This window comes from Streptomyces sp. NPDC050743, from assembly GCF_044456925.1.
Taxonomy (GTDB): domain Bacteria; phylum Actinomycetota; class Actinomycetes; order Streptomycetales; family Streptomycetaceae; genus Streptomyces.
Map to the genome: position 1 here is coordinate 452,424 of NZ_JBITGJ010000001.1, position 56,498 is coordinate 508,921.

General features: G+C 72.2%; 50 protein-coding genes and 1 pseudogene (2 of these 51 cut by a window edge). 13 read left to right on the forward strand and 38 right to left on the reverse strand.

Annotated features, from left to right (window positions below):
- The 5 genes in view from ACIBJF_RS02130 to ACIBJF_RS02150 are tightly spaced (at most 3 nt apart) and all read right to left on the reverse strand, a layout consistent with a single transcriptional unit that may run on beyond the window.
- Positions 1-587, reverse strand: the start of a protein-coding gene (locus tag ACIBJF_RS02130; RefSeq protein WP_399171732.1) for an NtaA/DmoA family FMN-dependent monooxygenase. It extends 703 nt beyond the left edge of the window; 587 of the gene's 1,290 nt are visible here — the first part of the coding sequence; the start codon lies at positions 585-587; its stop codon lies off the left edge, out of view.
- Positions 584-1,699: an LLM class flavin-dependent oxidoreductase gene (locus ACIBJF_RS02135; RefSeq protein WP_399171733.1), complete on the reverse strand. Its 1,116-nt coding sequence runs from the start codon at positions 1,697-1,699 to the stop codon at positions 584-586. The genes ACIBJF_RS02130 and ACIBJF_RS02135 overlap by 4 nt, the downstream gene beginning before the upstream one ends.
- Positions 1,700-1,702: 3 nt before the next feature.
- Complete coding sequence (locus tag ACIBJF_RS02140) at positions 1,703-2,464, reverse strand: amino acid ABC transporter ATP-binding protein (RefSeq protein WP_399171734.1); 762 nt, start codon at positions 2,462-2,464, stop codon at positions 1,703-1,705.
- Entirely contained in the window at positions 2,461-4,221 is a 1,761-nt protein-coding gene (locus tag ACIBJF_RS02145; RefSeq protein ID WP_399171735.1) for an FAD/NAD(P)-binding protein, read from the reverse strand. The genes ACIBJF_RS02140 and ACIBJF_RS02145 overlap by 4 nt, the downstream gene beginning before the upstream one ends.
- Positions 4,218-5,075 (reverse strand): amino acid ABC transporter permease, encoded by an 858-nt coding sequence (locus ACIBJF_RS02150; protein ID WP_399171736.1) that lies wholly within the window; start codon positions 5,073-5,075, stop codon positions 4,218-4,220. The genes ACIBJF_RS02145 and ACIBJF_RS02150 overlap by 4 nt, the downstream gene beginning before the upstream one ends.
- 415 nt (positions 5,076-5,490) lie before the next feature.
- Between ACIBJF_RS02150 and ACIBJF_RS02155 the strand changes: the two genes are divergently transcribed.
- A complete protein-coding gene (locus tag ACIBJF_RS02155; protein WP_399171737.1) occupies positions 5,491-6,420 on the forward strand; it encodes a transporter substrate-binding domain-containing protein in 930 nt (309 codons plus the stop codon).
- Between the two features lie 9 nt (positions 6,421-6,429).
- Here ACIBJF_RS02155 and ACIBJF_RS02160 read toward each other — a convergent pair whose 3' ends face one another.
- A complete protein-coding gene (locus tag ACIBJF_RS02160) occupies positions 6,430-7,605 on the reverse strand; it encodes a DUF5685 family protein (RefSeq protein WP_399171738.1) in 1,176 nt (391 codons plus the stop codon).
- A 268-nt stretch (positions 7,606-7,873) separates the two neighbouring features.
- Here ACIBJF_RS02160 and ACIBJF_RS02165 point away from each other — a divergent pair, with 268 nt between their 5' ends.
- A complete protein-coding gene (locus ACIBJF_RS02165; RefSeq protein WP_365334263.1) occupies positions 7,874-8,311 on the forward strand; it encodes a cell division protein SepF in 438 nt (145 codons plus the stop codon).
- Between the two features lie 36 nt (positions 8,312-8,347).
- Here the strand turns inward: ACIBJF_RS02165 and ACIBJF_RS02170 are convergent, their stop codons facing one another.
- Positions 8,348-9,538 carry an acyl-CoA dehydrogenase family protein gene (locus tag ACIBJF_RS02170; protein ID WP_356314204.1) on the reverse strand — a complete coding sequence of 397 codons (1,191 nt, stop codon included), beginning with the start codon at positions 9,536-9,538 and terminating at the stop codon, positions 8,348-8,350.
- Positions 9,539-9,637: 99 nt separating this feature from the next.
- Positions 9,638-11,260: an MFS transporter gene (locus tag ACIBJF_RS02175; RefSeq protein WP_399171739.1), complete on the reverse strand. Its 1,623-nt coding sequence runs from the start codon at positions 11,258-11,260 to the stop codon at positions 9,638-9,640.
- 259 nt (positions 11,261-11,519) lie between these two features.
- On the opposite strand from ACIBJF_RS02175, the gene ACIBJF_RS02180 reads away from it, so the two are divergent.
- Both ACIBJF_RS02180 and ACIBJF_RS02185 read left to right on the forward strand, forming a co-directional pair.
- Complete coding sequence (locus ACIBJF_RS02180) at positions 11,520-12,836, forward strand: mannosyltransferase family protein (RefSeq protein ID WP_399171740.1); 1,317 nt, start codon at positions 11,520-11,522, stop codon at positions 12,834-12,836.
- 237 nt (positions 12,837-13,073) lie between these two features.
- Positions 13,074-14,102 carry a phosphatase PAP2 family protein gene (locus ACIBJF_RS02185; RefSeq protein WP_399171741.1) on the forward strand — a complete coding sequence of 343 codons (1,029 nt, stop codon included), beginning with the start codon at positions 13,074-13,076 and terminating at the stop codon, positions 14,100-14,102.
- Between the two features lie 119 nt (positions 14,103-14,221).
- Here ACIBJF_RS02185 and ACIBJF_RS02190 read toward each other — a convergent pair whose 3' ends face one another.
- On the reverse strand, positions 14,222-14,437 hold the full coding sequence (locus ACIBJF_RS02190) for an I78 family peptidase inhibitor (RefSeq protein ID WP_399171742.1): 216 nt from the start codon (positions 14,435-14,437) through the stop codon (positions 14,222-14,224).
- Positions 14,438-14,848: 411 nt separating this feature from the next.
- Between ACIBJF_RS02190 and ctaD the strand changes: the two are divergent.
- Positions 14,849-16,534 (forward strand): annotated as a pseudogene (ctaD, locus tag ACIBJF_RS02195) (cytochrome c oxidase subunit I); the annotation flags it as partial.
- Here the strand turns inward: ctaD and ACIBJF_RS02200 are convergent.
- Positions 16,422-17,471, reverse strand: coding sequence for a helix-turn-helix transcriptional regulator (locus tag ACIBJF_RS02200; RefSeq protein ID WP_399171743.1), 1,050 nt, complete (start codon positions 17,469-17,471; stop codon positions 16,422-16,424). The pseudogene ctaD and the gene ACIBJF_RS02200 sit on opposite strands and share 113 nt — an antisense overlap.
- 76 nt (positions 17,472-17,547) lie before the next feature.
- On the reverse strand, positions 17,548-18,228 hold the full coding sequence (locus ACIBJF_RS02205) for a transglycosylase family protein (protein ID WP_399171744.1): 681 nt from the start codon (positions 18,226-18,228) through the stop codon (positions 17,548-17,550).
- Between the two features lie 539 nt (positions 18,229-18,767).
- Between ACIBJF_RS02205 and ACIBJF_RS02210 the strand changes: the two genes are divergently transcribed.
- A complete protein-coding gene (locus ACIBJF_RS02210; RefSeq protein ID WP_399171745.1) occupies positions 18,768-19,556 on the forward strand; it encodes a hypothetical protein in 789 nt (262 codons plus the stop codon).
- Between the two features lie 131 nt (positions 19,557-19,687).
- Positions 19,688-20,089 carry a hypothetical protein gene (locus ACIBJF_RS02215; RefSeq protein WP_399171746.1) on the forward strand — a complete coding sequence of 134 codons (402 nt, stop codon included), beginning with the start codon at positions 19,688-19,690 and terminating at the stop codon, positions 20,087-20,089.
- Between the two features lie 77 nt (positions 20,090-20,166).
- On the opposite strand, the gene der is transcribed toward ACIBJF_RS02215, so the two are convergent.
- From der to aroH, 5 genes are all read right to left on the reverse strand, one after another.
- Positions 20,167-21,651 (reverse strand): ribosome biogenesis GTPase Der, encoded by a 1,485-nt coding sequence (gene der, locus ACIBJF_RS02220; RefSeq protein ID WP_399171747.1) that lies wholly within the window; start codon positions 21,649-21,651, stop codon positions 20,167-20,169.
- Positions 21,652-21,743: 92 nt separating this feature from the next.
- Positions 21,744-22,412 (reverse strand): lysophospholipid acyltransferase family protein, encoded by a 669-nt coding sequence (locus ACIBJF_RS02225; RefSeq protein ID WP_399171748.1) that lies wholly within the window; start codon positions 22,410-22,412, stop codon positions 21,744-21,746.
- Positions 22,409-23,104, reverse strand: coding sequence for a (d)CMP kinase (gene cmk, locus ACIBJF_RS02230; protein WP_399171749.1), 696 nt, complete (start codon positions 23,102-23,104; stop codon positions 22,409-22,411). Before cmk ends, ACIBJF_RS02225 begins: the two co-directional genes overlap by 4 nt.
- A gap of 102 nt (positions 23,105-23,206) precedes the next feature.
- On the reverse strand, positions 23,207-24,292 hold the full coding sequence (locus ACIBJF_RS02235; protein ID WP_399171750.1) for a prephenate dehydrogenase: 1,086 nt from the start codon (positions 24,290-24,292) through the stop codon (positions 23,207-23,209).
- Positions 24,289-24,651 carry a chorismate mutase gene (gene aroH, locus ACIBJF_RS02240; RefSeq protein WP_356314171.1) on the reverse strand — a complete coding sequence of 121 codons (363 nt, stop codon included), beginning with the start codon at positions 24,649-24,651 and terminating at the stop codon, positions 24,289-24,291. Before aroH ends, ACIBJF_RS02235 begins: the two co-directional genes overlap by 4 nt.
- A 174-nt stretch (positions 24,652-24,825) precedes the next feature.
- On the opposite strand from aroH, the gene ACIBJF_RS02245 reads away from it, so the two are divergent.
- Both ACIBJF_RS02245 and ACIBJF_RS02250 read left to right on the forward strand, forming a co-directional pair.
- Positions 24,826-25,212, forward strand: a complete 387-nt coding sequence (locus tag ACIBJF_RS02245) for a Rieske (2Fe-2S) protein (protein WP_399171751.1) — start codon at positions 24,826-24,828, stop codon at positions 25,210-25,212.
- A 21-nt stretch (positions 25,213-25,233) separates the two neighbouring features.
- A complete protein-coding gene (locus ACIBJF_RS02250; RefSeq protein WP_399171752.1) occupies positions 25,234-25,917 on the forward strand; it encodes a DNA polymerase beta superfamily protein in 684 nt (227 codons plus the stop codon).
- Positions 25,918-25,947: 30 nt separating this feature from the next.
- Here the strand turns inward: ACIBJF_RS02250 and ACIBJF_RS02255 are convergent, their stop codons facing one another.
- From ACIBJF_RS02255 to ACIBJF_RS02305, 11 genes are all read right to left on the reverse strand, one after another.
- Positions 25,948-26,697: a DNA polymerase beta superfamily protein gene (locus ACIBJF_RS02255; RefSeq protein ID WP_399171753.1), complete on the reverse strand. Its 750-nt coding sequence runs from the start codon at positions 26,695-26,697 to the stop codon at positions 25,948-25,950.
- A gap of 4 nt (positions 26,698-26,701) precedes the next feature.
- Positions 26,702-27,709 (reverse strand): ADP-ribosylglycohydrolase family protein, encoded by a 1,008-nt coding sequence (locus ACIBJF_RS02260; RefSeq protein ID WP_399171754.1) that lies wholly within the window; start codon positions 27,707-27,709, stop codon positions 26,702-26,704.
- A gap of 78 nt (positions 27,710-27,787) precedes the next feature.
- Positions 27,788-28,861 (reverse strand): pseudouridine synthase, encoded by a 1,074-nt coding sequence (locus ACIBJF_RS02265; protein WP_399171755.1) that lies wholly within the window; start codon positions 28,859-28,861, stop codon positions 27,788-27,790.
- 13 nt (positions 28,862-28,874) lie between these two features.
- Positions 28,875-29,522, reverse strand: coding sequence for an SMC-Scp complex subunit ScpB (gene scpB, locus ACIBJF_RS02270; protein ID WP_351803880.1), 648 nt, complete (start codon positions 29,520-29,522; stop codon positions 28,875-28,877).
- Positions 29,519-30,613, reverse strand: a complete 1,095-nt coding sequence (locus tag ACIBJF_RS02275; protein WP_399171788.1) for a segregation and condensation protein A — start codon at positions 30,611-30,613, stop codon at positions 29,519-29,521. The genes scpB and ACIBJF_RS02275 overlap by 4 nt, the downstream gene beginning before the upstream one ends.
- Before the next feature lie 579 nt (positions 30,614-31,192).
- Entirely contained in the window at positions 31,193-31,753 is a 561-nt protein-coding gene (locus ACIBJF_RS02280) for a hypothetical protein (protein WP_399171756.1), read from the reverse strand.
- Positions 31,738-32,871, reverse strand: a complete 1,134-nt coding sequence (locus ACIBJF_RS02285) for a ParA family protein (RefSeq protein ID WP_399171757.1) — start codon at positions 32,869-32,871, stop codon at positions 31,738-31,740. The genes ACIBJF_RS02280 and ACIBJF_RS02285 overlap by 16 nt, the downstream gene beginning before the upstream one ends.
- Before the next feature lie 414 nt (positions 32,872-33,285).
- Positions 33,286-34,401 carry an alanine dehydrogenase gene (ald, locus tag ACIBJF_RS02290; protein ID WP_399171789.1) on the reverse strand — a complete coding sequence of 372 codons (1,116 nt, stop codon included), beginning with the start codon at positions 34,399-34,401 and terminating at the stop codon, positions 33,286-33,288.
- Positions 34,402-34,546: 145 nt separating this feature from the next.
- The gene (locus ACIBJF_RS02295; protein WP_399171758.1) at positions 34,547-36,613 is read right to left on the reverse strand and encodes a tetratricopeptide repeat protein; all 2,067 of its coding nucleotides are present in this window, start codon (positions 36,611-36,613) and stop codon (positions 34,547-34,549) included.
- Between the two features lie 183 nt (positions 36,614-36,796).
- A complete protein-coding gene (locus tag ACIBJF_RS02300; protein ID WP_399171760.1) occupies positions 36,797-37,423 on the reverse strand; it encodes an NUDIX domain-containing protein in 627 nt (208 codons plus the stop codon).
- An 83-nt stretch (positions 37,424-37,506) separates the two neighbouring features.
- Entirely contained in the window at positions 37,507-39,156 is a 1,650-nt protein-coding gene (locus ACIBJF_RS02305) for a CTP synthase (RefSeq protein ID WP_399171761.1), read from the reverse strand.
- Between the two features lie 530 nt (positions 39,157-39,686).
- Here ACIBJF_RS02305 and ACIBJF_RS02310 point away from each other — a divergent pair.
- The 3 genes from ACIBJF_RS02310 to ACIBJF_RS02320 are packed head-to-tail and all read left to right on the forward strand — an operon-like array spanning position 39,687 to position 44,576.
- Entirely contained in the window at positions 39,687-41,489 is a 1,803-nt protein-coding gene (locus ACIBJF_RS02310) for a glycoside hydrolase family 15 protein (RefSeq protein ID WP_399171790.1), read from the forward strand.
- A gap of 49 nt (positions 41,490-41,538) precedes the next feature.
- The gene (locus ACIBJF_RS02315; RefSeq protein ID WP_399171762.1) at positions 41,539-42,885 is read left to right on the forward strand and encodes an FAD-binding oxidoreductase; all 1,347 of its coding nucleotides are present in this window, start codon (positions 41,539-41,541) and stop codon (positions 42,883-42,885) included.
- Positions 42,886-42,929: 44 nt separating this feature from the next.
- Positions 42,930-44,576 (forward strand): PucR family transcriptional regulator, encoded by a 1,647-nt coding sequence (locus ACIBJF_RS02320; protein WP_399171763.1) that lies wholly within the window; start codon positions 42,930-42,932, stop codon positions 44,574-44,576.
- On the opposite strand, the gene ACIBJF_RS02325 is transcribed toward ACIBJF_RS02320, so the two are convergent.
- From ACIBJF_RS02325 to ACIBJF_RS02355, 7 genes are all read right to left on the reverse strand, one after another.
- Positions 44,573-45,709 (reverse strand): glycosyltransferase family 4 protein, encoded by a 1,137-nt coding sequence (locus ACIBJF_RS02325; RefSeq protein WP_399171764.1) that lies wholly within the window; start codon positions 45,707-45,709, stop codon positions 44,573-44,575. The genes ACIBJF_RS02320 and ACIBJF_RS02325 overlap by 4 nt on opposite strands.
- Before the next feature lie 269 nt (positions 45,710-45,978).
- Positions 45,979-46,725, reverse strand: coding sequence for a hypothetical protein (locus ACIBJF_RS02330; protein WP_399171765.1), 747 nt, complete (start codon positions 46,723-46,725; stop codon positions 45,979-45,981).
- A gap of 25 nt (positions 46,726-46,750) precedes the next feature.
- The gene (gene recN / locus ACIBJF_RS02335; protein WP_399171766.1) at positions 46,751-48,469 is read right to left on the reverse strand and encodes a DNA repair protein RecN; all 1,719 of its coding nucleotides are present in this window, start codon (positions 48,467-48,469) and stop codon (positions 46,751-46,753) included.
- A 159-nt stretch (positions 48,470-48,628) separates the two neighbouring features.
- On the reverse strand, positions 48,629-50,188 hold the full coding sequence (locus ACIBJF_RS02340; protein ID WP_399171767.1) for a protease pro-enzyme activation domain-containing protein: 1,560 nt from the start codon (positions 50,186-50,188) through the stop codon (positions 48,629-48,631).
- A 170-nt stretch (positions 50,189-50,358) separates the two neighbouring features.
- Positions 50,359-51,264 carry an NAD kinase gene (locus ACIBJF_RS02345; protein WP_399171768.1) on the reverse strand — a complete coding sequence of 302 codons (906 nt, stop codon included), beginning with the start codon at positions 51,262-51,264 and terminating at the stop codon, positions 50,359-50,361.
- A complete protein-coding gene (locus ACIBJF_RS02350; protein ID WP_399171769.1) occupies positions 51,261-52,076 on the reverse strand; it encodes a TlyA family RNA methyltransferase in 816 nt (271 codons plus the stop codon). The genes ACIBJF_RS02345 and ACIBJF_RS02350 overlap by 4 nt, the downstream gene beginning before the upstream one ends.
- A gap of 7 nt (positions 52,077-52,083) precedes the next feature.
- Entirely contained in the window at positions 52,084-52,404 is a 321-nt protein-coding gene (locus ACIBJF_RS02355) for a hypothetical protein (RefSeq protein ID WP_399171770.1), read from the reverse strand.
- A gap of 42 nt (positions 52,405-52,446) precedes the next feature.
- Here ACIBJF_RS02355 and ACIBJF_RS02360 point away from each other — a divergent pair, with 42 nt between their 5' ends.
- Positions 52,447-52,794, forward strand: a complete 348-nt coding sequence (locus ACIBJF_RS02360; protein ID WP_399171771.1) for a sterol-binding protein — start codon at positions 52,447-52,449, stop codon at positions 52,792-52,794.
- A gap of 9 nt (positions 52,795-52,803) precedes the next feature.
- On the opposite strand, the gene ACIBJF_RS02365 is transcribed toward ACIBJF_RS02360, so the two are convergent.
- The 4 genes in view from ACIBJF_RS02365 to ACIBJF_RS02380 are tightly spaced (at most 53 nt apart) and all read right to left on the reverse strand, a layout consistent with a single transcriptional unit that may run on beyond the window.
- Complete coding sequence (locus ACIBJF_RS02365) at positions 52,804-53,643, reverse strand: ABC transporter ATP-binding protein (RefSeq protein ID WP_399171772.1); 840 nt, start codon at positions 53,641-53,643, stop codon at positions 52,804-52,806.
- Entirely contained in the window at positions 53,640-54,686 is a 1,047-nt protein-coding gene (locus ACIBJF_RS02370; protein ID WP_399171774.1) for a FecCD family ABC transporter permease, read from the reverse strand. Before ACIBJF_RS02370 ends, ACIBJF_RS02365 begins: the two co-directional genes overlap by 4 nt.
- Positions 54,683-55,726: a FecCD family ABC transporter permease gene (locus tag ACIBJF_RS02375; protein WP_399171775.1), complete on the reverse strand. Its 1,044-nt coding sequence runs from the start codon at positions 55,724-55,726 to the stop codon at positions 54,683-54,685. The genes ACIBJF_RS02370 and ACIBJF_RS02375 overlap by 4 nt, the downstream gene beginning before the upstream one ends.
- 53 nt (positions 55,727-55,779) lie before the next feature.
- Positions 55,780-56,498, reverse strand: partial view of an HAD hydrolase-like protein gene (locus ACIBJF_RS02380; protein ID WP_399171776.1) — the 3' portion only. Its footprint extends 310 nt past the window's final position; the window shows 719 of its 1,029 coding nt (coding positions 311-1,029); the start codon falls outside the window, past its right edge — the gene reads right to left on this strand; its stop codon occupies positions 55,780-55,782.

The window sequence follows — 56,498 nt, forward strand, 5'->3', positions numbered from 1 at the left end:
CGCCCCTGCGGTGAACGCGGCAGCCCGAACGCGCCGGCGAGGTCGAAGTGCCGGCCCCGGTGTGTGAACGGGCGGGGCGTCCCGTCGGGTGTCCAGGAGTCCCACAGCAGCTTCGTCACGGTGACGAATTCGGCGATCCTCGTGGAGCGGGGGGCGCGCTCCGGGTGGGCGCCGGGGCGGAAGTTCCCGGCGGCGTCTGGCGTGGCCGCCACCCGCCAGGCCGCCCGGCCCCCGCTCAGATGGTCCAGCGTGCCGATTCTGCGGGCGAGTTCGTACGGCTCGCCGAAGGCGGTGTCCGCCGTGGCGGCGAGCCCGAGCCATGTGGTGCCTGCGGCGAGGGCGTTCAGTACGGTGACCGGCTCGGGCCATCCCACCGGGTCCAGGTCGTGCGGCCGCCCCCGGTGCTCGGGCAGCCGCAGCCCCTCGTCGAGCAGCAGGAAGTCGAACCGCCCGCGTTCGGCGGTGCGGGCGAGGTGTTCGCAGGAGGGGAACGCGATCCGCGAGCCGGTGCGGGGAGCGGACCAGACCGCGGTGTCCTCGGCCGCCGGGAACCGGACCGCCAGATGCATCCGCGGTCGTACGGTCATGACGTTCCCCCGGTCATGACGTTCCTCCCGGTCACGGTGTTCCCCCCGGTCACGGCGTACTGGTTGGCGGGCCGGGCCAGGCGCAGGTGCTCGCGCAGGGTGCTGCCCGGGTAGAAGGTGCGGAACAGGCCGCGGTGCTGGAGCAGCGCCACCGTGCCGTTGACCAGCCGCTCCAGGTCACGGCGTGGCTCGACGGGCACGAGGTGGAAGCCGTCGGTGACACCGTCGGCGTGCCAGCCGGCGACCAGTTCGGCCAGGTCGACCGGGCCGCCCCGGTACAGCGGGCCCCGCCCGGTCGCCCGCGGGCCCCCGCCCCCGTGTCCGGGCTCGGCCGCGTGCTCCCCGTCGCCGAGGTCGACCAGCAGGCTCACCAGGACCCGCAGGGTGTCCGGGTCGCGCCCCGACTCGGCCGCGCGAGCGCGCAGTTCGTCGCGTACGGCGGTGGCCTGCGCCGGGGTCGCGGCGCGGACCAGGGCCACGTCGGCGTACCGGGCGGCGACGGTACGGGCCTGGCGCTCGGTGGCGTCGACCAGGCGGACGGGGTGGCCCTGCGGTGGCCGGGGCACGGTCGAGGGGCCCCGGACCGAGAAGGCGGTGCCGGTGTAGTCGACGTGGTGCAGCTTGTCCCGGTCCAGGAAGCGGCCGGCCGGCCGGTCCCGGATCTCGGCGCCGTCCTCCCAGCTGTCCCACAACTTCGCCGCCACCTCGGCGACTTCGCCCGCTTCCTGCCACAGCTCCCGGACGGGCAGCGCGGTCCGGCGGCCGAAGAGCCGGGCCTCGTCCTCACCGGCGGACACGTCGATCCGCCAGCCGGCCCGCCCACGGCTGACCCAGTCCAGCGTCGCCACGGCCGCCTGCACCCGGAAGGGCTCGGTGTGGGTGGTGGTGACGGTCGGGACCAGGCCGATGCGCCGGGTCGCGGGCGCCGCCCGGGACAGCACGGCGAGCGCATCGGGCCCGGGCCGGGCGAAGGAGTCGTCCAGCGTCACGAAGTCCAGTCCTCCGCGCTCGGCCAGCCGGACCAGTTCGACGTACGGTTCGGCACGAAGACAGTCCGGCAGATCGACGGCGGCGGCGAGGTGCAGCGGCCCACGGCCGTACGAGGCGCCCATGTCTCACAGCACCTTCGCCAGGAACGCCCGGGTCCGTTCGTGCCGGGGCCGGTCCAGCACCTCGGCCGGCGGCCCCTGTTCGACGATCCTGCCGTCGGCCATGAAGACCACCGTGTCGGCGACCTCACGGGCGAAGGCGATCTCGTGCGTGACGACGATCATCGTGGTGCCCTGGGCCGCCAGGTCCCGGATGACGTCGAGGACCTCGCCGACCAGCTCGGGATCGAGCGCCGAGGTCGGCTCGTCGAACAGCAGCAGCCTGGGCTCCAGCGCGAGTGCCCGCGCGATGGCCACCCGTTGCTGCTGCCCGCCGGACAGCTGCCGGGGGTACGCGTCGGCCTTGTCGCCGAGCCCTACCCGCTCCAGCAGCCGGCGCGCACCCTCGACCGCCTCCTTCCGGGGGCGTTTCAGCGCGGACACCGGGGCCTCGACGACGTTGTCGAGGACCGTGAGGTGGGGGAAGAGGTGGAAGTTCTGGAAGACGAACCCGATCCGGGTGCGCTGTCTGAGCACCTCGCGCTCGGGCAGCTCGTGCAGCTTGTCCCCGGCGCGCCGGTACCCCATCAGCGAGCCGTCGACGCTGATCTGGCCCCGGTCCGCCTTCTCCAGATGGTTGATGGTGCGCAGCAGCGTGGACTTGCCGGAGCCGGAGGGGCCGAGCACGACCGTCACCTCGCCGGCGCGCACCTGGAGATCGACGCCCTTGAGGACGGCGAGCGGGCCGAAGCTCTTGTGCACCGACCTGATGTCGACCATGACGCTCATCGCGCGAGTTCCCTTTCGAGTGAGGTGCTCAGGAAGGCCAGCGCCGCCCGGGCGGTGGCGTCGTTCTGCCGGAACGCGGCCCCTCCGGTGCGCGGCCGGGTGAAGGCGCCGGGGGTACGGGCGTCGGTGTACGGGCCGAGCGCGAAGCGCCGGGGATGCGGACGCCCGGCGCGATCGAGGATCCGGCCGTCGCCGGGGTCGACCCGGAGCAGTCCGTCGGGGGTCTCGGCGGCGCCGTCGGTGTGCAGTGCGCGCAGCAGACGGTCGCGGGCCCGTCCGACGGTGGGCTCGGGCAGCCGGGCCTCGACCAGCGCCCGGGCCTCGACGCAGAAGCCTGGCACGGTGGGACTCGTGGCCCGGAACAGCCCGCCCTCGGCGGTGACGGTCATGTCGGCGCCGACGAACCTGAGGAGGCCGGCCCGGGACAGTGCGAGCATCTGCCGCAGCCGGGGTCCGGGCGGCCCGGACGCCAGGTAGCTGAAGAAGCCGTGCCACCAGGGGCCGATGTTCCCCAGCCGGACGAGCTGCCCGTAGACGGAGAGCAGCCCGAGGAAGACGCCCAGGTCCGCGCTGTAGGAGGGGTCGTGCCGGCGGTTCAGGTCCGCCTCGACATAGCCCCGCAGGCCCTCCTGGAAGTCCTCGTGCGAGGCGTAGCGCACCCCGTCCAGCGGATGGTCGAGTGCGGCGAGGTCGAGCCGGTCGGCCGGATCCGGCACGGCGGCGGCGACCAGTGCCCGCACCTCGGCGACGTCGCTCGCGGCCGCGTACTTCTCCTCGAAGTCGGCCCAGGGAGTCGCCGTACGCTCGGCGTGGGCGGTGAAGAGACGGTGGTAGTGGGCGAAGCCCAGCTCCTTCTCCACCAGCGGCCACACATCGCGCCGGAAGTCGAGGCCGCCGGGACGCGCCCGCAGGGCCTCGACCTCGGCCGGGCCGAGGAAGCGGGGCAGCGGGGGCCGGTCGCCGGTCCAGTCGTAGCCGATCTTCGCGTGGTACGGCACGCCGCGCCGCGAGCCGACGAAGAGCACCGGCTCCCGCCCCGAGGGGATGTAGGTGTCGCCCTCGTACCGCCCGCCGCGTCCCTCGGTGAGCAGCACCATCAGGTCGACGAAGGCCAGCCCGAAGCCGCGCACCAGGACGGGTTCGCCGGGCTTCAGCGGGGACAGGTCGCTGTCGGCGGTGAAGTCGGGCGGCAGGTGCACCAGGCCGTGCTCGTGTGCGTACGCGGCCAACTCGCCTTGTTCGGCGTCCAGTCGGGCGTCCAGGTGGCCGATCGCGAGGATCACCAGGTCGGCGGGGAAGGGACGCGGGTCGCCCTCCAGCCACACCTGCTGGCGGCCCTCGCGCGGACCGCTGATCCGCACGGCACGCCGGGAATGGTGCCGAACGGTGATGCCCTCGGGCAGCTCGGCCCGGGCGCGCTCGTACACCCAGCGCAGATAGCGGCCCTGGAGCTGCCGGCCGGCGAAGGTGCCGCCGTCGAGGCCGGCCCACTCGTGCAGGGTGGGACCCTCGCGCACCGGTCCTTCCATGGTCACCGTCTCGTCGGTGAACATGGTGACGTCCTCGGCGTGCGAGTTCATCCACAGCAGCGGTGACTGCGCCTGGCGCCAGATGCGGCCGCCGCCCGGCGGATGCGGGTCGACCAGATGGATGTCGAGGCCCCGGCCGGCGTACAGCTCGGGGGCGTTGGCGGCGATGCGCTCCAGCAGTCCGGTCCCCCGCGGCCCGGCTCCCACGATCACCAGCTGCGGCCTCATCGGGCGTGCTCCGTGCCGCGCGCGTAGTACTTCTCGATGTAGTGCTGGCCGAGGCCGAGGGCCGAGGTGACGACCGCGTACCAGAGGGTCGCGACCATCAGCAGCGGGATGACCTGGTAGGTGCGGTGGTAGATCAACTGGGCGGAGAACAGCAGGTCGTTGACGGCGAGGACGCTGACGATCGAGGTGCCCTTGAGGGTGCCGATGAGCATGTTGCCGGCGGGCGGCACGATGGAGCGCATGGCCTGCGGCAGCACGATCCGCCACCAGCGCCGCGACCGGCTCAGGCCCAGCGCCTGGGCGGCCTCGATCTGTCCGCGGTCGACGGAGAGGATGCCGGCCCGGACGACCTCGGCGGCGAAGGCGGCCTCGTGCAGGGTGAGTCCGACGATCGCGACGGCGACCGGGGTGAGCAGGTTGACGGTCTTCACGCCGAAGACCTGCGGGTACAGCGCCCCGATGTTGAACCACAGCAGCAGCTGCACCAGGATCGGGATCGACCGGAACAGCCACACATAGCCCCAGCCGACCGCGCGCAGCACGGGGTTGGCGGAGAGCCGGAACGCTGCGAGCAGGGTGCCGAGGGCGAAGCCGAGGACCATGACGACCGCGGTCAGCCACAGGGTGAGCCAGAGGCCGCGCAGGATGGAGCCGGAGGTGAAGTAGTCGGCGACGACGTCCCATTGGAACGCCTTGTTGCGCAGGACGGAGGTGATGGCGAACCCGAGCAGCACGAGGACGACGACGGCCGCCGTCCACTGGCCGTAGCGGCGCTGCGGGACGATCCGCGGGGCGTCCGCGGGTTCGGGAATCCCCGATGGAGTGGGGGTTTTGGCGAGGGTGTCGGATGACATGCGAAGGCTCCGTGACGCGAAGAGACGTCAGAACACGGGTGGTGCCTTCACACGGACGCGCCGTGCGGCGCGGGTACGGCCGAGCCCCTCAGCAGGGCCGTCCGTCGAGAGTACGTGGGCGTTCGCCTCCGCTGTCAAGGCTGTCCGAACTGTGAGCCGTACGTCTCAAGTCAGTTGACGCGGAACCGGATGCCTGTTCCACTTGGCCCATGCATCCACAGCAGTGGCTGGTCACCCGCTCCCACATCGACTTCGGTCGCGTGTGGTCTTCTTCCTGTTGAGCTGACCCCCTGCGTGCGCCTGCCCTCCGGGCGGGCGCCCTCGCGTTCTCCCACTTTCTCGCTTCCTCGCCTTCACACGCGCACCCCTCCCCTCGCGCTCTGCACCCTCGTCTGCTCCCAGGAGACCGCCACCGATGCGCACGCGGCTTTTTGCACCTTTTGTCAGCATTGCTTCCGTCACCTTGCTCCTCACCGCCTGCGGCTCCGGCTCGGGCGGCACGGACGCCTCCGCAGTGGCGGCGAAGTCCGGCGACGTGCCCACCACGGACGTCGTGTCCGCGGAGAGGAAGGACGCGGCGGCGGCCGGGTTGCTGCCCGCCGGCACCACCCGCCTCACCGTCGCGATCAGCGTCGGCGGCACCCCGCCCGGCACCACGTATCTCGCCGACGGCAGAACGCTGACCGGCCAGGACGTCGACTTCACCAAGGCGGTCGCCAAGGTGCTCGGCATCCGGCTGAAGGTGGAGCAGGCGAGCTTCGAGGCGATCCTGCCCGCGCTGGACAGCGGCAAGTACGACTTCGGCGCGTCCAACTTCGGCGTCACCGACGAACGCCGTAAGAGCGTCGACTTCGTCACCTACGTCAACGACGGCCAGGGCTTCGCCACCCGCAAGGACAGCAAGCTGACGAGGATCACCGACCTGAGGCAGCTGTGCGGGCTGAACGTGGCGACCGGCGCGGGCACGACCTTCGAGGCCACGCTGGAGGAGAACAAGCACGTGTGCACCGACGCGGGCAGGAAGCCGTACCAGGTGCAGACGTACTCCGAGCCCAGCGCGATCTGGTCCTCGGTGCAGCAGGGCCGCAGCGACGTGGTGATGTCCACCATCAACGGCCTGCGCTACGCCGTGGCCCACCAGCCGGGCCTGAGGTTCCTGGGCGAGTACCACCGCCTGGACGTGGGCTTCGCCTTCAAGAAGGGCACCAGGCTGGCGCCCGCCTTCCAGGCGGCGGTGAACCGGCTGCTGGCCGACGGCACGTACGAGAAGATCCTCAGGAAGTGGGGCACGACGGGCTCGGCCATCGCCAGGTCGCGGATCAGCCCGCCGGAACTGAAGAACTGAGCGGGACGGTCACAGCCCGCAGTCACAGCACGAGCAGCACTCACAGCACTCGCAGCACTGGCAGGCCTCGCAGCACGACCCGTCGCAGTCGCAGTTGGCGCAGCAGCCCTGGCGCTTCTTCCGCGACCAGGGGCCCTCGAACTCGTCGGCGCAGCACACCTTGCAGGTGCAGCACAGGCCGAGGGCGGCCGCGCAGCCGGCCCAGAAGCCCCGCTTGTCCGGGTGCTGTGGCAGCCCGCCGAAGGGGTTGCCGTACGGGTGGCCGGGCGCGTTCGGCGCGTGGTGACCGGGCGGCGGTCCGAACGAGGCCTCGGGGGCGTGTCCGCACGCGTGCGTGCCGAACGCGCGGTCCACGGAACGCTCCAGCTCGTGCACGAGCAGCAGATGCACCAGCCTGCCGTCGGCGAACTCGGCCTCCCGCAGGGCGAGCCGGATGCCGTGCAGGGCGTCGTCGGCGAGCCGGCGGGCCTCGGTCCGGGAGGTGCCCGTGGCGGTGAGCGGGTTCCAGGCGCCCGACGCGGCGTCGGCCTGCTGGTCCTCCACTGCGTCCAGCAGATGCGCGAGCCGGCCGAAGAGCCGGCCCGCCTCCGCGAGCGCGGTCGCGTTGCCCGGCCGTCCGGCCAGCGCCGCGGTGTGGGCGAAGGCGGCGGCGGTCGCGGTCTCGGTCGGCTCGGTGACCGTCAGGATCGGGGTGCCGTGGTCGGCGAGGGTCTCCAGGCCGAGCTGCCGGTCGACGGCCTCGACCAGGACCCCGGTGTCGAAGCCGACCGCGGCGCCACTGTGGGCACCGGCCCTGCCCCAGCCCGCGGCGACCCGGCGCGCGGCGGCGGCCATGGGCCGGCGGGCCAGCAGCCCGTCCCGGTCGGCGACATGGTCGCGCACCTTCGCCGCGGCGAGCACCAGCGAGACGGCGGCGGCGAGCCGGGCGCCCTCGCCCTGGGCGACGGAGGCGGTGCGCATCCCGCGCAGCGCGCACGGCCCGGCCGTACGCCGGCCGTCGGCGGTCCGGCCCGCCTGAGCCTCCGTCAGGACCGATATGAGAAGTCCGTCATAGTTCGTCACGATCCGCGCAAGTTGCCCGTGATCGCGGCGCAGGGCGAGGCAGAGTCCGCACAAGTGCGCCATCCACTCGGCCTTGAGATTTTCGCCGAGTCGATGAGAGCACGGTCTGACGATTCCGAACACGACGATCCCCCGTGGTGTGGTACGACGTTGACGTTCACCCGTACGCACCGATCATCACCCATCCGCCGCCGACAATCATATTTCACTCTCAGTCAGCAGACGTATGTGTCACGACCCTTGGGGCACAAGGACTCTCGACGGATCGGCTGTGCACCAGTACCGTCACAAACCCCCCGCGCGGCGTCTATCCACTTGGCGCGCCGTCCGCATCATGGATGACCATAGGGACGCGGAAAGCAGAAAAAGACCGCTGTGAGAGGAGGCGTCCATGGGATCGGTACGCAAGGCGAGTGCGTGGCTCGGCCTCGTCGACGACAACGATGACGAGCGTTACTACGACGACGAGTACTCCGAGGGCTCCGAATCCGGGGACGCCTGGGTCACCGACCCCCGGGTGAAGGTGGCCTCGGACACGGCCGAGGAGAAGGGCCGCCGGATCGGCACGGTCACCCCGGACAGCTTCCGGGACGCCCGTGTCATCGGCGAGCTGTTCCGGGACGGTGTCCCGGTCATCATGAACCTCACCAACATGGAGCCCGGCGACGCCAAGCGCGTCGTGGACTTCGCGGCGGGGCTCATCTTCGGGCTGCGCGGTTCGATCGACCGCGTGTCCAACCGGGTGTTCCTGCTCACGCCGGCCGACACCCAGATCATCAGCGGCGAGGCGTCCGCCCATCGCGAGGACGGCTTCTTCAACCAGAGCTGAGGCAGGGCCGCTCGCCGGCCCTGCCCGCCCCGGGCCTCACCGGAAGGCGTCGAGCCCGGTGAGCGCCTTGCCCAGCACGAGCTGGTGCATCTCGACGGTGCCCTCGTAGGTGAGCACCGATTCGAGGTTGGTCGCGTGCCGCATCACGGGGTATTCGAGGGAGATCCCGTTGGCACCGAGGATCGTCCGCGCCGTACGGCAGATCTCGATGGCCTCGCGGACGTTGTTGAGCTTGCCGAAGCTGACCTGCTCGGGACGCAGGCGGCCGGCGTCCATCCGCCGCCCCAGATGGTGGGCGAGCAGGATCCCCTTGTGCAGTTCCACCGCCATGTCGGCGAGCTTGGCCTGGGTGAGCTGGAAGCCGCCGATGGGCCGGCCGAACTGCTCCCGCGTCCGCGCGTAGTCGAGGGCCGCCTCGAAGCTGCTGCGCGCCGCGCCCATCGCACCCCACACGATGCCGTACCGGGCGTGCGACAGACAGCTGAGCGGTCCGCGCAGTCCGGTGACCTCAGGTAGTACGGCCGTAGCGGGCAGCCGTACGTCGTCCATCACCAATTCGCTGGTGACGGAGGCACGCAGGGACCACTTGTGCTTGATCTCCGGCGCCGAGAAACCCGGGGTGTCGGTGGGCACGACGAAGCCGCGGATGCCGTCCTCGGTCTGCGCCCAGACGACGGCCACCCCGGCGACCGACCCGTTGGTGATCCACATCTTGCGGCCGTTCAGCACCCAGTCGTCGCCGTCGCGCTTGGCGTGGGTGCGCATGGAGGCGGGGTCGGAGCCGTGGTCGGGCTCGGTCAGGCCGAAGCAGCCGATGACCTCGCCGGCCGCCATGCGGGGCAGCCACTGGAGCTTCTGCTCCTCGCTGCCGAACCGGTGGATCGCGTACATGGCAAGGGAGCCCTGCACGGAGACGAGGGACCGGATGCCGGAGTCGGCGGCCTCCAGCTCCAGACAGGCGAGCCCGTACTGCACGGCACTGGCCCCCGCGCACCCGTAGCCGCTCAGCGACATCCCGAGCGCCCCGATCCCGCCGAGCTCCTTCGCGAGCTCACGGATGCCGGGCAGCTCCCCCTTCTCGTACCACTCGGCGACGTACGGCAGCACCCGGTCCGCCGCCCAGGACCGCACGGTGTCCCGCACGGCCAGGTCCTCCGGTTCCAGCAGGTCGTCGATGCCGAGCGGGTCGGCGGGGTCGAACGGGGGCAACTTCGCGGACGCGGACATGGGACACCCTCCGGCACACAGAAAACTAGCACCGCTAATCACATATGTGCCGCCGACGTTACGGCGCGGGTGTCCCGCACGTCCAGTACGCCGGGCGCGTCAGGCCGAGACGCGGTGCTCCGCCACTTCCCGCTGTGCGGGCAGCTCCACCGCCTCCACCGCCGTCTCGGGCTCCGCGCACTGCATGACCCGCGGCAGCCGCAGCGCCATCACGGCGCCCAGCAGCAACAGCCCCGCGCTCACCAGCAGCGTCACGTGCAGCCCGTGCACGAAGGAGTCCCGGGCGACCCGGCGCAGCGCCGCCCCGGTGGCTCCGCCCAGCCGGCCGGCGACGTCGTAGGCCTCGCCGAGCGAGTGCCCGGCCGCGTCCGAGGCGTCCCGCGGGACGCCCCGCACCGCACGCAGATGCGGCGCGTAGGCCGCGTTCATCACGCTGCCGAGCAGCGCGATGCCGATGCCGGCGCCGAGCTGGTACGACGTCTCGCCGATCGCGGCCGCGCCGCCGGCCTGGTCGGCCGGGCACTCGTTGAGCATCGACTCGTACGCCCCGAAGAGCGTGGTCTCCAGACCAAAGCCGAGCAGGACGAAACCGGAGAGCAGCAGCGGTGCGTTGTCGGTGCCGCCCATCGCGGTGAGCGCCAGGACCGCGGCGGCGGTGAGGCAGAAGCCGAAGCAGACCATCCGGCGCGGCCCGAAGCGGCGCAGCATCCGCGCGCCCGCCAGGCCCGCCGCCATCGCCGCGACGGTCAGGGGCAGCAGCCTCAGGCCGGTCTGCAGCGGAGAGAGCCCGAGCACCAGTTGCAGATACTGGGCGGCGATCAGCTCCAGGCCGACGAGCGCGAGCATCGCCAGCACGATGCAGCCGACCGAGGTGCTGAACGCGGGCCGGCGGAACATCCGCAGGTCCACCAGCGGATGGGCGAGCCTGCGCTGCCGGCGTACGAAGAAGAAGAGCAGGGCCGCGCCGACCAGCAGCGGCAGCACGGTGAAGGGGCTCGCCGGTGCCTCGCCGCCGCCCAGCCGCTTCACGCCGAGGACGACGCCGAAGAGACCGCCGGCCGCCGTCAGGGCGCCGACGACATCCCAGGGACCGCTGCCGTCACCGCGCGATTCGGGCAGCAGGATCCGGCCGACCGGCAGGCTGACCAGCATCAGCGGGATGTTGACGAGGAAGACCGCACCCCACCAGAAGTGCTCCAGCAGGAAGCCGCCGAGCAGCGGCCCGACGGCCGCGCCGACGGCGGCCACCGCGCTCCAGATGCCGATCGCGAGCGCGCGCTCGCGCCGGTCGGGGAAGACCTGACGCAGGATCGACAGGGTCGCCGGCATGATCATGGCGCCGCCGACGCCGAGCAGCGCGCGGGCGAGGATCAGCGTCTCGGCGGTCTGCGCGAGGGCGGCCACGGCGGAGGCGACGCCGAACAGGCCGTAACCGAGCAGCAGGACGCGTCTGCGGCCGACCCGGTCGCCGAGGGTGCCGAAGAGGATCAGCAGCGAGGCGCAGACCAGCGGGTAGACGTCCACGATCCAGAGCAGTTCTATGGCACTGGGCTTGAGGTCCTCGGTGACGGCGGGGACCGCCACGTGCAGCACGGTGGCGTCGAGGGCGACGAGCAGCAGGCTGACGCAGAGGACGACGAGGACGACCCAGCGGTTGGCACCGGCGCCGGTCCCGGCCGTCCGACGGCGCGGCCGTAGGGCAGCCGTGGTCGTCCCGGACATGTACGTACCTCCCAGATGTGCCGCGCGCGGGGCGGACCGACGGGGTGGGGACTCCCTGTCGTACGGCCGGAGAGGAGCGGGGTCTCCGGCCCGCGCAAACCCACGCGGGTGACTCGTCAGCGTACGCGAGTTCGCCACGGGGGCACGTGGCGGACCTCTCACACACGGGACGGAACCCGTGTGGCGTACACCACGTCGTTCCCTCTTGACCACGCCCCGGGGGCCGTTCCGGTTCCGCGGCCCGTCGATAATCGAGTCCGTGACCGATCTTGAGACGCGTGTGGCCCCACCCCACACCCCACTTCTGCGCCGGGCGGCCCCCGCCCTCCTGGGCTATGCGGCGGTCCGCGCCCTGGGGCTGGTCGTGCTGGCGCTGTGGAGCGCCGCTCGCGGCAAGAGCGCGTACACCCTGCTGACCGCGCGCTGGGACTCGCTCTGGTACACCCGGGTCGCCGAGCTGGGGTACGGCTACGAGGTGCGGCTGCCGAACGGCGACGTGCACTCCAATCTGGCGTTCTTTCCGCTGCTGCCGTGGCTGGAGCGGCTGGGACACGCGGTCACACCGCTGTCGTACGCGGACTCCGGTTTCGCCGTCGGCCTGCTCGCCTCGCTCGCCGCGGCCTGCGGGATCTTCGCCGTCGCCGACCGGGTGTACGGCCCCCGGGTGGGGATCTGCGCCGTCCTGCTGTGGGCGGTGCTGCCGGTCGGGATCGTGCAGTCGATGGCGTACAGCGAGTCGCTGTTCACGGCGCTGGCGGCCTGGTCGCTGTACGCGCTGCTGACCGGCCGGTGGATCAGCGCGGGCACGCTGGCGGCGCTGGCCGGGCTGACCCGGCCGGTGGGGGCGGCGGTGGTCGCGGCGGTATGGGTGGCGGGCGTGCTCTCCTTCGTATGGGGGCGGAGCGCGGTGCGCACGCCCGGCGCATACGACAACGGGCACGCCCCGGCGCACACACCCGGCGCATCGGAGGACACGCACGCCCCAGCGCGCACGCCAGGCGCGCAGAACGCTTCGCACAACCCACCGAACACCGAGCCCTCGAAAGTCACCCAAGCCCCCGTCGCCCCACCCGCCCCCGCATGGCGCCGTGCGCTCGGCATGGCGATCGCTCCGCTCGGCGCCGCCGCCTATGTGCTCTGGGTCGGGCGGCGGACCGGGAAGGGATTGCTCGGATACCTGGACGTTCAGGCCGGATGGCGCAATGGGTTCGACGGCGGCTACGCGTTCGCACGCTTCGTGGCCGACAAGTTCACGTCAATTCCGTCCGCGTTCGCCGGCGCCGGTCTGATCATCGGAGTAGCCCTGCTGCTGTGGCTGTACGTGACCGGCGTCCGACAGCGCCAGCCGGTCGAACTGCTGGTGTACACGGGCGTCGTCCTCGCTCTCGCCCTGTGCGCGTCAAGTTACTTCGGCTCCAAGCCGCGGCTGCTGATGCCCGCCTTCCCCGTGCTGCTGCCGCTCGCCGGCGCCCTCGCCCGGCTGCGCACGTCCCGATCGGTGCTGGTCACGGCCGGGTTGGCGGTCGCCACGGCGGTCTACGGGGCGTTCTGGCTGAACGGCTCCGGTCCCCCGTGACCGACGCGACCGGCCGATGACGCCACGGAAAATTCCACGCCAGGACCGGGTTAACACATTCATAAGCGCCGTATAAACAACGCCCGGCATGATCAAAGGAATTGAAGGGAACCGCCTCACAGGATTGCGGAATGCCGTGAATTCGGGCCGACCTTGAGAGGTTTCCCACATCACATCGTCATCACAAAGCCGCTGTTTCGACCGGGAACACAGCTCACTCGCTGTAACGTCGATTGGGTGCGTACCGAACGAAACCTCACCCGGCGTCTGGACCGGGTGTTCGCCAGACTCGACCGTGAGCCGGAACGACCGGCCCACATCGATGTGCCAAGGATGAGCCGGCACCGGGTCGTTCTGTTCACCGCGACCCTGGCTTTCTACCTGGCGATCGTGTGGGCCGTGGTGATCACGTCCTGGCTGGTCCGGCTCGACTGGCAGGTCATGTTCTTCCGGCCGTACCAGCAGTGGCCGCAGATCCACGCCTTCCTCGACTACTACGTGGTGCTCGGCCAGCGCGGCCCCACCGCGGTGATGGTCGCGGCCTGGCTAGGCTGGCGCTCCTGGCGGCAGCACACCCTGCGCCCGCTGCTCACCCTGGCCACCTCGCTGCTGCTGCTGAACATCACGGTCGGCGCCGCCAAGCTCGGCATGGGGCGCCTCGGTCCGCACTACGCGACCGTGATCGGCTCCAACGAGATGGGCCTGGGCGGCGATATATTCCCCAGCGGCCACACCGCCAACGCGGTCGTGACGTGGGGCATTCTGGCCTATCTGGCCTCCACCCCGAGAGCGCGCCGCTGGCTGTCGGCGCTGTCCGCGATCACGGCGCTGGGCGTCGGCCTCACCACCGTCTACCTCGGTACGCACTGGCTGAGCGACGTGCTGCTGGGCTGGGCCGCGGGCCTGCTGATCCTGCTCGCCCTGCCGTGGTTCGAGCCGCTGATCGCCAGGACCGAGGTGGCGCTCTTCGACCTGCGCGACCGCTGGCGCGCCCGCCGCAGCCGGCCCGTGCCCGAACCGGCCGTCCCGGTCGCGCCGGTGGTGCTCAGGCCCGCCCGCGCACCAGCCGAGCAGCCCGCGCCGGCGCGCGAACCGGCCGCCTCGACCCGTGCCTCCAGAGGGCTGGCGCATCTGGCCCCGGGACCGCACACGACGCGTTCCGAACGCACCCCGGTCACCCCGGTGGGCAGCCGTCGCCCACCGCACACCGACCACCGCCTGCCGCGCGGCACCACCCAGCCGGCCCGGCCGCTGACCGGCGGCTGAGGCCCGGACCGACGTCGGGGCCCGGTACGCACAACCGCCCCGCACCACGACGAAGGCCCCGCTTCCCGGAGGAGGGAAACGGGGCCTTCGCCCTGCAGATGTCCGAAGGGGCGCGGCCCTCAGCCCTTCCACGCGCGGGTCACCACGTCGTCCCGCACCTCGAAGTTGAGCCGGCCCACCCGGTACTCCATGGTGATGATCGCGCCCGGCGGCAGCGACCGTACCGTCGCCCACCCCCGCTCCCGGGCGAGCCGCTCGGCGAGCGCCGCGTCGAGGCCGACGTACCCGTCCGGACTGTCCTGGGGCTCCGCTGGCGGAGTGGGAATCGGTGCCATGCCGCCACGCTACCGCGCAGCGCAAGGTAAGGGCCGTATCCGGGTCCCGTCACACTTCTGTCACAGCCGCCAGCCCGCGTTTCCCCCGAACCGAGTCACACGTACGGGCGTTTCCACAGGGAGTACCGGGGTAATCGAACGGAATTCACAGCGCTCCTGAGCAGCCCGTCGAATTACCCGGCGGAAACCTCCGCCGCCGGGATCCGCGCTTGGTCCAGAGGGGTGATTCCCCGCGCAATCCGGCCGGGGTCGGCAGGGCATCTGACACCGCATAGGAATTTTCACGGATTCAGCACATCGGCGGTGTACGCCCCCTGTCGGAGCGGGTCTCCCCGCGAGCATCATGGCGCCGGCACGCGGGTACGCGGGCCGGCGGACCCGGGCGCGACGATGCGAAGGGGCGAGCGAGCGATGGGGACCGAAACCGCGGGAGCGACGGCTGGGCCGGTGCGCGGCAGGAACCGGGCCGGCCGGCTGGTGGTCGACTGGCTCACCACCACCGACCACAAGAAGATCGGGCATCTGTACCTGATCACGGCGTTCGGCTTCTTCCTGGCCGGCGGGGTCATGGCGTTGCTGATGCGCGCGGAACTGGCCCGGCCGGGACTGCAGATCATGAGCAACGAGGAGTACGACCAGCTGTTCACCCTGCACGGCACGATCATGCTGCTGCTCTTCGCGACCCCGAGCTTCGCGGGCTTCGCCAACGAGCTGATGCCGTTGCAGATAGGCGCGCCCGATGTGGCGTTCCCGCGCCTGAACATGCTGTCGTACTGGCTGTTCGCCTTCGGCGGGCTGATCGTGCTCGGCTCGCTGTTCACCCCGGACGGCCCCGCGGCCTTCGGCTGGTTCGCCTACGCGCCCCTCGACAACTCGGTGCACTCCCCCGGCGTCGGCCCGGACCTGTGGATCATGGGGCTGGCGCTGTCCGGCTTCGGGACGATCCTCGGCGCGGTCAACTTCATCACCACGATCATCGGGATGCGCGCGCCGGGCATGACGATGTTCCGGATGCCGATCTTCACCTGGAACACGCTGTTCACCTCGATCCTGGTCCTGCTGGCGTTCCCGGTGCTGGCGGCGGCACTGCTGGTGCTGGAGGCGGACCGGCGGTTCGGCTCGCAGGTGTTCGAGGCGGCGAACGGCGGGGCGCTGCTGTGGCAGCACCTGTTCTGGTTCTTCGGGCATCCCGAGGTCTACATCATCGCGCTGCCGTTCTTCGGGATCATCACGGAGATCATCCCGGTGTTCAGCCGCAAGCCGATCTTCGGCTATCTGACGCTGGTCGCCGCGACCATGGCGATCACCGGGCTGTCGGTCGTGGTGTGGGCGCACCACATGTTCGCGACCGGCGCGGTGCTGCTGCCGTTCTTCTCCTTCATGTCGTTCCTGATCGCGGTGCCCACGGGCGTGAAGTTCTTCAACTGGACCGGCACGATGCTGGGCGGCTCGCTGTCCTTCGAGACGCCGATGCTGTGGGCCACGGGCTTCCTGGTGACGTTCCTGTTCGGCGGCCTGACCGGGGTGATCCTGGCGTCCCCGCCGCTGGACTTCCACGTCACGGACTCGTACTTCGTGGTCGCGCACTTCCACTACGTCGTGTTCGGCACGGTCGTCTTCGCGGTCTTCGGCGGCTTCTTCTTCTGGTGGCCGAAGTTCACCGGGAAGATGCTGGACGAGCGGCTAGGGAAGATCCAGTTCTGGACCTTGTTCACCGGCTTCCACACCACGTTCCTGGTGCAGCACTGGCTGGGCGCCGAGGGCATGCCGCGCCGGTACGCCGACTATCTGGCGGCCGACGGCTTCACCGCGCTCAACACGGTCTCCTCGATCGGTTCGTTCCTGCTGGGCCTGTCGACGCTGCCGTTCCTCTACAACGTCTGGAAGACCGCCAAGTACGGCGAGAAGGTCGAGACCGACGACCCCTGGGGCTACGGCCGCTCACTGGAGTGGGCGACCTCCTGTCCGCCGCCCCGGCACAACTTCAACGCGCTGCCCCGGATCCGCTCGGAGTCCCCGGCGTTCGACCTGCACCATCCGGAGTACGCGGCGAAGGAGCAGGCGCCGCGCTCCGCGCCAGAGCCGCATCGAGCCGGTCCCGGATCCTCCTGATCTCCTCGGTCAGCCCGGCGGGCTCGATCACCTCGAAGGGCAGGCCGGTCATCATGATGTGAACGACCATCACCTCCAGGTTCGGCGCTCCGCTGCGCAGGACGCAGGCGTCCTCCCCGTCCGCCTCCAGCGTCCCGGCCGACGGCGAGATGCGCTCGGCGGCCGCGTGCAGCGGCACCAGCAGCCGCACGGCGGAGTGCGTGGCGTAGGCGCGCGTGGAGACGCCCGTGGAGACGTAGGCGGCCAGATCCTCCGCCGGGGGCTCGCGCGGGGTGAAGCGGGGCCCGTGCGGCGGCCTGGGGGTGATGCGGTCGACCCGGAAGGTCCGCCAGTCCGCACGGTCGACGTCCCAGGCGACCAGGTACCAGCGCCGCTCGGTGCACACCAGCCGGTGCGGCTCGACGGTACGGCGGCTCTCCGCGCCGTCGTGCGTGCGGTACTCGAAGCGCAGCCGCTCGGCGTCCCGGCACAGGTTGGCCAGTTCGGTCAGGAGCGCCGGGTCGACGTCCGCGGCCGGCGGGCCGCCGCGCAGCATCGGCACGGTGAAGGCGCCCAGGGCGCTCACCCGGCGGCGCAGCCGGCCCGGCAGCACCTGTTCGAGCTTGGCGAGGGCGCGCACGGAGGTCTCGCCGATGCCCTCGATGCCCTGCCCGGCGGCGGTGCGCAGGCCGACCGCCACGGCCACGGCCTCGTCGTCGTCCAGCAGCAGCGGCGGCAGTTCGGCGCCCGCGCCCAGCTGGTAGCCGCCGCCGGTGCCGGGGCTGGCGTTGACCGGGTAGCCCAGCTCGCGCAGCCGGTCCACGTCCCGGCGGACCGTGCGCGTCGTGACACCGAGCCGGTCGGCGAGTTCGGCGCCGGACCACTCGCGGTGGGCCTGGAGCAGCGAGAGCAGACGCAGCAGACGTGCCGAGGTCTCCAGCATGGGCCGAGTCTGCCAGGAAATGCGGACAGCCGCTGTCCTCGACGGACGGCGGCTGTTGCGCAGGGGTGGCCGGTGCTCAGAGCGCGAGGCGCTGGCCGGGCACGATCAGGTTCGGGTCCTCGCCGATGACCTGCTTGTTGGCGGCGTAGATCCGCTGCCAGGTGGTGCCGTGCCGCTCGGCGATGGCGCTCAGGGTGTCGCCCTCGCGGACGGTGTAGTCACCGTGGGAGGCGCTGCTGCCGGTGTGAGCCGCCGAACGTTCCGGCGTCTTCGCCGGAGCGGACTTCACGGGCGCGGACTTCGTCGTCACGCTGCTCCTCGGGGCCGCCGAACCGGACGAACCGGTGTGCGCCGCCGCGGGAGCGGCGCCTGAGGCTCCGGCGCGGGCGGAGCAGACCGGCCAGGCGCCCCAGCCCTGGGCCTGCTGGACCTTGGTGGCGACGGCTATCTGGGCGCTCCTGGAGGCCTGGTCGGCCGTCGGGGCGTAGGCGGTGCCGCCGTACGCACGCCAGGTGCCGGCGGAGAACTGGAGCCCGCCGTAGTAGCCGTTGCCGGTGTTGATGTGCCAGTTGCCGCCGCTCTCGCACTGGGCGATGCGGTCCCACACTCCGTTGTCCGCCGCGGCGGCGTTGCCGGTGGCGGCCAGCAGTCCCAGCGGGGCCAGCAGCGCGGCTCCGGCCAGCGCGGCCGCCGTACGGCCCTTGCGGGCGCCCTCGGGACGGGTGGTGTTGCGGGTGGTATCGGCACACTCGGACATGTAATTCCCTCTCCACGAACCCGGGCTCCCCCAGGCGGAGCACGCCTCGCCGCGCAGGACCGCGGTTGAGCGTGCCCGCCCCGTCCGGGTGACCGGTGCCGGCGCTGGTGCTGTGCCGGTGCCGGGCGTCGGACGTACCCGAGCGGTGCTCGCTGCACACGGCGGAGGAATGTATGGAGGACGAGCGGTCGGAATCAACCAACTCTCTGTCATTCCAGGCCAGTTGCCCATTACCGCGGGTAGCGGCGATTTTCGGCCACCCACTACATTCCCTGATTTCCTGATTTGTCGACCAACGACTGAAGCGATCTGTGACCCACTTCACCGCTCCAAGTTGCTTGACTCGGCGACGAGTTGACCGTGAGTAGCGCATTCCGGACCATTGGTGACCGTCTGCGCCGGTTGGTTCGAACCGGTTGCCGCCGGGGCGTGACTCCCACCACAGGACGTCCGTTGTCTTCTTCATGAGCCCGGAACCCCGGGACTCAGCGGCCGGGAGCCACCCGGCCGACCCAGCACCGCATCCCGAGGGAGCCACCGTGCCGCGCATGCTCGACGTCAGTGACGCCGTACGCGCCGAGATCGGCGACGAAGAAGCCGACCGGCTGCTCGCCGGAGAGAACGCCCCGGGCAGTTACGACTGCACCTCCTGCCGCACCCCGGGCGACTCCGAGCAGGAGCGCACCAGCACCGTTCTGTTCGTCGGCGACGAGACCGCCGTCCTCGCCTTCGCCCACGCCAGCTGCCTGCCCTCGCAGGTCGTCCAGGTCACCGAGGAGCAGCTGCGGGGCGCCGTCCGGTCCATCGGCGACACCACGGGCTCCGCCGCCGAGGGTGAGCCGTACAGGGCCGTGCCCGAGCAGGCGGTGCTCGGCGTGACCAGCGGACTCGTCCTGGTCGAGGGCGAGTTGCACCCCGCGCTCGTCGTCGAGCCGACCTCGCCGATCGTGCGCCCGGGCTCCACCGGGGTCGGCGACGACTTCCTTCCGCTGCTCATCGAGCAGGGGTTCATGCCGCTGACCGAGCTGGCGTCCGTGCCGCCGGTGCTGCACGGCTGGTCGGTGCTGCTCGCCGTGGGCCAGCTGCACGCGGTGCTGCAGCCTTCGGCGAACGGCGGGCAGGTGGCCTGGTGGCAGGCGCATCAGCCGCTGCAGGTGACGGACAGCTGGCGGGCCGCCGCGAACAAGCACCAGCAGGTGCTGATGTTCGCGGCGCCGGTGGGTTCCATCGGCCGTCAGCCGCGGGAGGATCTGCTGCGGGAGTCTCTCGACAGGGCCGCGGCCAGTGGGAAGTTGGTCGCTGCGGCGCTTCCTCTCGCGGGTACGTGAGCGTCTTCGCCCAAGGGGTGGGGGCTGCGTGCCGTCGTCCGACTGCGGGTCGTTCGTGGTCGCTCGCGCGGTTCCCCGCGCCCCTGCTCCAGTGACCGCATCTCTTTGAGGCCCCGGTCGTTTGGACATACGTGCACGCATACGACGCTCCTCCTCCCCGCCGGTCCGCCTTCGTCTCCGTTCCCTCTGCGCGGTTGGCGCAGGACGGGGGCGGTGGGGTCTCGGCCACTCCCATCTACGACTCGCTCTACGCGGAGTGGGTCAAGACCTTCCGTACGCTGCCGGGTGACCGCAGCGGGGAGGAGGAGCTGACGTTCAGCCCCTTCGGGCAGCTCGCGGACCGCTCGGGGTCCTACGGGGGCCACCGGGCGGGGTCGTTCAGCAGCTCGTACAGCGCCTACAGCGCGGGGGCGTACAGCGCACGGCAGCAGTCGCAGTGGCAGCGGGTGGGCACGCTGGGGCGGCAGCAGCAGGACACCGGGATGCAGCACGTGCCGGCGGCGCTCCCTCCGGGGCCGCGCCGGGGCGTGTGACCGGCACACGGTGAAGGGCGGCACCCGGATCTCCGGGCGCCGCCCTTCACGTCGTACGGCCCTGCCTCTTCCCGCCGTTACTTCTTCTTCGCGCCGCGCTTCTCGCGCACCCGCACGGAGATGTGGATCGGGGTGCCCTCGAAGCCGAACTCCTCGCGCAGGCGGCGCTCGATGAAGCGCCGGTAGCCGGCCTCGATGAAGCCGGAGGCGAAGAGGACGAACCGCGGGGGCTTGGTGCCGGCCTGGGTGCCGAACAGGATGCGCGGCTGCTTGCCGCCCCGGATCGGGTGCGGGTGGGCCGAGACCAGCTCACCGAGGAAGGCGTTCAGGCGGCCGGTGGGGACGCGGGTCTCCCAGCCGGCCAGGGCGGTCTCGATGGCCGGGACCAGCTTCTCCATGTGGCGGCCGGTGCGCGCCGAGACGTTCACGCGCGGGGCCCAGGCGACCTGGCCCAGCTCGGTCTCGATCTCGCGCTCCAGGTAGTAGCGGCGCTCCTCGTCGAGGGTGTCCCACTTGTTGTAGGCGATGACCATCGCACGGCCCGCCTCGACGGCCATGGTGACGATCCGCTGGTCCTGCACGGAGATGTTCTCCGAGGCGTCGATCAGGACGACAGCGACCTCGGCCTTCTCCACGGCGGCGGCCGTGCGCAGGGAGGCGTAGTAGTCGGCGCCCTGCTGGAGGTGGACGCGCTTGCGGATGCCGGCGGTGTCCACGAACTTCCAGGTCTTGCCGCCGAGTTCGATCATCTCGTCGACCGGGTCGCGGGTCGTGCCCGCCAGCTCGTTGACGACGACGCGCTCCTCGCCGGCGACCTTGTTCAGCAGGGAGGACTTGCCGACGTTCGGGCGGCCGATGAGCGCGATGCGGCGCGGGCCGCCGATGCCGGCCCCGCCGAAGGTCTCGCGCGGCGCGTCCGGCAGCACCTCCAGGACCGCGTCCAGCATGTCGCCGGTGCCGCGGCCGTGCAGCGCCGAGACCGGGTGCGGCTCGCCGAGGCCGAGGCTCCACAGATAGGACGCGTCGGCCTCGCCGCTCGGGCCGTCGACCTTGTTGGCGCACAGCACGACCGGCTTGCCGGCCTTGCGCAGCAGCCGTACCACCGCCTCGTCGGTGTCGGTCGCGCCGACCTTGGCGTCCACGACGAAGACGACCGCGTCAGCCGCCTCGATCGCGTACTCGGCCTGGGCGGCCACGGAGGCGTCGATGCCGAGGACGTCCTGCTCCCAGCCGCCGGTGTCGACGACCTTGAAGCGGCGGCCGGCCCATTCGGCCTCGTAGGTGACGCGGTCGCGGGTGACGCCCGGCTTGTCCTCGACGACCGCCTCGCGGCGGCCGATGATCCGGTTCACCAGGGTCGACTTGCCGACATTGGGGCGGCCGACGACGGCGAGCACGGGCAGCGGACCGTGGCCCGCCGCCTCGATGGCGCCCTCGACGTCCTCGATGTCGAAGCCCTCTTCCGCGGCGAGCTCCATGAACTCCGCGTACTCGGCGTCGCCGAGAGCCCCGTGGTCGTACTCGTGCTCAGCCGAGTCGCCGGGCTGGATGTCGTCGTTCATGTAGTCCGTACCTCGTCGTTCTTCGTGGTGATCGGTGGAAGTGGCCCTGCCGGGGGAAACCCTCGCGGGCTGATCCACTACTCAAGTGTCGCCTAGCGCCCGGTCAGGCGCCTGGCGTTTTCCAGGTGGCTGGTGAGCTGCTTCTGGATGCGCTCGGTCGCCTCGTCCAGCGCCCTGCGCGTGCGCCGGCCGCTGCCGTCGCCCGCGTCGAAGGGGTCGCCGAAGACGATGTCGATGCGGGAGCGCAGGGGCGGAAGCCCCTTTATCAACCGGCCGCGCCGCTCGGAACTTCCCAGTACGGCGATGGGCACGATCGGCGCCCCGCTGCGTACGGCGAAGTAGGCGAGCCCGGCCCGCAGCGAGGCGAAGTCGCCCTCGCCCCGGGTGCCCTCCGGGAAGATGCCCAGCACTCCCCCGGCCTCCAGCACGCCCAGGGCCCGGGTGATCGCGGTGCGGTCGGCGGCGGCGCGGTCCACCTTCAGCTGGCCGATGCCGGTCAGGAAGGGGTCCAGCGGGCCGACGAAGGCCTCCTTCTTGATCAGGAAGTGCGTCGGCCGGGGTGCCACGCCCATGACCATCGGGCCGTCGATGTTGTGGGAGTGGTTCACGGCGAAGATCACCGGGCCGCTCGTGGGCACCTTCCAGGCGCCGAGCACGCGCGGCTTGAACAGCCCGTGCATCAGGCCGACGCCGATGCGCCGCCCGACCTCGGCGCCCCGCAGCGAGGGAAGCTGCTCCGAAGGAGCTGACGGACGGCTCACTTCCCGGCCCGCTTCTCCTCGACCAGGGTGACCACGCACTCGATGACCTGGGTGAGGGTGAGCTCGGTGGTGTCCACCTCGACCGCGTCGCCGGCCTTGGCGAGGGGCGAGGCCTTGCGGGAGGAGTCGGCCGCGTCCCGCTTGATCAGGGCCTCGCGGGTGGCGTGGATGTCGGCGCCCTTCAGCTCGCCGCTGCGGCGGGCCGCGCGGGCCTCCGGGGAGGCGGTGAGGAAGATCTTCAGGTCCGCGTCCGGGAGGACGGTCGTACCGATGTCACGGCCCTCGACCACGATGCCGTTCTCCGCGCCGGAGGCCAGGGAGCGCTGCAGCTCGGTGATCCGGGAGCGCACCTCGGGCACCGCGCTGACCGCGCTGACCTTGGAGGTGACCTCCTGGGTGCGGATCGGGCCGGACACGTCGACGCCGTCGACCGTGATCGCCGGGGCGGCCGGGTCGGTGCCGGAGACGATCTCCGGCTTGCCCGCGACGGCGGCGATGGCGGTCGGGTCCTCCAGGTCGATGCCGTTGCTCACCATCCACCAGGTGATCGCCCGGTACTGGGCGCCGGTGTCCAGGTAGCTCAGGCCGAGCTGCGCGGCGACGGCCTTCGACGTGCTCGACTTGCCCGTGCCGGAGGGGCCGTCGATCGCGACGATCACGGGCTTGGCGGTCGGGGCGGCGCCGTTTTCCACGGAGGGACACCTTCCTGGTGCGGTGTGGGCGGGTGCGGGGGCAGGAGCGCCCTGCACAAGGTTACTGGGTGCGGGTCACTCGTCCGGACGCACAGGCCCGCCCTACTGCCGCAGCGCCCAGCCCCGCTCCCGCAGCGCCTCCTTCAGCACCGGCGCCGCCTTCGGCTCCACGCTCAGCTGCACCAGACCGGCCTGCTGCCCGGTCGCGTGCTCGATGCGCACGTCCTCGATGTTGACCCCGGCGCGTCCGGCGTCCGCGAAGATGCGGGCCAGCTGACCGGGCTGGTCGTCGATGAGCACGACGACGGTCTCGTACACGCGCGGCGCGCTGCCGTGCTTGCCGGGTACCCGCACCTGACCGGCGTTCCCGCGGCGCAGCACGTCCTCGATGCCGGCGGTGCCCTCGCGCCGCTTGGCCTCGTCGGAGGACTGCAGGGCGCGCAGGGCCTCGACGGTCTCGCCCAGGTCGGCGGCGACGTCGGAGAGCAGGTCCGCGACCGGGCCCGGGTTGGCGGACAGGATGTCGATCCACATGCGCGGATCGGAGGCGGCGATCCGGGTCACGTCCCGGATGCCCTGCCCGCACAGCCGTACGGCGGCCTCCTCGGCGTGCTCCAGGCGCGCGGCGACCATGCTGGACACCAGGTGGGGCATGTGGGAGACGAGGGCGACGGCGCGGTCGTGGGCGTCGGCGTCCATGACGACCGGCACGGCCCGGCAGTGCGAGACCAGCTCCAGGGCGAGGTTCAGCACCTCTGTGTCGGTGTCCCGGGTCGGGGTGAGCACCCAGGGGCGGCCCTCGAAGAGGTCGCCGGTCGCGGCAAGCGGGCCGGACTTCTCCCGGCCGGACATCGGGTGGGTGCCGATGTACGACGACAGGTCCAGGCCGAGCGCCTGAAGCTCGCGGCGCGGGCCGCCCTTGACGCTGGCCACGTCGATGTAGCCGCGCGCGACGCCCCGGCGCATGGCGTCGGCGAGGACTCCCGCCACATGGGCGGGCGGAGCCGCCACGATCGCCAGGTCGACCGGGCCCTCGGGGGCCTCGTCGGTGCCGGCGCCCAGCGCCGCGGCCGTACGGGCCTGCGCGGGGTCGTGGTCGGCGAGGTGCACGGTGACACCGCGCTGGACGAGGGCCAGTGCGGCGGAGGTGCCGATGAGGCCGGTGCCGATGACGAGTGCGGTTCTCACTGGGCGATGTCCTTGCGCAGGGCGGCCGCGGCGCCGAGGTAGACGTGGTTGATGTCGGCGCGGGGCCGGTCCGACTCTATGTGCGCGAGCAGCCGTACGACCCTTGGCATGGCGCCCTCGATGTCCAGTTCCTGGGCGCAGATAAGGGGGACGTCGACGATGCCGAGCTTGCGGGCGGCGGCGGCCGGGAAGTCGCTGTGCAGGTCGGGGGTGGCCGTGAACCAGATGCTGATCAGGTCGTCGGCGGTCAGTCCGTTCCGCTCCAGGACGGCGGTGAGCAGGGCTCCGACCTGCTCGTCCATGTGCCCGGCCTCGTCCCGCTCGAGTTGGACGGCCCCCCGGACCGCTCGTACCGCCACGGCGCTGCTCCCTGCTGACATGCGGATCTTTTCTTGGTCCGTCCAGCGTAGTCAGCACGCGCGGCCCAAGCGCACGGCGCCCGACCGCTGAGACGATGCGGTGGATCCGGAGTCCGGTATTCACCTGTTTCAATCTGGTATTCACCTGTTTCGACGTGTTGTACGGAGGTCGGCATGGCTGAGGGCGCGACGCGGCGCACGGTTCTGGCGACGGGCGCGGCGGCGGTGGTCGCACCCGTCGCGGCATGCGGTGGCGGCGGCAGCACGAGCGGCGGCGGGGAGCTGGGCAAGACCAGTGACATCCCGGAGGGCGGGGGCAAGATCTTCAAGGACCAGAAGGTCGTCGTCACCCAGCCGAAGAAGGGCGACTTCAAGGCCTTCTCGGCCATCTGCACGCACTTGGGCTGCACGGTGAGCAGGGTCGCCGACGGCACGATCGACTGCCCGTGCCACGGCAGCAAGTTCCACGTCGCCGACGGCTCGGTGGCCCACGGCCCGGCGAAGAGGCCGCTCCCGGCGAAGTCGATCAAGGTGGAGGGAAATTCGATCAAACTGACGTGAGGGTCGGCGTACGCTCCCGGAATGCAGCCCGAGACCCTGGTACGCGACCACACCGTCTACGCCTGCGTCATGGGTTCCCGGGCCTTCGGTCTGGCGACGGACACGAGCGACACCGACCGGCGGGGCGTGTTCCTCGCCCCCACCCCCCTGTTCTGGCGGTTCGAGAAGCCGCCGAGGCATGTGGAGGGGCCGGGCGCGGAGCAGTTCTCCTGGGAGCTGGAGCGGTTCTGCGAGCTGGCGCTGCGCGGCAACCCGAACATCCTGGAGTGCCTGCACTCGCCGCTGGTGGAGCATGTGGACGACACCGGCCGGGAGCTGCTGTCCCTGCGCGGGGCCTTCCTCTCCCGCCGGGCCCACGACACCTTCACCCGCTACGCCCTCGGCCAGCGCAAGAAGCTGGACGCCGACGTCCGCACGCAGGGTGCCCCGCGCTGGAAGCACGCCATGCATCTGCTGCGTCTGCTGACGAGCGCCCGTGAGCTGCTGCGCACGGGCGAGCTGCGGATCGACGTCGGCGACCAGCGGGAGCCGCTGCTCGCGGTGAAGCGGGGCGAGGTTTCCTGGGCCGAGGTCGAGAGGTGGATGGCCCGGCTGGGGACGGAGACGGAACAGGCCCTGCGCCACAGCCCGCTGCCGCCGGAGCCGGACCACGCGCGCGTGGCCGACTTCTTGTTCCGCACCCGCCAGGCCTCGGCGCTGCGCTGAACTCTCCGGCACAGCGCCCCGGCGCCCCGGTCAGCTGCCCAGGCGGACCCGCACCACGAAGTCGTGCAGCGCGTCGTACGCACCGGGCGCGTCGGGCAGGGACGAGGCGGACTGGGCCTCGTCGAGCTCGGCGTGCAGCCGCTCCACATCGGCCTCCACGCGCGCGTGCCGGACGTCCGCGCCGCCGTGCTCGCGCTCGGCCTTGGCGGCTATCAGCTCGGGCAGATAGCCGGGGGCGTCGAGGTGCTCCAGCAGCGTGGGCAGGTGGGCCTGGACCTCGCCGCTGCGCATGAGGTGGATGCCGGTGAGCAGCACCCGGAACGTGTAGAGCAGCGGCTTGAGTTCGCCGGTCTTCTCGAACAGCCGCCACTGGGTCACCGCGAATCCCCGGTAGTGGTGGGCGTGGTGGCTGGTGAGGACGCCGGGGGCGAGGGCGGCCAGCTCCCGGTGCGCGTCCCCGGTGTGCACGACCAGCGGCGAGAGCAGCTGCTCCAGCACATAGCCGTTGCGGCGCAGCATCAGCCGTACGAACTTGCGCAGATCGTGGGTGACGAGGTCCAGTTCGACGCCGTAGCGCACCCAGGCCCGGGAGCGGGTCTCCTCCGGCTCGCGCAGCCCGACGAGGTCGGCCGCCGGGAGCAGATGGACGCCCCGCAGGTCCACGTCGGAGTCCTGCGAGGGGAAGCCGTACAGATGGGCTCCGGAGACGGTCGCGAACAGCACGGGGTCGGGCTGCTGCGCGACCACGGGCTTCAGGTCGATGTCGAGGTCGTCGATCATGGGCCTAAGCGTCCCAGAGCGTACCCAGCGCCGACAGATCGCCCCGGTACTCGATCCGCTCGCTCCAGTCGGCCGGCCAGACGTCCTCGCCCAGCCACGCGCCCGCGAACGCGCCGGTGAGGCAGGCGATGGAGTCGGAGTCGCCGGAGGAGCAGGCCGCCCGGCGCAGGGCGGTGACGGGCTCGTCGGGGAAGAGCAGGAAGCACAGCAGCCCGGTGGCGAGGGCCTCCTCGGCGATCCAGCCCGCGCCGGTGGCCAGGCACGGGTCGGTCTCCGGGGAGACGGTCCGCACGGCCTGCTGGAGCCGGTCGAGAACCGCCAGGCACTCGTCCCAGCCACGGGCGATGAAGTGCTCGGGGGTGGGGTCCTGGGAGCGGGTCCACAGGTTGCCGAGCCAGGCGTGGTCGTAGTGTGTGCGGTGGTCCAGGGCGTACGAGCGGAGCTGTCCGACGAGGCCGGTCGGATCGGTGCCCTGGGCGAGCAGATGGACGGCGTGGGCGGTCAGGTCGGAGGCGGCGAGCGCGGTGGGGTGGCCGTGGGTGAGCGCGGACTGCAACTGGGCGGCGCCGGCGCGCTGTTCGTCGCTCAGGCCGGGAGCGAGCCCGACGGGGGCGACGCGCATGTTGGCGCCGCAGCCCTTGGAACCGACCTGACTGGCGTCCTGCCAGGCGCGGCCTTCCTCCGTCAGCAGGCTGCACGCGGTCAGGCAGGTGCGGCCCGGGGCGCGGTTGTTCTCCGGCGAGTGGTACCAGCCCACGAACTCCTCGCGCAGCGGCCGCTCCAGCCGCTTCGGTGCGAGGAACCCGCGCTCCATGGCCGTCCTGAGCGCCCGCCCGACGGCGAGGGTCATCTGCGTGTCGTCGGAGACGAAGGCGCGCCGCGGCAGCTCCATCTCCCGCCAGGGCCCGCACTTGGCGAGGATCGACGGTACGTCGTTGAACTCGGTCGGGAAGCCGAGGGCGTCCCCGAGGGCGAGGCCCAGCAGTGCCCCGGTGGCCGCGTGTTTGGACATAGGATCACCATCCCCCTTTATCGTCACCCTGACAATAAGAGGGAATGGTGATCGCGGCAAGGCGTTTTCGAGGTCGGCCTAGAGGTCGACTTCCTTCATGAGCATCCCGACCTCGGTGTTGGACAGGCGCCGCAGCCAGCCCGACTTCTGGTCGCCGAGGGTGATCGGCCCGAAGGCGGTGCGGACGAGCTTCTCGACCGGGAAGCCGGCCTCCGCCAGCATGCGCCGCACGATGTGCTTGCGGCCCTCGTGCAGGGTCACCTCGACCAGGTAGTTCTTGCCGGTCTGCTCCACGACCCGGAAGTGGTCCGCGCGCGCGTAACCGTCCTCCAGTTGGATGCCGTCCTTCAGGCGCTTGCCCAGATCGCGCGGGATCGGGCCGACGATCGCCGCGAGGTAGGTCTTCTTCACGCCGTACTTGGGGTGGGTCAGGCGGTGCGCCAGCTCACCGTGGTTGGTGAGCAGGATGACGCCCTCGGTCTCGGTGTCCAGCCGGCCGACGTGGAACAGCCGCGTCTCGCGGTTGGTGACGTAGTCCCCGAGGCACTGGCGCCCCTCCGGGTCCTCCATCGTGGAGACGACACCGGCGGGCTTGTTCAGCGAGAAGAACTGGTACGACTGCGTCGCGACCGTCAGGCCGTCGACCTTGACCTCGTCCTTCTCCGGGTCGACCCGGCGGCCCTGCTCCAGGACGATCTCGCCGTTGACCTCCACCCGCGCCTGCTCGATCAGCTCCTCGCAGGCCCGCCGCGAGCCGTAGCCGGCGCGCGCGAGGACCTTCTGCAGCCGCTCGCCCTCCTGCTCGGCGCCCGGGAAGGTCTTGGGCAGCTTGACGTCCTTCTTGCCGGCGTAGCGCTCCCGGTTGCGCTCCTCGACACGCGTCTCGTACTCACGCGAGCGCGCGGGGGCCGTACGGCCGCGCCCGCCGCCCTGCTGGGCCTGCTTCGGGCCGCCCTTGGCGCCACCGCGGGCCGCGCCGCCGCGACCGGACTTGGGGCCGTCCTTCGTGGCCCCGGGGCCCACGTCGTAGCGGCGCTCCTCGGGGCGGGGCTTGCGGGGACGGCCCTGCCCCTGCCGCTCGTCCCGGTCGTTGCCGGCGCCGCGGTAGTTACCGCGCCCGCCGCTGTTCCTGCCGCTGCCGCTGCTTCGCATCAAGGTTTCCGTCTTAGTCGTCTGCGTCCTGAGCACCGGGCGCGTCGGGCGCGTCCGGGTCGAACGACGGCACCCCTTCCTGGGTCTCGGCCTCGATCGCCTCCGCCTCCGGGAGGAAGGGCGCGAGCTCCGGAAGCTCGTCCAGGCCGCGCAGGCCCATCCGCTCCAGGAAGTAGTTCGTCGTCCTGTACAGGATCGCACCTGTTTCGGGTTCCGTGCCCGCCTCCTCGACCAGACCCCGTTGCAGGAGGGTGCGCATCACACCGTCGCAGTTGACTCCGCGCACGGCGGAGACGCGGCTGCGGCTGACCGGCTGCCGGTAGGCGACGACCGCGAGGGTCTCCAGCGCGGCCTGGGTGAGCCGGGCGGTCTGGCCGTCGAGGACCAGCCGCTCGACGGCGGGGGCGTACTCGGCGCGGGTGTAGAAGCGCCAGCCGCCCGCGACGAACCGCAGCTCGAAGCCGCGGCCCTGCACGGTGTACTCGTCGGCCAGCTCCCGCAGCGCGTCCGCGACCTGCCGTCTGGGCCGCTCCAGCAGCTTGGCCAGGTGCTCCTCGGTCGCGGGCTCGTCCACGACCATGAGCATCGCCTCCAGGGCCGGCTTGAGGTCGAGGTCGGCGACGCCGCGCAGTCCCTGGGGGAGTTCTGTGGTCTCGCTCATGCCTTCTTCTCCTCCTTGGGCTGCTCGGGCGGCCGGTCGAACTCGTCGGTGACCATCGGTGCCGTGTCGGTGTCCGCGCCGGTCCAGCGCACCAGCAGCTCCCCGAGCGCGGCCTCCTGCTCCAGGGCGACGGCCTTCTCGCGGTACAGCTCCAGCAGGGCGAGGAACCGGGCCACGACGGTGAGGGTGTCGTCGGTGTCCTCGACCAGCGCCCGGAAGCTGGCCTCGCCCAGCTCCTTCAGCCGCGCGACCACGATTCCGGCCTGCTCCTGCACGCTCACCAGCGGGGCGTGGATGTGGTCGACGTAGACCTGCGGCTTGGGCTTGGGCTGCATCGCCTTGACCGCGAGCCTGGCGAAGCCCTCGGGTCCGATGCTGATGACGACCTCGGGCAGCAGCTCGGCGTGCTGCGGCTCCAGGCCGACGGTACGGGGCCAGCGCCGGGCTTCCTCATCGAGCCGCCGGTTGAAGATGTCCGCGATCTGTTTGTACGCGCGGTACTGCAGCAGCCGCGCGAACAGCAGGTCCCGCGCCTCCAGCAGCGCCAGGTCGGCCTCGTCCTCGACCTCGGCGGCGGGCAGCAGCCGGGCCGCCTTCAGATCGAGCAGCGTGGCGGCGACGACGAGGAACTCGGTCGTCTGGTCCAGGTCCCAGTCGGGTCCCATGGCCCGGATGTGCGCCATGAACTCGTCGGTGACCTTGGAGAGCGCGACCTCGGTGACGTCCAGCTTGTGCTTCGAGATCAGCTGGAGCAGCAGATCGAAGGGACCCTCGAAGTTGGCGAGCCGCACCTTGAAGACACCGTCGACGGAGCCTTGGGACTCCCCGGTCTCCCCTGGTCCACCGGCTCCGGGCACCGAGGCCCCGGCGAACACGGACGCCTCCGGCTCGGCGACTGCGGAAGCTTCGGGCTCGGCGACTGCGGAAGCTTCGGGCTCGACGGCCACCCGCTCTCCCGGCTCGGCGAGCGCGGGCCCTTCGGAGCCGGCAACCGCAGGCGCCTCCCACCTGCCAACTCCGCGAGCCCCGGGCTCGGCGGCTGTACGAGCTTCCGGCCCGGTGGCCACCAGCCCTTCCCGCCCGGCGGGCACAGACCCCTGGGAGCCGGCAACCGCGGGCGCCTCCGCCCCGCCGACTACGCGAGCTCCCGGCCCGGTGACCGCGAAGGCTTCCGGCTCAGCCGCCACCAGCCCTTCCCGCCCGGCAGGCACAGACCTCTCGGAGCCGGCAACCGCAGGCGCGCCCGACCTGCCGACCGCACGAGCTCCCGACCCGGCGACTGCGGGAGCGTCGGACTCGGCAGCTGTGCGAGCTTCCGGCTGGGCAGCGACCAGAGCTTCCCGCTCGGCGGGCGCGGACCCCTCGGAGCCGCCAGCGGCGGGCGCCTCCGGCCTACCGACTGCGCGAGCCTCCGGCTCGGTGGCCGGCGGTTCTTCGGGCGGTGTGGGCGCCGGTGCCTCGGGTGGGGTGGCTGCGGGTGTCTCTTCCGGCAGGCCCTCGTGCCCATCGGCCTGCGCCGGAGACTCGGACTCGGGCGCCGGCTCGCTCTCCGGCACGACCGGCGGAGCCATTCGCGGGACCCCTGGGCCCCGCCCCAGCGCACGCCGACGGCCGGCGCCGGCGCCGGGGAGGGGAACGTCGTTCGAGGTCATGGCCCTCGCAGGCTACCCCTACCGCCCCCGCAGCCGGCGTACGAGGATGCTCGCGTCCCCGCGGGACTCCAGGTCGGCCAGGACCACGGCCACCGCCTCGCGGACGATCCGCCCGCGGTCGACCGCGAGCCCGTGCTCACCGCGGAGCACCAGACGGGCGTGCTCGAGGTCCATCAGCTCCTCGGCCGACACATACACCGTGATCTTCTCGTCGTGCCGCTCGCGCCCGCTGGGCCGTCGCGTCGCCGCCCGCCCCCGATTCCGCGGCGCCTCGGCGGCGGGGGGTGCGACAGAGCCGTCCTGCGCCGCCTGCCGACGCGCCGGGCGGGTGCGGGACTCGCCGGCCCCGTCCTGCTCGGCCTCCGCCGCGGCGTGCTCCGGGCCCTCGCCGTCACCGCCCTGGACCAGCACCGACTGCGGTGCGTCCTCGCCGGCGGCCGCGTCGTCGCTCTCCCCCGCGGGAGCCGGCACCCGGGCCTCACCGCCCGCCGCGCGCCGAGGAGTCGACGGCTGAAGCGCCGTCCCCCCTGTCGTACGGAAGAGTTCGTCGGCCCCGGGCAGACTCACTCGGCGTGACACCGGGCGAGCACCTCCCTGGCGAGCTGGCGATAGGCGGCGGCACCGACGGAGTTGGAGGCGTACGTGGTGATCGGCTCACCGGCGACCGTGGTCTCCGGGAAGCGGACCGTGCGGCCGATGACCGTGTGGTAGACGTGGTCGTCGAAGGCCTCGACCACACGCGCCAGCACCTCACGGCTGTGGACCGTGCGCGAGTCGTACATCGTGGCGAGGATGCCGTCCAGTTCGAGCTCGGGGTTGAGCCGCTCCTGGACCTTCTCGATCGTCTCGGTCAGCAGGGCCACACCGCGCAGGGCGAAGAACTCGCACTCCAGCGGCACGATCACCTTGTGAGCGGCCGTCAGGGCGTTGACGGTGAGCAGGCCGAGCGAGGGCTGACAGTCGATCACGATGTAGTCGTAGTCGGGCAGCAGCGGCTTCAGGGCACGCTGCAGCGTCGACTCGCGGGCGACCTCGGAGACCAGCTGGACCTCGGCGGCCGACAGGTCGATGTTGGAGGGCAGCAGGTCCATGTTGGGGACCGCGGTCTTCAGCAGGACGTCGTCCGCGGACATGCCCCGCTCCATGAGCAGGTTGTAGACCGTCAGATCGAGTTCCATCGGGTTGACGCCGAGTCCCACCGACAGCGCGCCCTGCGGGTCGAAGTCCACGAGCAGCACGCGCCGGCCGTACTCCGCGAGCGCGGCACCCAGGTTGATGGTCGACGTGGTCTTGCCGACGCCGCCCTTCTGGTTGCACATCGCGATGATCTTCGCGGGGCCGTGGTCGGTCAGCGGGCCGGGGATCGGGAAGTACGGCAGCGGGCGTCCGGTCGGGCCGACGCGCTCACGGCGCTGACGGGCAGCGTCGGGCGCGAGCGTGGCCGCGTACTCCGGGTCCGGCTCGTATTCGGCGTCGGGGTCGTAGAAGTGCCCCTCGGGCAGTTCGTCGTAGTCGGCGAAGTGGTTGTGGGGCGCGCCACTTCCGTCGCCGGCCATGGCGTTCACGTGATGGCCATCCATGCTCGGGTGTGCTGTCCCGGCCGCCTGCGGACCGGAACTCTGGTGGGCTGCGAAGGTGCGCACAGCTACGGAGCCGACAGCCTCGAATCCCGCGGGGCCCTGGCCCCGTGCAGGCATTCCTGGTTGACCACCCCCGGGAGAAAATGTCGACTCATTCACAAGTCGTCTTACCTCCTTGGTGACCAGGAAACTTCTAGACAAGGTCAGCGTGGCACCATGCCGACGGTTGGCGACTCTATGGCGTGTCGGCGGTCCGCAGCAACACAATCCGCCGGACCCGGCAGGATGTGTCGGCAATGAAACATCTCTCTGTCAAGGGCGTACGGCCGTCGCACAGCAGGTTTCACCCGTGTACGAATCGGTCGAAGAGTTGCGTTCGAGGCGAGTTGACCAAGAGTCGCCAAGTGACCATACACACATCCGGCCGGACCTTGTCGGGCAAGGTCCGGCCGGGTGCGCGCTGTTGACGAGCCGTGTTGACGAATCGCCTTTTACGACCTGGTGACTTAGCGACTCAGCAGGTCACGGGGGTCAGCCGAGCAGGGTCTCCAGCTCGACGTGCTCCAGGCCGTGGGCCTCGGCGACCTCCTTGTAAACGACCTTGCCGTCATGGGTGTTCAGACCCTTGGCGAGCGCGGCGTCGCGGCGCAGCGCCTCGACCCAGCCGTTGTTGGCGAGGGAGACGATGTAGGGCAGCGTCGCGTTGGTGAGGGCGTTGGTGGAGGTGTTGGGCACCGCGCCGGGCATGTTGGCGACGCAGTAGAAGACCGAGTTGTGCACCTGAAAGGTCGGCTCGGCGTGCGTCGTCGGGTGGGAGTCCTCGAAGCAGCCGCCCTGGTCGATCGCGATGTCGACAAGGACACTTCCGGGCTTCATGCGGGCCACCAGCTCGTTGGTGACCAGCTTCGGGGCCTTGGCGCCCGGGATGAGGACCGCGCCGATGACAAGGTCGGCGTCGAGGACGGCCTTCTCCAGCTCGAAGGAGTTGGACATGATCGCCTTGACCTTCGTACCGAAGATCTTGTCGGCCTCGCGCAGCTTGTTGATGTCGCGGTCGAGCAGGGTCACGTCGAAGCCCATGCCGACGGCGACCTGGGTGGCGTTCCAGCCGGAGACACCGCCGCCGATGACCACGGCCTTGGCCGGGGTCACACCGGGGACGCCGCCCGGCAGCACGCCACGGCCGCCGGCCGCGCGCATCAGGTGGTAGGCGCCGACCTGCGGGGCCAGCCGGCCCGCGACCTCGGACATCGGGGCGAGCAGCGGCAGCGCGCGGTTCGGCAGCTCGACGGTCTCGTAGGCGATGGCCGTGGTGCCGGACTCGATGAGCGCGTCCGTGCACTCCTTGGAGGCGGCCAGGTGCAGGTAGGTGAAGAGGATCTGGTCCTTGCGGAGACGGTGGTACTCCTCCGCGATGGGCTCCTTGACCTTCAGCAGCAGGTCGGCGGTGGCCCACACCTCGTCGGCGGTGCCGAGGATCGCGGCACCGGCGGAGACGTACTCCTCGTCCGTGATCGAGGAGCCGAGGCCGGCGCCCCGCTCGACGACGACCTGGTGCCCGTTGCGCACCAGCTCGTGCACACCGGCGGGGGTGATGGCCACCCGGAACTCGTTGTTCTTGACCTCGCGGGGGATGCCGACCTTCACGTCGATCACGGTCCTTGGCTCAGAGGGTATGGGGGTGCTTCAAGACGTACCCAGACATGCAAGGGCATACCGGGAGACACCGCAGGAGAACGTGCGGCAGAGCCAGTTTAATGAAGGTGTTCCGAGTGTCTAGCCTTTCATTGCATCAATCTTCGCTGGATGCACTGCGGATTTCGCAGGCATCGGCGTCCTGTTTGGGGCTTGCCCCGTCCTCCGAGCCCTCCTCCTCCAGCATGCGCCCGGCCGCCGCGCGGTGCAGACGGGCGGCGGCCGGGTCGCCGAGGTGGTCCAGCGTGTCGGCGAGCCGGAGCTGCAGCGCGGCCTGCAACCGGACGTCCTCGGCGCGCCGCGCCCACTCCACCGCCTCGAGGCAGGTGCGCAGCGACTCCTCGAACCGTCCCGCGTACTCCTGCACCCGGGCCAGCTCGCTCAACGCCCGCGCGTGGGCGGCGACATCACCGCCCCTGCGGTAGCCGGCGACGGCGGCCCGCCAGTTCCGCAGGGCCTCGCCGTAGCGGCCCGCGTAGGTGTGGGCGGTGGCGATCCGGCCGTACAGCCGGGCGGCCTGCTCGCGCTCGCCGCGCGCCAGCCGCTCGGCGAGGGCCCGGCCGAACCAGTCCGTGGCCCGCTCGTAGTCCCCGAGCTCCTGGTAGGCACCACCTACGGATTCCATTGCGCGGCCGGTCGCGTACGGGTCATTCGCTCTGCGTCCGGCGGACAGAGCCAACCGATATCGTGCCAGCGCGTCCTGGGTACGGCCGGTCTGCGCGTCCACGTCGCCCAGGTTCAGCAGGGCCGCGGCCTCCTCCCGGGCCAGCCCACGCCGCTCGGCGACATCGAGGACCAGGCTGTGCACCTCGTACAGGTCGGCAGCGGCGGCCTGCGTGCCTTCGTGCGCCACCATGGCCCTGACCAGCTGGGACATCAGCCGCCGGGCGAGGGTGTCCAGCTCGCCGTCGGCCACCGCCAGGCGTGCGCACGCCAGCAGCGCGGGGCGCCGGATGCGCAGCCAGTCGGCGGCCGCCCTGGGGTTGGGGAAGCGCACCTCGGGGGGCATCGCGCTCAGCTTCTCCCGGGCCTGCGGGCTGTCCGTCTCGGTGATCGCCCGGCACGACTGCAGCAGCCGCACCGTCCGCTCCAGCATCCGGGCGCGGGCCAGCTGCAGCTCCGCCGGCCGCTCCTGGCTCTCGGCGCAGGCGCGCAGCAGCGGGTGCAGACAGCCGGGGACGTCGTACTGGGGCAGCGGGGAGTCCACCGCGCGCAGCAGGCCGAGGGCGACGAGCTCGTCCAGGCCGGCGCGGGCGGCGCTCACCGAGCAGCCGGCGAGGGCCGAGGCGGTGTGCGGGTCGATCAGGCCGGCCGGGGCGAGGGAGAGCAGGCGCAGCATCCGGGCGGCCGGGCCGGGCAGGTCGCCGAGGACGTGCCGGAAGACCCGGGCCAGCGGGGTGCCCTCCGGGCCGTCGTCGGCGGCCGTGTGCAGCCGTTTGGCGAGGTCGGAGACGGCGGCCTTGGGGCGGGCGGCGAGCCAGCCGCCCGCCAGCACCAGCGCGGTCGGATGGCCCTGGCAGGCCTCCACCAGGCTCTCGGCGGAGCGCGGGTCGACGGTGATGCGGACGGTGCCGGTGTAGCGGGTGAGGAGTTCCACCGCCGACTTCGTGTCCAGGCCTCCCAGGGTGCAGGGGCGGACGTTCGCGATGCCGGTGAGCGGGCCCGCGGAGACGGCCAGCACCAGGCAGTCCGGGGCCTGAGGGAGCAGCGCGTCGACCTGCTCGGCGCCGGCCGCGTCGTCCAGGAGCAGCAGGGCGCGCCGGTCGGCGAGGGCGGTGCGCAGCGCCTCGGTGAGGTCGTCCTCGGCCGCGCCGGCCGGGGCCGGCAGCTCCAGCGCGGCGAGCAGGTCGCGGGCGGCGCGCCCGACGGGGACGGGGGTGCCGTCGGGCTCGCTGAGCCGGGTCCGCAGCACTCCGTCGGGGTAACGGTCCTCGATCTGCCGGACGAGTTCCTCGGCCAGGGCGGTCCGGCCGGAGCCGGGGCGGCCCGCGATCAGCAGCACGCGCGCGCGTGGCGCCTTGCGGCCGGAGAGGGTGTCCAGTCCCGCGCGCTCGATGTCGGCGCGCAGCTCCTTCAACTCCCTTGTGCGGCCCAGGAAATGGTCGTGTGCGCCCTCGTGCGCCGACAGTCGCACGCCGCCTGTGTCCACCGCCTGATCCGTCACGGGCCACACTCCCGTCCCACCGCACGCGCAAGCCCGCCGGATCTTCCGCTACGGGCGTGCAAGAGCCTAGTTCACGCCGTGCGAGGTGCCGTGAGGAGCGTGACCGGCCGGGTCCCCTGATCGGATCAGGGGATCGTCACACCAGTGCGCCGATCGAGTCCGGTTCCGGGCTCCGGGTGCGGGTCAGGACTGGAAGGGCCGGGCCGGCCAGGGCGCGTCGGCCGGGCGGAGTGCGTCGAGGCCGTCGCCGCCGCGCGCGGCCACCAGGGAGAGGACGCCGACGACCAGGCAGTTGTTGTGCACATCACCGGCCAGGATCCGGCGCACCAGCTCCTCGACGGGCACGCGCGCGTGCTCCATGTCGGTCTCCTCGTGCTCCGCCTCGAACCGCTCGCCCTCGGCCTCGGACAGGTCGCGGGCGAGGAAGATCCGTACGGCCTCGTCGCAGCCGCCGGGCGTGGTGTAGACGTCGGTCAGCACCCGCCAGTCCTCGGCCTTGACGTGCGCCTCCTCGTACAGCTCGCGCTGGGCGGCGTGCAGCGGGTTCTCGCCGGGCACGTCGAGCAGACCGGCCGGGATCTCCCACAGCTTGTGCCGCACCGGGTGGCGGTACTGGTTGATCAGCAGCACCCGGTCCTCCTCGTCCAGGGCGAGGACGGCGACCGAGCCGGGGTGGACCTGGTAGTCGCGGCGGGCCACCGATCCGTCGGGCATGACCACGTCGTCCGTACGGACGGAGGTCTTGTTGCCCGTGAAGGGGGTCTCCGTCGCCCGGATCTCCCACTCCTCGGGGGTGTCCTTGATCGTCATGCCCTGTCCTTCCCCAAAGCGCCAAGCGGCCGGGGCGCGATCGTTCTGAACCAGCGCGCCCCGGCCACCGTACAACCCTTGTGTTACTTCGAGATCTTCCGCTCGACCGCGGCCTTCACCAGGCCGGCGAACAGCGGGTGCGGACGCGTCGGCCGGGAGCGCAGCTCCGGGTGGGCCTGCGTGGCGACCAGGTAGGGGTGGACGTCACGCGGGTACTCCACGTACTCCACGAGCTTGCCGTCCGGCGAGGTGCCCGAGAAGAGGATGCCGGCCTTCTTCTCCAGCTCCGCGCGGTAGGCGTTGTTGACCTCGTAGCGGTGGCGGTGCCGCTCCTCGACGTACTCCTTGCCGTCGTACACCTCGCGCACGATCGAGCCCTCGGCCAGCTTCGCCGGGTACATGCCGAGGCGCATCGTCCCGCCCATGTCGCCCTCACCGGCGACGATGTCCAGCTGCTCGGCCATGGTGGAGATGACCGGGTGGCCGGTGGCCGGGTCGAACTCGGTGGAGTTGGCGTCCGGGATGTCGGCCAGGTTGCGCGCGGCCTCGATCACGATGCACTGCAGGCCCAGGCACAGGCCGAGCAGCGGGATCCTGTTCTCGCGGGCGTACTTGATCGCGCCGACCTTGCCCTGCACACCGCGGTCGCCGAAGCCGCCCGGGATGCAGATGCCGTCGACGTCGGACAGCTGGGCCTTGGCGCCGGCCGGGGTCTTGCAGTCGTCCGAGGTGACCCACTTGATCTTCACGCGGGCCCGGTTGGCGAAGCCGCCGGCGCGCAGCGCCTCGGTCACCGACAGGTAGGCGTCGGGCAGGTCGATGTACTTGCCGACCAGCGCGAGGGTGATCTCGTGCTCGGGGTTGTGGACGCGGTCCAGCAGGTCGTCCCAGGTGGTCCAGTCGACGTCGCGGAACGGCAGGTCCAGCTTGCGCACGACGTAGGCGTCCAGGCCCTCGGAGTGCACGACCTTCGGGATGTCGTAGATCGAGCGGGCGTCGGGGCAGGCGACCACGGCGGCCTCGTCGACGTCGCACATCAGCGAGATCTTCCGCTTGATCGCGGTCGGCACCTCGCGGTCGCAGCGCAGCACGATCGCGTCCGGCTGGATACCGATGTTGCGCAGCGCGGCGACGGAGTGCTGGGTCGGCTTGGTCTTCAGCTCTCCGGAGGGGCCGATGTACGGCAGCAGCGAGATGTGCACCACGAAGACGTTGTCCCGGCCGACCTCGTGGCGGACCTGGCGGACGGTCTCCAGGAACGGCAGCGACTCGATGTCGCCGACGGTCCCGCCGACCTCCGTGATGACGACGTCCACCTCGTCGGTGGCCATGCGCCGGATGCGGTGCTTGATCTCGTTGGTGATGTGCGGGATGACCTGCACGGTGTCGCCCAGGTACTCGCCGCGCCGCTCCTTGGCGATCACGGTGGAGTACACCTGACCGGTGGTGACGTTGGCGGTGCCGTCCAGGTCCCGGTCGAGGAAGCGCTCGTAGTGGCCGATGTCCAGGTCGGTCTCGGCGCCGTCGTTCGTGACGAACACCTCACCGTGCTGGAAGGGGTTCATCGTGCCCGGGTCGACGTTCAGGTACGGGTCGAGCTTCTGCATCACGACGCGCAGGCCGCGGGCCTTGAGCAGCATGCCCAGGCTGGAGGCGGTCAGGCCCTTGCCGAGCGAGGAGGCGACGCCCCCGGTGACGAAGATGTGCTTGGTCGTCGTGGATTTGGGCGGCATGGCCAAGAGGGGGCTCCCGTGGTCGCTGTCTGTGATGCGGTGCGGCTGCCGTCCCGGATGCCTCCGGAGGTGCCGTCGCTGCGGTTCGGGGGTTTCGGGCCCACCGGTCCACGGGCTACCAGGGTATCAGCGCCTGGCGCGGATGGCTTCCGGCCACGCTCTGCGCTCGCCCGGGCACCGGGGGATCCGCCACACTGTGCACAGGCAGACAAACGTCACATGGTCATCACCCGCTGCTCACCCGTTCGGCCCGCACAGGTTGCCCGGAGCGGCACGCAGATCATCTACGTGCGTCGTATCCTGCTCGGACACTCGCTGCCGAGCCCGGCCGGAACGACGGCACACCCCCGCCTGCACCACCCGGAACAACGTGAGCGCGGCAGTTCGTTGAGCAAAGACTGTCGTATTGCCTCAGGGCTCGGCGGGCTGCTTTGCTTCACCGCTCAACGACGTATAACAACGACCCCTTGACCGCACTAGCGACAGCCCCCCTGCGCGGGGGTGACGTGGCCGTTCGACTGGAGTTGCACGTGGCCGGGCGCATCGAAGACTACGCACTCATCGGAGACATGCAGACCGCAGCCCTGGTCTGCCGGGATGGCACGGTGGACTGGCTGTGCCTGCCCCGCTTCGACTCGCATGCCATCTTCGCCGGCCTGCTGGGCACCGAGGAGCACGGCTTCTGGCGGCTCGGACCGGCCCACGCCGCCGACTGTCCGCCGCCCACGGCCGCCCGGCGGAGCTACCGCGGCGACTCGCTGATCCTGGAGTCGGAGTGGGACACCCCGCGCGGCACGGTCCGCGTGACCGATTTCATGCCCCCGCGTGAGGGCGCGCCCCAGCTGATCCGGATCGTGGAGGGCGTCACCGGCCGGGTGCCGATGCGCTCCGCGCTGCGGATGCGGTTCTCCTACGGCCGGGTCATCCCCTGGGTGCACAAGCACGAGGGCCGTACGGTGGCGGTCGCCGGACCGGACTCGGTGTGGTTCGACACGGAGGCCGAGACCTACGGGAAGTCGCTGACGACGTACGCGGACTTCACGGTCGCCCCGGGTGACCGGATCGCCTTCACCATCTCGTGGCAGCCCTCGCACAAGGAGCCGCCGCCGCTGCCGGAGCCCGAGGCCTCGCTGGAGGCGACGGAGGAGTTCTGGCGCGAGTGGGTCGAGCACTGCACGTACCACGGGCCGTACCGGGAGGCGGTGATCCGCTCCCTGATCACCCTGAAGGCCCTGACGTACGCCCCCACGGGCGGCATCGTCGCGGCCCCGACGACCTCGCTCCCCGAGGACATCGGCGGGGTCCGCAACTGGGACTACCGCTACACCTGGCTGCGCGACGCCGCGATCACCCTGTCCTCCCTCCTGCGCACCGGCTACCGCGAGGAGGCCCGCGCCTGGCGCGAGTGGCTGCTGCGCGCGGTCGCGGGCGACCCGGACAACCTGCAGATCATGTACGGCATCGCCGGCGAGCGCGAGCTGGGCGAGGCCGAGCTGGACTGGCTGCCGGGCTACGAGCACTCGGCCCCGGTCCGGGTGGGCAACGGCGCCGCGCACCAGCTCCAGCTGGACGTGTACGGCGAGGTCACCGAGGCCCTGCACCTGGCGCACATGACGGGCCTGGCCCGCAACGACTACGCGGCCCTGCTCCAGCTGAAGCTGATCCGCTACCTGGAGGACCACTGGCAGGAGCCGGACGAGGGCATCTGGGAGGTGCGCGGTCCGCGTCGGCACTTCGTGCACTCCAAGGTGATGGCCTGGGTCGCGGTCGACCGCACCATCAAGCTGATCGAGTCCGGTGACGCGGACGGCCCGCTGGAGCGCTGGAAGGAACTGCGCGACGACATCCACCGGGACGTCTGCGAGAAGGGCTACGACAAGGAGCGCAACACCTTCACCCAGTCCTACGGCTCCCAGGAGCTGGACGCCTCGCTGCTGCTGATCCCGCAGATGGGCTTCCTGCCGCCGGACGACAAGCGGGTGATCGGCACGATCGAGGCGATCCAGCGCGAGCTGTCCACCCCGGACGGGTTCATCCTGCGCTATCCGACGGAAGGCGCCCACGCGGGCGTCGACGGCCTCCCGGGCGACGAGGGCGCCTTCCTGGCCTGCTCGTTCTGGATGGCGGACGACCTGGCGATGATCGGCCGCGTCGACGAGGCCCGCAAGCTGTTCGAGAGGCTCCTCGCGCTGCGCAACGACCTCGGCCTGCTCGCCGAGGAGTGGGACCCGCGCCTGCAGCGGCAGGTGGGCAACTTCCCGCAGGCGTTCAGCCATGTGCCTCTGATCGATACGGCCCTGCGGCTGACGGCCTCGGGAGCGTACGGGGGCTGAGCGGCCCGCCTAGGCTGGAAGGCGGCACCCTGCCGGAAAGGGGCCTGCCATGGCTACCCGTTCCAAGGCCCACGCCGCCCTCGCCGCGCTCCGCGAGGAGCTGGCCGGCGACGTGTTCGCGCCGGAGGACCCGGGCTACGACGAGGCCCGGGCCGTCTTCGACGCGATGACCGACCGGCGCCCGGCCGTGATCGCCCAGTGCGCGAACGCGGCCGACGTCGTCCGAGCCGTGCTCTTCGCGCGCGACCTGGACCTGCACGTCGCCGTCCGCGGCGGCGGGCACGGCCTGGTGGGGGCCCGGGTGGACGGCGCGCTCGTCGTGGATCTGCGCCGGATGCGCGAGGTGACCGTCGACCCGGCGGCCGAGGCGGTCCGGGTCGAGGGCGGGGCCACGACGGGCCACCTGGACCGGGCCACCCAGGCGTACGGCCTCGCGACCCCCGGCGCCCGGACCCCGGCCACCGGGGTCTGCGGATTCGTCCTCGGCGGCGGCACCGGCCGGCTGGACCGAGCCTTCGGCCTCGCCGTGGACAACCTCATCGGCGTGGAGCTGGTGACCGCCGACGCCGAGCGGGTGCACGCCAACGCCGACGAGAACCCGGAGCTGTTCTGGGCGCTGCACGGCGGGGGCGGCAACTTCGGCATCGCCACCGCGCTCACCCTGGAACTGCACGAGCTGCCGGAGTTCTCGGTCGCGCTGCTGCTGTTCCTGCCGGAGTTCGGCCCCGACGTGATCCGCACCGTCCGCGAGATCATCCGTACCGGTCCCGACGAGGTGAGCGGCGCGGTGATGTATCTGGCCCTGGACACGGTGCTGTGCGGCGCGCTGCTGACGTACGTCGGCGGCGAGACCGGGCTGCGCAAGCTCGCCGAGCCGCTGCTGGCGCTGCCGCACGAGACACAGGCCGTCGGCGCCCTGCCGTACGCGGATGGGCAGGGCCTGCTGGAGCCCTTGCCCGGCCTCCGCAACCACTGGTCGGCCGAGTGCCTGACGGACTTGCCCGAGGAGCTGGTGGACCTCTTCTGGGCCCGCGCGGACGGCATGCCCGTGGCGAACGGCAGCCGGCACGTGATCTTCCCGCTGGGCGGTGCGATCGCCGCCGGACCCGGTGTGTACCCGGTGCCGTACCGGGACGCGTCCTGGGTGGTGCACCCCTGCGCCTCCTGGGCGGACCCGGCCGACGACGGGCGGGCGACGGCTTGGGTGCGGGACGCGTGCGCCGACGTACGGCCCTGGAGCACCGGTGCCGTCTGCCTCGACCTCGTCGGCGACGAGGGCCCCGAGCGCGTCCGGGCGGGCCTGGGCGCCGGAAATCTGCTGCGGCTGGAGAAGGTGAAGCGGCGCTACGACCCCGACAACGTCTTCCGCTTCAACCACAACATCGAGCCCGTCTGACCGGGAGCTGTCCCGAGGGCGTTCACGCAGGTAGCGTCCGCTGCATGGACAGCCGCACGGACAACCGATTCGACACCCAGGGCGCCGGGATCACCGTTCGGCGGGCGCTGGAACTGCCGGGACTGCGCAGCGGGCTGCCGGAGATCCTGGCGGGTGCCGACCGGCTGGGTCGCACGGTGCGCTGGGTGCACGCGGGCGAGGTGCCCAACATCGCCTCGCTGCTCAAGGGCGGCGAGCTGCTGCTCACCACCGGCTACGGCCTCGGCACGCGTCCGGCCGAGCAGCGGGCGTTCGTGCGCACCCTCGCCGACCGCGGGATCGCCGCCCTGGTGGTGGAGCTGGGCCCGCGCTTCAGCCGGCTGCCCGCGGCCCTGGTGGACACCGCCCGCGCCGCCGGGCTGCCGCTGGTCCAGCTGCACCGCGAGGTGCCGTTCGTGACGGTGACCGAGGAGATCCACACCGAGATCGTCAACGGCCACTACGCCCTGCTCCAGCGCGCCGAGGAGGTGCACCGGCGCTGCACCGAGGCGCTGCTGGGCGGCGGCGGGGTGCCGCAGGTGCTGGGCATCCTGGCGGACTTCAGCGGCAACCCGGTGTTCCTGGAGACGGCCGACGGCCGGCTGCTGTACGCCGCCGGGGAGGGGCCCGAGGGCGCGGACCCGCTCCAGGTGTGGGAGGGGCTGCGCGGCCCGCACAAGGACGTGCCGCCGCCCGCCGGTTCGGTGCTGGTGGACGTGCCCGGCGGCGGCCCCGGTACGGCGGGCTCGGTGCGCGCCCGCCTGGTCCTGCTGCCGGTCCGCGCACCGCTGGCCCCCGTGCACCGGATCGCCGCCGAGCGGGCCGCTGGCATCCTGGCGGTGGTGCTGATGCAGGCCCGGCAGGAGGAGGAGCTGGCGGCGCGCGGGCGCGGTGACTTCCTCACCGATCTCGCCGAGGGCCGGATCACCGCGGAGGACGCCCCGACGCAGGCCCGGGTCCTCGGCTTCAAGCCCGGCGACAGCCCCCTGCTGCCCGTGGTCATGCGGATCGGGGACAGCCTCTCCCCCGGCGGTGGCTGGGCGGTGCTGGCGCGGGCGGTCTCCGAGGAGCTGGCCGCGGTGGGCGTGCCGGTGCTGCTGGGTGTACGGCCGGTGGAGGGCCGGGTGCTGGTGCTGCTGGGCTTGCGCTCGGAGTCGGAGCGCTCGGCCGTCGCGGACCGCGTGGCGGCCGCGCTGCGGGCGGGCGTGGAGCGGGCCGGGATGCGCCGGCCGGGCTCGCCGCCGCCGGTCGTGGTGGTCGGCGTGGCGGGCGGCTGGGCGGCCGCCTCCGCGGGACTGCGGCACGCGGCGGAGACGGCGACGGCCGCGCAGGGCCTGACCGACCGGCCCTGGTACGACGCCCGCCGCCTCGACATCGACCTGCTGCTGTGGCGGCTGCGCGACCACCCGGACCTCGCCGCGTTCGTGGACCGGGCGATCGGCCCGCTGCGCGACCACGACAACCGGTCCAAGCCGCCGCTGCTGCCGACCCTGCAGACCTATCTGGCGCACGCGGGCCGCAAGGCGGAGACGGCCCGCGAACTGCACCTGAACCGGCAGACGCTGTACAACCGGCTCGCCCGCATCGGGGAGTTGCTGGGCACCGACCTCGACGACCCGCAGACGGTCCTGGCGTTGAGCCTGGCCCTGCGGGCCCGCAGACACGTGCCCTAGGCCAGCGGCCGGGGCTGGGTCAACTCGTCGTAGACACTGAGCACTTGGGCGACTGTCTCGTCCTCGGTCGGCCAGCTCGCGGCCTGCCGCACCCCGCGCTCGCGCAGCTCCTCCCGGCGCCCGGGGTCCGCGAGCAGCCGGACGACAGTGGACGCGAGCGCCTCCGGGTCGCCGTACGGGACGAGTTCGGCCGCGTCGCCGACGAGGTCGGGGATGCCGCCGACCCGGGTCGCGACGAGCGGCACGCGCGCGTGCAGGGCCTCCTGGGCGAGCACGGACCGTGACTCCCAACTGCTCGTCAGCAGCGCCAGATCGGCGGCGGCGAGCAGCTCGGGCACGTCCTCACGGGTGCCGATGAGCCGTACCGGCAGCTCCTCGTCCTCGATCCGCCGCTGCAGCGCCGCCCGCAGCGGCCCCTCCCCGGCGATGACGACCAGGGGCACGGGGTCCAGGTCCCGCCAGGCGCGGGCCGCGTCGAGCAGGAGGTCGTAGCCGCGGTGCCGGTCGAGGGAGCCGACCGCGATGAGCAACGGGCGGCCGAGGGCGCCGAGTTCGGCCTGTACCTTGGGGCGCAGCCGGTCGGGGTCGTCGGGGACGACCGGCCGCCGCTGGCCCGGCAGGCCGACGGCGGCCAGCCGGGCGTCCCGCGCCCCCGTGTTCCGGGCCCGGTCCACGAGGTCGGAGCTGGTGCCGAGGACCACGGCCGCCGTCCGCACCACCCGCCGCTCCAGCAGCCGCAGCAGATGCGCCCGCGGACCCTCCGCCCGGGCCCGGTTGTGCCAGGTGACCACCAGCGGGGTGGACCGGCCGCTGAGCGCGAGGACGGCCCGGAAGGAGGCGTGCAGCCCGTGCGCGTGCACCAGGTCGGCGTTGGCGCAGGCGGTCCGCAGCGCGGCCACGGAGACGGGGTCGCTGCTGCGCGGCACGTGCACGTGATCGGCTCCGGCGCCGGTGAAGTCGTAGGCGCGGTCGGCCTCGACGGGGGCGCACACCGTGACCCGTACGCCCCTCGCCACGAGCCCCTCGGCCAGCGAGCGCACGTGCGCGCTGCTGCCGGCGTTGCCCCCGCCCAGCACCTGCACGGTGCGCAGCGGCGACTGGCCGTGCGGTGCGTTGCTGCTCAGGGGGCTCACGGGGCCGGGGCTCCTGGTTCGGCGTGGGCGGTCACGAGGAAACGTACAGAAGGTAGCGGGCTCAGGGGGGCGGAAGGACATACCCCGCGCGCCTCCCGCGCGGACCGGTGTGCCCTCAAGCATGCCAGGGTGAACGGCCGTTACGGGAAATCCGGAGGGCGCACTGTGCGGCGGGCCGCGGCAATGCGCCGGAGCACGTCACCCACACGAGTGAGGGAAACGGCGGCACGGCCGAACGCCGTGCGACCGCGTCCGGCGAGGTCAGACGCTCACAGCGCCCGCGCCCACGCGCTCACCCGGTCCCCGTACACGGCGGCGGCCACGACCGCGGCGGCGTGCACGAGCAGTCCCGCGCGCCGGTTGCCCGCCACAACGGCCGCCCCCAGCGCGGCGCCGAGCGCGTGCGCCCCGGTGTCCCCGATCATCACGCGCTCCCCGAGGTCGTCGGGCAGGACGGCCGCGGCGCCGCCCATCGCGACGGCCGACAGCTCGGCCGCGGGTCCCTTCCGCGACAGCCCCGGCGCGCCGAGCGCGAGCACGGCGCCGGCGGCCCGCCCGGGCCGTACGTCGAGGAGGTTCACGAGGTGCGCGGCACCGGCGATGACAACCCCGGCGAGCACCTTGTCCTGCACCCGCTCCTTCATCACCGCGCCCGCGACCAGCCCGGCGGCCGAGATCCCGAACAACTTCACGGCCCCGCTGGTGACCTCCCCGTCCCGCAACGCTCCGAGATGCGCCCGGAACCCGCGCCGATGGTCCCCCGCGACGTCGTCGTACGCCCCGCAGACCCCGGCGGCGAGCACGGCGAGCCCGGCCCCCGGATGCACCCGCGCGGCGGCGACAGCCGTGCCGAGCGCCGAGGCGGGCCCGGCGTACAGCCCGACGGTGCGCCCGGCGTAGTTCTTCCGCTCCCACAACTCCCGCGTGCCGGGCGCCGCCTTGCGCAGCACGGCCTGGCCGGCCCGGGTGAGCGCGGCGGACAGCAGGAAGGAGCGGGACTTGACGTGGGCGATCATCCCGCCACCCTAGAACCCGAACCGGCTACAGGTCCGCCCTGGCCGTCGCCAGGAGTTCCTCCGCGTGGGCGCGGGCCGTCTCGGAGTCCTCCTGGCCGGCCAGCATGCGGGAGAGTTCGCGGATGCGTTCCTCGCCCTCCAGGACCTTGACGCCGGAGCGGGTGACCGAGCCGTCGTTGGTCTTCTCGACCAGCAGCTGCCGGTCGGCGAAGGCGGCGACCTGGGGCAGGTGGGTGACGACCACGACCTGCGCGGTCTTGGCGAGCTTGGCCAGCCGGCGCCCGATCTCCACCGCGGCCTTGCCGCCGACACCGGCGTCGACCTCGTCGAAGAGGTAGGTCGGCACGGGGTCGGTGCCCGCGAAGACCACCTCCACGGCGAGCATGACGCGGGACAGCTCACCGCCGGACGCGCCCTTGGCGATGGGCCGCGGCGGGGCGCCCGGGTGCGGGGCGAGCAGCAGCTCGACCTCGTCCACGCCCGACGGCCCGTAGACGACCGGACGCCCGCCGACCTCGACGCCCTCCGGGTCCTCGGTCTGCCGGATGGCGAAGGACACGCGCGCGTGAGGCATCGCCAGCGAGGCCAGCTCGGCCGTCACGGCGGCGGCGAACCGCTCGGCGGCCTCCGTCCGCGCGTCCGTCAACGCCTGTGCCAGACCGCCCAGTTCGACACGGAGCGCGTCCCGCTCGGCGGCCAGCTCCTCGATCCGCTCGTCGTCGCCCTCCAGCTCGGTCAGCCGGGCGGCGCTCTGCTCGGCCCAGGCGAGGACGGCGTTCACGTCGTCGCCGTACTTGCGGGTCAGCGCGTTGAGGGCGGCCCGCCGCTCCTCGACCGCCGCCAGCCGCAGCGGATCGGCGTCCAGGTCGTCGGCGTATCCCGCCAGCTCGCCGGCGACATCGCCGAGCAGGATCCCGATCTCCCCGATCCGGTCGGCGAGGGAGGCCAGCGCCGGGTCGTGCGAGCGCACGGCCTCCAGCGCGCGGTGGGCGCCCGCGACGAGGGTCGAGGCGTCGATGCCCTCGGGGTCCTCGGGATTGCCCGCGAGAGCGGCGTGCGCGGCCGTCGCGGAGGACGACAGCGCCTCGGCGTGCCCCAGCCGCTCGGCCTCCTCGGCCAGCTCGACGTCCTCTCCGGCGCGCGGCTCGACGGCGGCGATCTCCTCCAGGCCGTACCGCAGCATGTCGGCTTCCTGCGCCCGCTCACGCGCGCGTGTGGTGATCTCCTCCAGTTCGGCGGCGACGGCCCGCAGCCGCCGGTAGGCCTCGGTGTACTTGGCGAGGGGTACGGTGACGGCGTCCCCCGCGTACCGGTCCAGCGCCTGCCGCTGCCGGGACAGCTTCAGCAGCCCCTGCTGGTCGGTCTGCCCGTGCACGGCCACCAGGTCGTCGGCCAGCTCGGCGAGCAGCCCCACGGGCACGCTGCGCCCGCCGAGGTGCGCCCGCGAGCGCCCCTCGGCGGAAACGGTACGGCTGATCAGCAGGGCACCGTCGTCCAGCTCGGCCCCGGCCTCCTCGGCACGTACGACGGCGGCGGCACCCGCGGGCACGGTGACCCGCCCCTCCACGACCGCCTTCTCGGCCCCGATCCGCACGAGCGCCGGGTCCGCCCGCCCACCGAGCAGCAGCCCCAGGCTGGTGACCACCATGGTCTTGCCCGCACCCGTCTCACCGGTGACGGCGGTGAACCCGGGCGACAGCTCGACGACGGCATCGTCGATGACCCCGAGCGACCGTATCCGCATCTCCTCCAACACGAAGAAGACCTTACGAGGTCGCAGGGCCTCAGTGCGACGGGCCCCGGTCCGGTTGTGTGAAGGTGCAGGTGACGGATGCGGATCGGTTTCGCATTGTCACCCGGGCGAGTGCCGCGTCCGCGGCGCGGCGCCCCGAGCGCCGCGTCCTCAGTGCAGTCCCTTGAGCAGGGCGACGCCGTCGGGCACGCCCCAGCCGGTGACGGCGTCGTACCCGGGCTTCACCGGGTAGCCCACCGCGGGCGGGTGCGAGGCGTTGTCGTGGGCGGCGGCGATGTCGCGGCAGGCGACCTCGCCGAGCGGCCGGCCGTTGGTGCCGGTGTCGTAGAGGAACGGCGTGAAGAAGCGCTGCTGCCTCTCCGCCGGCAGCAGGGCGTTGATGCGGGCGATCAGCGAGGCCCACAGCGGGGCGGAGGCACTGGTGCCTCCGGCGGGGAACGGAGCGCCCTGGAAGATCAGGTCGTATCCCGGGCTGCCGGCCAGCGCCGCGATGTCCGGCACGACCCTGCCCCGGATGCTGCCCGGGTTCAGGGAGTCCACGTTGATGTGCTTCTGGTAGTCCGGGCGGTCGAACTTGGTGGACACGCCTCCTCCGCTCGCGCCGCCGCCGGTCCGGGTCCGGTGACCGGGCGCCTCCCACCAGGACACTTCCCGGTCGGAGGGGTCGATCATCGTCCCGCCGACGCTCAGCACGAAGGGACTGCTGCTCGGGAAGTCGACATGGGCCCGGCCGTCCGGGATCTGGTCTCCCGAGCCGTCGTCGCCCGAGGCGACACAGACGGTGATGCCCAGGTCCGCCGCGCCCTGAAGGCGCTTGTTGATCTGGTTGAGCGCGGTCTGCGACCAGTTGGGGTCGTCCTCGGAGAGGCCCCAGCTGACCGACAGGGTCACCGGCTTGTCCGCGATGGCCTGGTCGAGGACCTCGATCCAGCCCCGCTGGTCGAACACGGCGAAGTAGACCGGGATCTCGGCCGCCGGACAGAGACCGGCGACGATCTCCACGTCCATCATCACTTCGCCTGTCGCCTCGACCGCGAACTTCTGCTCCGCAGGCGGCAACTGCTTGACGTCCTGCATCGACCGCGGCGGATCGAAGTCCAGCGGCACGATCCGGACCTGCGGCGCCGGAAGGTTGTGCGCCGCGCAGAAGGCCCGCAGGTCGTCGTCGAAGAGGCCACCGCCGAACTCGGCGATCGCGATCTTCTGCCCCGCTCCGTCGCCGGCCGGGAAGTTGTACTGCCGCTCGAGGTCGTCCGGCGTGAGCGCCCCCCGGAAGCCCGAGCCGCCGGCCTCCCGGCGCCGGGCCACCTGCCGCTGGTCAAGTCCGAAGACGCCGGTCACCTTCCCCTCGAGGCCCGCCGGGATGTGCAGCTCGCCCTCACGGCCGCGGAACTCGCCGTGCTGGGGGCTGTGGTAGATGCCGAGGTTCGTCTTGAAGGCGGCGTTCATCGCGGCCACGGGACCGGACGCCACGATGCTGCCCGGTTCCAGCCGGACCTCGTCGACCGTGAGGCCGTACCGTTCCAGTACGGCCTTCGTCTCCTCGGCGTCCTGGCGTCGCTCGTCCGGGATCTGGTCGGCCGGGGCCACCTGCCCGCGCAGGGTGACGGTCACCTTCACCGGGTCCTCGGGGTGGGCGTCCCTCAGCCGGGTCGCGCCGGCCATGGCCGGTCGGGTGCTCCCGGCCAGTGCGACGTGCTGTTCGTTCATCCTCGTCTCCTCGCTGCCGGCCGGCCTCTTGCCCGAAGCCTGCCGACTCGCACCGAAATGCACTGCCTAGGCAGACATATCCAGGGATGCCGGACACATATGCCAGATGCACCTCGGGCCACCCGGACAGGTCACCACCTGCCCGGCATGGAGCACGCGCGAGCGGGACGCTAGTGCGGCGCCCCGCGCCACCCCGTGGTCGGCAGCGCGAACTTCGCCACCAGCCGGTCGGTGAACGACGAGTGGTGCAGCCGAGCCAGCCGCACCGGCACGGCCCCCCGCCGTACCTCCACCCGCGCCCCCGGCGGCAGCTCGACCGTCCGTCGCCCGTCACACCACAGCACGCCCGGCGGAATGTGCGGCAGGACCTCCACCGCGAGCACCGAGTCCGGCGACGTGACCAACGGCTTCGCGAACAGGGCGTGCGCGCTGATCGGCACCATCAGCAGCGCCTCGACCTCGGGCCACACCACCGGACCGCCCGCGGAGAACGCGTACGCGGTGGATCCGGTGGGCGTCGACAGGACCACCCCGTCACACCCGAACCCCGTCACCGGGCGCCCGTCGATCTCCAGCACGACTTCCAGCAGCTTCTCGGCGCCGGCCTTCTGCACGGCCGCCTCGTTCAGCGCCCAGTCGGTGTGCACGATGTCCCCGTTGCGGTGCACGACGACGTCGACGGTCATCCGCTCCTCGACCTCGTACGACCGCGCCACCACCCGATCGACCACCCGGTCGAGGTCGTCGCGTTCGGCCTCCGCGAGGAAGCCGACGCGCCCCAGGTTGACGCCGAGCATCGGCACCCCGGACGCCCGGGCGAACTCGGCACCCCGCAGCAGCGTGCCGTCTCCGCCGAGCACGATCAGCAGCTCGCACCCGTCGAGGCACTGCGGAGTGGCCTCCTTGACCAGCCGCACCTCGTCCGGCAGCGGCAGGTCGAGCGCCTCCTCCTCCAGCACCCGCACCCCGATGCCATGCCGCAGCAGGCCCTTGACGACGAGTTCCGCACTGCGGATCGCCGCGGGCCGCCCGGTGTGGGCGAGCAGGAAAACAGTACGCGCCAGGTTCTGTGTCAACGCGGCCCCTCCGCCACTGCACGGTCGACGTCGGCCGGGTCCACCTGGGGTGCCCCCGCCCGCAGCCAGAGAAAGTACTCGACGTTCCCCGAGGGGCCGGGCAGCGGACTGGCGGTGACACCCTGCACCCCGAGCCCCAGCTCCCAGGCCTTCTCGGCCACTCCCCGCACGGCCTCCGCCCGCAGGAGCGGACTCCGTACGACACCCCCGCTGCCCAGCCGCTCCTTGCCAACCTCGAACTGCGGCTTGACCATCATCACCAGGTCGGCGTCCGGCTTCACGCACCGCTTCAGGGCCGGCAGCACCAGTCCGAGCGGGATGAAGGACAGATCGCCCACGACAAGATCCACAGGTTCTCCATCGATCGCCTCGAGCGTCAACTCGCGCACGTTCGTACGGTCCTTGACGGTGACGCGTTCATCGTTCTGGAGAGACCAGGCGAGCTGGCCGTATCCGACGTCCACCGCGACGACGTGCGCGGCGCCCGCGCGCAGCAGGACGTCGGTGAAGCCGCCGGTGGACGCGCCGGCGTCCAGCGCGCGCCGGCCCTCGACCACGAGCCCCCGCGGGACGAAGGCCTCCAGCGCGCCGGCGAGCTTGTGGCCGCCCCGGGAGACGTAGTCGGGGTCGCTGTCGTCGGACTGGACCACGATCGCGGCGGCCGTCTCCACCTGAGTGGCCGGCTTGGTCGCCACGGTCTTGCCGACGGTGACCCGCCCGGCGGCGATCAGCTGGCTGGCGTGCTCACGCGAGCGTGCGAGCTTCCGGCGGACCAGCTCCGCGTCCAGACGGCGACGTGCGACTCCTGCCACGTTCGGTTCAGCTCCTGTGTCGGTACGCCGGTGAGGGCGCCTGTTGGTGCGAAGGCGGGGGCCCCGGGAGTCCCGGGCGGGCGTCGAGCGCGGTGAGCGCGTCGCGCAGCCCCTGGTGTACATCCTCGTACACCTCGACGTGCCCGTCGGTGGCGAGGTGGTCGGCGTCGGCCAGCCGCTCCAGCTGGGCGTCGACCTCGGCGTTGCCGGTGGGGGTGCGCGGGACGTTCAGGGGGGCGGGCGCGGCGGGGTCGTACGCCTCCGGTGCCTCCACCGCCTCCTGCGCCGAATCCTGCGGGATCTCCGTCTCCGCAACCGAGTCGCTCATGCCCCGACGCTACCCCGAACCGCTGCGGTACCGTCGTGGGCGATGGCCACGATCGAGGAGTGCCGCGCCGCACTGGAAAAGCTTTCGGACAACATGCAGGGCGCCGAGGGCGACGTTCGGGCGGCCGCCGCCCTGGACCGCTCGGTGAGCTGTCACATCACCGACCTGGACGTCACCTTCACCGGCCGGATGACGGGCGGGCGGATCGAGGTGGACGAGACCCATCTCGGGCCGCCGCGTGAGAGGGCGCAGATAAGGCTCGCCATGGCCGGGGACGACCTGGTGTCCCTGGTGGGCGGCGAGCTGAACTTCGCGACCGCGTGGGGCAAGGGCCGGGTGCGGCTGGAGGCGAGCCTGCTGGATCTGTTCCGGCTCAGGAAGCTGCTGTAGACCTCCGGCTCAGGAAGCCGCTGCGCTCCGTGCCTTCCGGGCTGCCGGTACCACCAGGGGCGTCCCGGTCTCCGGGTCGTCGATGACCTGACAGCGCAGCCCGAACACCCGCTCCACCAGCTCGGCGGTGACGACGTCGTTCGGGGCGCCCTCGGCGATCACCTCGCCGCCGCGCAGGGCGATGAGGTGGGTGGCGTAGCGGGCCGCGTGGTTGAGGTCGTGCAGGACGGCGACCAGGGTGCGGCCCTGGGTCTCGTGCAGCTCGGCGCACAGGTCGAGGACGTCGATCTGGTGCTGGATGTCGAGGTAGGTGGTCGGTTCGTCCAGGAGCAGCAGCGGGGTCTGCTGGGCGAGCGCCATGGCGATCCACACCCGCTGCCGCTGCCCGCCGGACAGCTCGTCGACGTACCGGTCGGCCAGCTCGGCGACCCCCGTCCGGAGCATCGACTCGCTCACGACCCGCTCGTCCTCCGCCGACCACTGGCGCAGCAGGCCCTGGTGCGGGTAGCGGCCCCGGCCGACGAGGTCGGCGACGGTGATGCCGTCGGGCGCGATGGACGTCTGCGGCAGCAGGCCGAGGGTCCGGGCCACCTTCTTGGCGGGCATCGACTGGATGACCTGCCCGTCGAGCAGCACCCGGCCCTCGCTCGGCCTGAGCATCCGCGACAGCGCCCGCAGCAGCGTCGACTTGCCGCACGCGTTCGGGCCGACGATCACCGTGAAGGAGTTGTCCGGGATCTCCACGGACATCTGTTCGGCGATGACGCGCTGGTCGTAGGCGAGGGTGACGTTCTGCGCGGACAGGCGGTTCACAGTGCTCCCAGTCGTGTTCGTGTCGGCGGCGCTCATATCCGGCCCGCCCTGCGCTCGGCGACCAGCAGCCACAGCAGATAGCCGCCGCCGAGGACGCCGGTGACCACGCCGACGGGCAGCTGGTCGGCGCCGAAGGCGCGCTGCGAGGCCCAGTCGGCGGCGACCAGCAGGGCGGCGCCCATGCAGAGGGAGGGCACCAGGTTCGGGCCCGGTGAGCGGGTCAGGCGCCGGGCCAGCTGGGGCGCGGTGAGCGCGACGAAGCTGACGGGTCCGGCGGCGGCGGTGGCCGCGGCGGTGAGCAGCACGGCGCAGACCATCAGCACCAGCCGGACCCGCTGCACGCGCACGCCGAGGGCGTTCGCGACGTCGTCGCCCATCTCCAGCATCCTGAGGCCGCGCGCGTTGAGCAGGACCAGCGGGACGAGGACGGCGCACAGGGCGAGCAGCGGCCAGACCTGGTCCCAGTCCCGGCCGCCCAGGGAACCGGTCATCCACACCACCGCACGGGCCGCGTCGACCAGGTCGGCCTTGGTGAGCAGATAGCCGTTGACCGCGGTGGCGATCGCGGAGACGCCGATGCCGACCAGGACGAGCCGATATCCGTGCACGCCCTGCTTCCAGGCGAGCAGATAGATGGCGAGTCCGGTCACCAGGCCGCCGGTCAGGGCGCCGACGGTGACCTGCGTGGTGCTGCCGGACAGCAGCACGATGACGACCAGCGCGCCCGCCGTCGAGCCCTGGGAGAGGCCCAGCACGTCCGGGCTGCCGAGCGGGTTGCGCGAGACGGACTGGAACAGCGCGCCGCCCAGGCCCAGCGCGGCGCCGACCAGCAGGCCGACCAGGACGCGCGGCAGGCGCAGCTCGTTCACGATGAAGTCCTGGTAGGCGTTGCCGTTCCCGGCGAGGGTCCGCAGCACGTCGGACGCCGGGATCTTCGCGTCGCCGGTGCCGATCAGCGCGACACCCGCCGCGCAGGCGGCGGCCAGCAGCAGGACGACGACGAGCAGGGCCCGCAGGTCCAGGCGCAGGGAGAGCCCGCCGGGAGTGCGGACGGCCCGGTTCACGGATCGGGTCTTCACAGCTGGGCCGTCCTGCGTCGTCGTACGAGAAAGATGAAGACCGGGCCGCCGATGATCGCGGTGACGATGCCGACCTGGAGTTCCGAGGGGCGGGCCACGACCCGGCCGACGACGTCCGCGCCGAGCAGCAGCACGGGCGACAGGACGGTGGCGTACGGCAGGATCCAGCGCAGGTCCGGGCCGGTGAAGGAGCGCACCACGTGCGGCACCATCAGGCCGACGAACACGATCGGGCCGCAGGCGGCGGTGGCGGCGCCGCACAGGACGGTGGCGGCGAGCATGGCGAGGGCGCGGGTGCGACCCAGGCTGGCGCCGAGGGCGCGGGCGGTGTCGTCGCCCATCGCGACGGCGTTCAGCGGCCGGGCCAGGGCGAGCGCCAGGACCATGCCGGCCGCGAGGAACGGCAGCACCTGCAGGATGGTCGAGTTCGTGGCCGAGGCCAGCGAACCCACCGTCCAGAAGCGCATCCTGCCGAGCGCCGCGTCGTCCAGGATCATCGCGGCCTGCAGATAGCCGTACAGGGCGGCGCTGATCGCCGTGCCGGCGAGCGCGAGCCGCACCGGAGTGGCGCCCCGGCTGCCGCCGAGGAACCACACCAGCGCGCCGACCGCCGCCGCCCCGAGGAAGGCGAACCACACATAGCCGGTGACACTGGTGACGCCGAACCAGGTGATGGCCGTGACGACGGCGGCCGAGGCACCGGCGTTGATCCCGAGCAGCCCGGGGTCGGCCAGCGGATTGCGGGTGAGCGCCTGCAGCACCGCGCCCGCGAGGCCGAGCGCGGCACCGGCGAGCAGGCCGAGGACCGTGCGCGCGATCCGCTCGTCCACGACGACGTCGCCGTAGGTCCCCGTGTCGTGGAACAGGCCGTGCCAGACCTGGTCCGGCGACAGGGCTTTCGCCCCGATCGCGATGCTCGCCAGGGCGACGAGCACCAGGATCGCGGCGGAGAGCAGGAGCCCAAGGGACCTTGCCGCCCGGCGGGTTGGGGACGCGGGGGCGGTCTCCGCGCGCTGTTCCGGAGGACTGTCGACCAACACGAGGTTAGGTTAGCCTACCCTCGCCACCGATCTCGATCCCGGGTGCGGACGCCTCACAGTCCGAGCCGCGCCAGCGCCTTCGCCCCGTCCAGCTCGCAGCAGCCGTCGCCGGCCGCCGTCCAGGCCGCCGCGCACAGCGCCCGCAGCCCGTCCAGCGGCTCCCCGTCGCCCTCCAGCTCCAGCCGGTCCGCCCCGGCCGTGGCCGTCCAGCCACCGCACCGGAAGCCCTCCGTGAGCGGGCTGACGTCCGGCTGCCCGGTGAGCAGTCCGCGCAGATCGGCGTCCACATACGTGGGCCGGTGGTGCGGCGGCGCCGCGAGCAGCCGGACGCCGTCGGTGACACCGGTCAGCACCAGCAGCGAGTCCACCCCGCCGTTGAACGCGCCCTCGATGTCCGTGTCCAGCCGGTCCCCGACCACCAGCGGCCGCTTCGCGCCGGTCCGGATGATCGTCTCGCGGTGCATCGGCGGCAGCGGCTTGCCCGCCACCTGCGGCTCCTTGCCCGTCGCGATCCGTACGACCTCCACGGCCGCACCGTTGCCCGGCGCGATGCCCCGCCCGCTGGGAATCGTCAGGTCGGTGTTGGACGCGAACCACGGCACCCCGCGCGCCACCGCGTACGACGCCTCGGCGAACCGGCCCCAGGTGAGGTCCGGCCCGCCGTACCCCTGCACGACCGCCGCCGGTTCGTCGTCCGCCGAATCCACGGGCACCAGGCCCCGCTCGCGCAGCGCCACCCGCAGCCCCTCGCCGCCGATCACCAGCACCCGAG

Coding starts and splice junctions, on each gene's coding strand:
- ACIBJF_RS02255 (WP_399171753.1), bottom strand. CDS start 26,697: ATGATCGACGACCTCGACATCGACCTGAAGCCCGTGGTCGCGCAGCAG.
- ACIBJF_RS02145 (WP_399171735.1), bottom strand. CDS start 4,221: ATGAGGCCGCAGCTGGTGATCGTGGGAGCCGGGCCGCGGGGGACCGGA.
- ACIBJF_RS02205 (WP_399171744.1), bottom strand. CDS start 18,228: ATGTCCGAGTGTGCCGATACCACCCGCAACACCACCCGTCCCGAGGGC.
- ACIBJF_RS02285 (WP_399171757.1), bottom strand. CDS start 32,871: ATGCCTGCACGGGGCCAGGGCCCCGCGGGATTCGAGGCTGTCGGCTCC.
- recN (WP_399171766.1), bottom strand. CDS start 48,469: ATGCGGATACGGTCGCTCGGGGTCATCGACGATGCCGTCGTCGAGCTG.
- ACIBJF_RS02135 (WP_399171733.1), bottom strand. CDS start 1,699: ATGGGCGCCTCGTACGGCCGTGGGCCGCTGCACCTCGCCGCCGCCGTC.
- ACIBJF_RS02300 (WP_399171760.1), bottom strand. CDS start 37,423: ATGACGATCAAGGACACCCCCGAGGAGTGGGAGATCCGGGCGACGGAG.
- ACIBJF_RS02190 (WP_399171742.1), bottom strand. CDS start 14,437: ATGGCACCGATTCCCACTCCGCCAGCGGAGCCCCAGGACAGTCCGGAC.
- ACIBJF_RS02315 (WP_399171762.1), top strand. CDS start 41,539: ATGGCTACCCGTTCCAAGGCCCACGCCGCCCTCGCCGCGCTCCGCGAG.
- ACIBJF_RS02150 (WP_399171736.1), bottom strand. CDS start 5,075: ATGTCATCCGACACCCTCGCCAAAACCCCCACTCCATCGGGGATTCCC.
- ACIBJF_RS02200 (WP_399171743.1), bottom strand. CDS start 17,471: ATGCTGGAGACCTCGGCACGTCTGCTGCGTCTGCTCTCGCTGCTCCAG.
- ACIBJF_RS02360 (WP_399171771.1), top strand. CDS start 52,447: ATGGCCACGATCGAGGAGTGCCGCGCCGCACTGGAAAAGCTTTCGGAC.
- ACIBJF_RS02330 (WP_399171765.1), bottom strand. CDS start 46,725: ATGATCGCCCACGTCAAGTCCCGCTCCTTCCTGCTGTCCGCCGCGCTC.
- scpB (WP_351803880.1), bottom strand. CDS start 29,522: ATGAGCGAGACCACAGAACTCCCCCAGGGACTGCGCGGCGTCGCCGAC.
- ACIBJF_RS02365 (WP_399171772.1), bottom strand. CDS start 53,643: ATGAGCGCCGCCGACACGAACACGACTGGGAGCACTGTGAACCGCCTG.
- ACIBJF_RS02155 (WP_399171737.1), top strand. CDS start 5,491: ATGCGCACGCGGCTTTTTGCACCTTTTGTCAGCATTGCTTCCGTCACC.
- ACIBJF_RS02355 (WP_399171770.1), bottom strand. CDS start 52,404: ATGAGCGACTCGGTTGCGGAGACGGAGATCCCGCAGGATTCGGCGCAG.
- ACIBJF_RS02170 (WP_356314204.1), bottom strand. CDS start 9,538: ATGTCCGCGTCCGCGAAGTTGCCCCCGTTCGACCCCGCCGACCCGCTC.
- ACIBJF_RS02165 (WP_365334263.1), top strand. CDS start 7,874: ATGGGATCGGTACGCAAGGCGAGTGCGTGGCTCGGCCTCGTCGACGAC.
- ACIBJF_RS02305 (WP_399171761.1), bottom strand. CDS start 39,156: ATGCCGCCCAAATCCACGACGACCAAGCACATCTTCGTCACCGGGGGC.
- ACIBJF_RS02320 (WP_399171763.1), top strand. CDS start 42,930: ATGGACAGCCGCACGGACAACCGATTCGACACCCAGGGCGCCGGGATC.
- ACIBJF_RS02175 (WP_399171739.1), bottom strand. CDS start 11,260: ATGTCCGGGACGACCACGGCTGCCCTACGGCCGCGCCGTCGGACGGCC.
- ACIBJF_RS02245 (WP_399171751.1), top strand. CDS start 24,826: ATGGCTGAGGGCGCGACGCGGCGCACGGTTCTGGCGACGGGCGCGGCG.
- ACIBJF_RS02265 (WP_399171755.1), bottom strand. CDS start 28,861: ATGCGAAGCAGCGGCAGCGGCAGGAACAGCGGCGGGCGCGGTAACTAC.
- ACIBJF_RS02340 (WP_399171767.1), bottom strand. CDS start 50,188: ATGAACGAACAGCACGTCGCACTGGCCGGGAGCACCCGACCGGCCATG.
- der (WP_399171747.1), bottom strand. CDS start 21,651: ATGAACGACGACATCCAGCCCGGCGACTCGGCTGAGCACGAGTACGAC.
- ACIBJF_RS02260 (WP_399171754.1), bottom strand. CDS start 27,709: ATGTCCAAACACGCGGCCACCGGGGCACTGCTGGGCCTCGCCCTCGGG.
- ACIBJF_RS02140 (WP_399171734.1), bottom strand. CDS start 2,464: ATGAGCGTCATGGTCGACATCAGGTCGGTGCACAAGAGCTTCGGCCCG.
- ACIBJF_RS02250 (WP_399171752.1), top strand. CDS start 25,234: ATGCAGCCCGAGACCCTGGTACGCGACCACACCGTCTACGCCTGCGTC.